Source organism: Phytohabitans houttuyneae (assembly GCF_011764425.1).
Classification (GTDB): domain Bacteria; phylum Actinomycetota; class Actinomycetes; order Mycobacteriales; family Micromonosporaceae; genus Phytohabitans; species Phytohabitans houttuyneae.
On the sequence record NZ_BLPF01000001.1, the window covers coordinates 2,227,958 to 2,285,628 of the forward strand.

44 protein-coding genes and 7 pseudogenes (2 of these 51 running past the window's edge) are annotated in these 57,671 nt (G+C 72.3%); 23 read left to right on the top strand and 28 right to left on the bottom strand.

What is annotated here, in order from left to right:
- Positions 1 to 2,531: the 5' end (the start) of a non-ribosomal peptide synthetase gene (locus tag Phou_RS54380; protein ID WP_173055491.1), read on the bottom strand. The gene continues 8,488 nt to the left of window position 1, outside the view; only the first 2,531 of its 11,019 coding nucleotides appear in the window; it begins with the start codon at positions 2,529 to 2,531; its stop codon lies off the left edge, out of view.
- Positions 2,532 to 2,771: 240 nt separating this feature from the next.
- On the bottom strand, positions 2,772 to 2,981 hold the full coding sequence (locus Phou_RS09770) for an MbtH family protein (protein ID WP_173055493.1): 210 nt from the start codon (positions 2,979 to 2,981) through the stop codon (positions 2,772 to 2,774).
- 594 nt (positions 2,982 to 3,575) lie between these two features.
- Here Phou_RS09770 and Phou_RS54385 point away from each other — a divergent pair.
- From Phou_RS54385 to Phou_RS09790, 4 genes are all read left to right on the top strand, one after another.
- Complete coding sequence (locus tag Phou_RS54385; RefSeq protein WP_218578917.1) at positions 3,576 to 4,418, top strand: ABC transporter ATP-binding protein; 843 nt, start codon at positions 3,576 to 3,578, stop codon at positions 4,416 to 4,418.
- Positions 4,419 to 4,497: 79 nt separating this feature from the next.
- On the top strand, positions 4,498 to 5,526 hold the full coding sequence (locus Phou_RS09780; RefSeq protein ID WP_173055495.1) for an ABC-2 membrane transporter-related protein: 1,029 nt from the start codon (positions 4,498 to 4,500) through the stop codon (positions 5,524 to 5,526).
- 147 nt (positions 5,527 to 5,673) lie between these two features.
- Positions 5,674 to 6,063, top strand: coding sequence for a GntR family transcriptional regulator (locus Phou_RS09785; protein WP_173055497.1), 390 nt, complete (start codon positions 5,674 to 5,676; stop codon positions 6,061 to 6,063).
- On the top strand, positions 6,060 to 6,974 hold the full coding sequence (locus Phou_RS09790) for an ABC transporter ATP-binding protein (RefSeq protein WP_173055499.1): 915 nt from the start codon (positions 6,060 to 6,062) through the stop codon (positions 6,972 to 6,974). Before Phou_RS09785 ends, Phou_RS09790 begins: the two co-directional genes overlap by 4 nt.
- 3 nt (positions 6,975 to 6,977) lie before the next feature.
- Here Phou_RS09790 and Phou_RS09795 read toward each other — a convergent pair whose 3' ends face one another.
- The 5 genes and pseudogenes from Phou_RS09795 to Phou_RS09815 all read right to left on the bottom strand — a co-directional run bounded on the left by Phou_RS09795 (position 6,978) and on the right by Phou_RS09815 (position 13,913).
- A complete protein-coding gene (locus Phou_RS09795) occupies positions 6,978 to 8,120 on the bottom strand; it encodes an acyl-CoA dehydrogenase family protein (protein ID WP_173055501.1) in 1,143 nt (380 codons plus the stop codon).
- 97 nt (positions 8,121 to 8,217) lie between these two features.
- Positions 8,218 to 10,002, bottom strand: a complete 1,785-nt coding sequence (locus Phou_RS09800; protein ID WP_173055503.1) for an ABC transporter ATP-binding protein — start codon at positions 10,000 to 10,002, stop codon at positions 8,218 to 8,220.
- Complete coding sequence (locus Phou_RS09805) at positions 9,999 to 11,843, bottom strand: ABC transporter ATP-binding protein (RefSeq protein ID WP_173055505.1); 1,845 nt, start codon at positions 11,841 to 11,843, stop codon at positions 9,999 to 10,001. The genes Phou_RS09800 and Phou_RS09805 overlap by 4 nt, the downstream gene beginning before the upstream one ends.
- An 84-nt stretch (positions 11,844 to 11,927) precedes the next feature.
- Positions 11,928 to 12,574: pseudogene (locus Phou_RS09810) on the bottom strand (UdgX family uracil-DNA binding protein).
- A pseudogene (locus Phou_RS09815) lies at positions 12,571 to 13,913 on the bottom strand (aminotransferase class I/II-fold pyridoxal phosphate-dependent enzyme). The pseudogenes Phou_RS09810 and Phou_RS09815 overlap by 4 nt, the downstream one beginning before the upstream one ends.
- A 49-nt stretch (positions 13,914 to 13,962) precedes the next feature.
- On the opposite strand from Phou_RS09815, the gene Phou_RS09820 reads away from it, so the two are divergent.
- From Phou_RS09820 to Phou_RS09840, 5 genes are all read left to right on the top strand, one after another.
- On the top strand, positions 13,963 to 15,207 hold the full coding sequence (locus Phou_RS09820; protein WP_173055507.1) for a bifunctional pyridoxamine 5'-phosphate oxidase family protein/GNAT family N-acetyltransferase: 1,245 nt from the start codon (positions 13,963 to 13,965) through the stop codon (positions 15,205 to 15,207).
- A 2-nt stretch (positions 15,208 to 15,209) separates the two neighbouring features.
- On the top strand, positions 15,210 to 15,863 hold the full coding sequence (gene leuE, locus Phou_RS09825) for a leucine efflux protein LeuE (protein ID WP_173058230.1): 654 nt from the start codon (positions 15,210 to 15,212) through the stop codon (positions 15,861 to 15,863).
- 245 nt (positions 15,864 to 16,108) lie between these two features.
- On the top strand, positions 16,109 to 17,146 hold the full coding sequence (locus Phou_RS09830) for a LacI family DNA-binding transcriptional regulator (RefSeq protein ID WP_218578926.1): 1,038 nt from the start codon (positions 16,109 to 16,111) through the stop codon (positions 17,144 to 17,146).
- A gap of 43 nt (positions 17,147 to 17,189) precedes the next feature.
- Positions 17,190 to 18,866 carry a ribulokinase gene (gene araB / locus Phou_RS09835; protein ID WP_173055511.1) on the top strand — a complete coding sequence of 559 codons (1,677 nt, stop codon included), beginning with the start codon at positions 17,190 to 17,192 and terminating at the stop codon, positions 18,864 to 18,866.
- Positions 18,863 to 19,558: an L-ribulose-5-phosphate 4-epimerase gene (locus tag Phou_RS09840; protein ID WP_173055513.1), complete on the top strand. Its 696-nt coding sequence runs from the start codon at positions 18,863 to 18,865 to the stop codon at positions 19,556 to 19,558. The genes araB and Phou_RS09840 overlap by 4 nt, the downstream gene beginning before the upstream one ends.
- A gap of 62 nt (positions 19,559 to 19,620) precedes the next feature.
- On the opposite strand, the gene Phou_RS09845 is transcribed toward Phou_RS09840, so the two are convergent.
- Both Phou_RS09845 and Phou_RS09850 read right to left on the bottom strand, forming a co-directional pair.
- Positions 19,621 to 21,048: a family 43 glycosylhydrolase gene (locus Phou_RS09845; RefSeq protein WP_173055515.1), complete on the bottom strand. Its 1,428-nt coding sequence runs from the start codon at positions 21,046 to 21,048 to the stop codon at positions 19,621 to 19,623.
- 22 nt (positions 21,049 to 21,070) lie between these two features.
- The gene (locus tag Phou_RS09850; RefSeq protein WP_173055517.1) at positions 21,071 to 21,994 is read right to left on the bottom strand and encodes a substrate-binding domain-containing protein; all 924 of its coding nucleotides are present in this window, start codon (positions 21,992 to 21,994) and stop codon (positions 21,071 to 21,073) included.
- A 356-nt stretch (positions 21,995 to 22,350) separates the two neighbouring features.
- On the opposite strand from Phou_RS09850, the pseudogene Phou_RS09855 reads away from it, so the two are divergent.
- Positions 22,351 to 23,327 (top strand): annotated as a pseudogene (locus Phou_RS09855) (ABC transporter substrate-binding protein).
- Between the two features lie 1,644 nt (positions 23,328 to 24,971).
- Here Phou_RS09855 and Phou_RS09860 read toward each other — a convergent pair.
- Genes Phou_RS09860 through Phou_RS09880 form a run of 5 tightly spaced genes read right to left on the bottom strand, consistent with a single transcriptional unit; the run spans position 24,972 to position 29,934 of the window.
- Positions 24,972 to 25,925 carry a sporulation protein gene (locus Phou_RS09860; protein WP_173055519.1) on the bottom strand — a complete coding sequence of 318 codons (954 nt, stop codon included), beginning with the start codon at positions 25,923 to 25,925 and terminating at the stop codon, positions 24,972 to 24,974.
- An 8-nt stretch (positions 25,926 to 25,933) separates the two neighbouring features.
- The gene (locus tag Phou_RS09865; RefSeq protein ID WP_173055521.1) at positions 25,934 to 26,989 is read right to left on the bottom strand and encodes a hemolysin family protein; all 1,056 of its coding nucleotides are present in this window, start codon (positions 26,987 to 26,989) and stop codon (positions 25,934 to 25,936) included.
- Positions 26,986 to 28,281: a hemolysin family protein gene (locus tag Phou_RS09870; RefSeq protein ID WP_173055523.1), complete on the bottom strand. Its 1,296-nt coding sequence runs from the start codon at positions 28,279 to 28,281 to the stop codon at positions 26,986 to 26,988. The genes Phou_RS09865 and Phou_RS09870 overlap by 4 nt, the downstream gene beginning before the upstream one ends.
- Positions 28,275 to 29,546 carry a cation:proton antiporter gene (locus Phou_RS09875; protein ID WP_173055525.1) on the bottom strand — a complete coding sequence of 424 codons (1,272 nt, stop codon included), beginning with the start codon at positions 29,544 to 29,546 and terminating at the stop codon, positions 28,275 to 28,277. The genes Phou_RS09870 and Phou_RS09875 overlap by 7 nt, the downstream gene beginning before the upstream one ends.
- A 58-nt stretch (positions 29,547 to 29,604) precedes the next feature.
- Entirely contained in the window at positions 29,605 to 29,934 is a 330-nt protein-coding gene (locus Phou_RS09880; RefSeq protein WP_173055527.1) for a hypothetical protein, read from the bottom strand.
- An 87-nt stretch (positions 29,935 to 30,021) separates the two neighbouring features.
- Between Phou_RS09880 and Phou_RS55400 the strand changes: the two are divergent.
- Together Phou_RS55400 and Phou_RS09885 are read left to right on the top strand one after the other, a co-directional pair.
- Positions 30,022 to 30,936 (top strand): annotated as a pseudogene (locus tag Phou_RS55400) (DEAD/DEAH box helicase); the annotation flags it as partial.
- A gap of 71 nt (positions 30,937 to 31,007) precedes the next feature.
- Positions 31,008 to 34,561, top strand: a pseudogene (locus tag Phou_RS09885) (Lhr family helicase); the annotation flags it as partial.
- A gap of 633 nt (positions 34,562 to 35,194) precedes the next feature.
- Here the strand turns inward: Phou_RS09885 and Phou_RS09890 are convergent.
- Both Phou_RS09890 and Phou_RS09895 read right to left on the bottom strand, forming a co-directional pair.
- Positions 35,195 to 35,518, bottom strand: a complete 324-nt coding sequence (locus tag Phou_RS09890) for an alpha/beta hydrolase (RefSeq protein WP_173055529.1) — start codon at positions 35,516 to 35,518, stop codon at positions 35,195 to 35,197.
- Complete coding sequence (locus tag Phou_RS09895; RefSeq protein WP_173055531.1) at positions 35,515 to 36,423, bottom strand: LLM class F420-dependent oxidoreductase; 909 nt, start codon at positions 36,421 to 36,423, stop codon at positions 35,515 to 35,517. The genes Phou_RS09890 and Phou_RS09895 overlap by 4 nt, the downstream gene beginning before the upstream one ends.
- A 69-nt stretch (positions 36,424 to 36,492) precedes the next feature.
- Here Phou_RS09895 and Phou_RS09900 point away from each other — a divergent pair, with 69 nt between their 5' ends.
- Entirely contained in the window at positions 36,493 to 37,278 is a 786-nt protein-coding gene (locus Phou_RS09900) for an SAM hydrolase/SAM-dependent halogenase family protein (protein WP_173055533.1), read from the top strand.
- Between the two features lie 20 nt (positions 37,279 to 37,298).
- Here the strand turns inward: Phou_RS09900 and Phou_RS09905 are convergent, their stop codons facing one another.
- Positions 37,299 to 37,583: a hypothetical protein gene (locus tag Phou_RS09905; protein ID WP_173055536.1), complete on the bottom strand. Its 285-nt coding sequence runs from the start codon at positions 37,581 to 37,583 to the stop codon at positions 37,299 to 37,301.
- Positions 37,584 to 37,898: 315 nt separating this feature from the next.
- Between Phou_RS09905 and Phou_RS54390 the strand changes: the two genes are divergently transcribed.
- Positions 37,899 to 38,027 (top strand): hypothetical protein, encoded by a 129-nt coding sequence (locus Phou_RS54390; RefSeq protein ID WP_281365020.1) that lies wholly within the window; start codon positions 37,899 to 37,901, stop codon positions 38,025 to 38,027.
- Here the strand turns inward: Phou_RS54390 and Phou_RS09915 are convergent.
- Together Phou_RS09915 and Phou_RS09920 are read right to left on the bottom strand one after the other, a co-directional pair.
- A complete protein-coding gene (locus tag Phou_RS09915; RefSeq protein WP_173055538.1) occupies positions 38,024 to 38,770 on the bottom strand; it encodes an N-acetyltransferase in 747 nt (248 codons plus the stop codon). The two genes, Phou_RS54390 and Phou_RS09915, sit on opposite strands and share 4 nt — an antisense overlap.
- A 54-nt stretch (positions 38,771 to 38,824) precedes the next feature.
- Positions 38,825 to 40,282, bottom strand: coding sequence for an MFS transporter (locus Phou_RS09920; protein WP_246273463.1), 1,458 nt, complete (start codon positions 40,280 to 40,282; stop codon positions 38,825 to 38,827).
- 63 nt (positions 40,283 to 40,345) lie between these two features.
- Between Phou_RS09920 and Phou_RS09925 the strand changes: the two genes are divergently transcribed.
- Together Phou_RS09925 and Phou_RS09930 are read left to right on the top strand one after the other, a co-directional pair.
- Positions 40,346 to 41,314 (top strand): helix-turn-helix transcriptional regulator, encoded by a 969-nt coding sequence (locus Phou_RS09925; protein ID WP_173055540.1) that lies wholly within the window; start codon positions 40,346 to 40,348, stop codon positions 41,312 to 41,314.
- 5 nt (positions 41,315 to 41,319) lie between these two features.
- Positions 41,320 to 42,138 carry a zinc finger domain-containing protein gene (locus Phou_RS09930; protein WP_173055542.1) on the top strand — a complete coding sequence of 273 codons (819 nt, stop codon included), beginning with the start codon at positions 41,320 to 41,322 and terminating at the stop codon, positions 42,136 to 42,138.
- On the opposite strand, the gene Phou_RS09935 is transcribed toward Phou_RS09930, so the two are convergent.
- Entirely contained in the window at positions 42,129 to 42,857 is a 729-nt protein-coding gene (locus Phou_RS09935; protein ID WP_173055544.1) for a hypothetical protein, read from the bottom strand. The two genes, Phou_RS09930 and Phou_RS09935, sit on opposite strands and share 10 nt — an antisense overlap.
- 205 nt (positions 42,858 to 43,062) lie before the next feature.
- Between Phou_RS09935 and Phou_RS09940 the strand changes: the two genes are divergently transcribed.
- Positions 43,063 to 43,956: a sigma-70 family RNA polymerase sigma factor gene (locus Phou_RS09940; protein ID WP_173055546.1), complete on the top strand. Its 894-nt coding sequence runs from the start codon at positions 43,063 to 43,065 to the stop codon at positions 43,954 to 43,956.
- Positions 43,932 to 45,401 (top strand): hypothetical protein, encoded by a 1,470-nt coding sequence (locus Phou_RS54395; protein ID WP_173055548.1) that lies wholly within the window; start codon positions 43,932 to 43,934, stop codon positions 45,399 to 45,401. The genes Phou_RS09940 and Phou_RS54395 overlap by 25 nt, the downstream gene beginning before the upstream one ends.
- On the opposite strand, the gene Phou_RS09950 is transcribed toward Phou_RS54395, so the two are convergent.
- Entirely contained in the window at positions 45,394 to 45,771 is a 378-nt protein-coding gene (locus Phou_RS09950) for a DoxX family protein (protein ID WP_173055550.1), read from the bottom strand. The two genes, Phou_RS54395 and Phou_RS09950, sit on opposite strands and share 8 nt — an antisense overlap.
- Positions 45,772 to 45,852: 81 nt before the next feature.
- Here Phou_RS09950 and Phou_RS09955 point away from each other — a divergent pair, with 81 nt between their 5' ends.
- Positions 45,853 to 46,326 carry a MarR family winged helix-turn-helix transcriptional regulator gene (locus tag Phou_RS09955; RefSeq protein WP_173055552.1) on the top strand — a complete coding sequence of 158 codons (474 nt, stop codon included), beginning with the start codon at positions 45,853 to 45,855 and terminating at the stop codon, positions 46,324 to 46,326.
- A gap of 126 nt (positions 46,327 to 46,452) precedes the next feature.
- Here Phou_RS09955 and pspM read toward each other — a convergent pair.
- The 6 genes and pseudogenes from pspM to rimO form a co-directional block, all read right to left on the bottom strand.
- Positions 46,453 to 47,261: pseudogene (pspM, locus tag Phou_RS09960) on the bottom strand (phage shock envelope stress response protein PspM).
- Between the two features lie 12 nt (positions 47,262 to 47,273).
- On the bottom strand, positions 47,274 to 48,137 hold the full coding sequence (locus Phou_RS09965; RefSeq protein ID WP_173055554.1) for a PspA/IM30 family protein: 864 nt from the start codon (positions 48,135 to 48,137) through the stop codon (positions 47,274 to 47,276).
- A gap of 190 nt (positions 48,138 to 48,327) precedes the next feature.
- On the bottom strand, positions 48,328 to 48,876 hold the full coding sequence (locus tag Phou_RS09970) for a helix-turn-helix domain-containing protein (RefSeq protein ID WP_173055556.1): 549 nt from the start codon (positions 48,874 to 48,876) through the stop codon (positions 48,328 to 48,330).
- Between the two features lie 127 nt (positions 48,877 to 49,003).
- Positions 49,004 to 49,510, bottom strand: coding sequence for a CinA family protein (locus Phou_RS50600; protein WP_178134974.1), 507 nt, complete (start codon positions 49,508 to 49,510; stop codon positions 49,004 to 49,006).
- Positions 49,505 to 50,080, bottom strand: a pseudogene (gene pgsA / locus Phou_RS09975) (CDP-diacylglycerol--glycerol-3-phosphate 3-phosphatidyltransferase); the annotation flags it as partial. The gene Phou_RS50600 and the pseudogene pgsA, both read right to left, overlap by 6 nt.
- A complete protein-coding gene (rimO, locus tag Phou_RS09980) occupies positions 50,077 to 51,507 on the bottom strand; it encodes a 30S ribosomal protein S12 methylthiotransferase RimO (protein ID WP_371872097.1) in 1,431 nt (476 codons plus the stop codon). The gene rimO and the pseudogene pgsA, both read right to left, overlap by 4 nt.
- 72 nt (positions 51,508 to 51,579) lie before the next feature.
- Between rimO and Phou_RS09985 the strand changes: the two genes are divergently transcribed.
- The 4 genes from Phou_RS09985 to Phou_RS10000 all read left to right on the top strand — a co-directional run bounded on the left by Phou_RS09985 (position 51,580) and on the right by Phou_RS10000 (position 57,323).
- Positions 51,580 to 52,833: an FAD-binding protein gene (locus Phou_RS09985; protein WP_173055559.1), complete on the top strand. Its 1,254-nt coding sequence runs from the start codon at positions 51,580 to 51,582 to the stop codon at positions 52,831 to 52,833.
- 20 nt (positions 52,834 to 52,853) lie between these two features.
- Entirely contained in the window at positions 52,854 to 53,297 is a 444-nt protein-coding gene (locus tag Phou_RS09990; protein ID WP_371872098.1) for a nitroreductase family deazaflavin-dependent oxidoreductase, read from the top strand.
- Positions 53,298 to 53,384: 87 nt separating this feature from the next.
- Positions 53,385 to 54,563 carry an FIST signal transduction protein gene (locus tag Phou_RS09995; RefSeq protein ID WP_173055561.1) on the top strand — a complete coding sequence of 393 codons (1,179 nt, stop codon included), beginning with the start codon at positions 53,385 to 53,387 and terminating at the stop codon, positions 54,561 to 54,563.
- Between the two features lie 282 nt (positions 54,564 to 54,845).
- Positions 54,846 to 57,323, top strand: a complete 2,478-nt coding sequence (locus Phou_RS10000) for a putative bifunctional diguanylate cyclase/phosphodiesterase (protein ID WP_173055563.1) — start codon at positions 54,846 to 54,848, stop codon at positions 57,321 to 57,323.
- Here the strand turns inward: Phou_RS10000 and Phou_RS10005 are convergent.
- Positions 57,285 to 57,671, bottom strand: the 3' portion of a protein-coding gene (locus Phou_RS10005) for a DUF3291 domain-containing protein (RefSeq protein WP_218578928.1). The gene runs 108 nt beyond the window's last position; only the last 387 of its 495 coding nucleotides appear in the window; the start codon falls outside the window, past its right edge; it ends in the stop codon at positions 57,285 to 57,287. The two genes, Phou_RS10000 and Phou_RS10005, sit on opposite strands and share 39 nt — an antisense overlap.

A 57,671-nucleotide genomic window follows, 5' to 3' on the forward strand; every position in this document is an offset into this window, starting at 1 on the left:
AAGCGCTGCCCGGTCAGCGCGGCCCGGCCCACATATCCGCGGGCCAGCCCGACACCGGCGACGTACAGCTCGCCCGGAACCCCGACCGGCACCGGCGCGAGGCCGTCGTCGAGCACGAAGGCGCGGGTGTTCCGCAGCGGCCGGCCAACGAGCGCGGTCGGCCCTTCCACCCGCACCGACAGCGCGTCGACCGTGCACTCCGTCGGCCCGTACAGGTTGAACCCGATCGACTCGGCGGCTGCCAGGTCACGCCACAGCGGCTCCTCGACCGCCTCACCGCCCAGCGCCACGACGCGCGGGCGGTGCCGCGGGTCGGTCAGCAGGCCGGCGGGTACGAGCTGCTGTGCGTACGACGGGGTCACGTCCAGGAAGTCGATCCGCCGGTCGACCACGTACTCGACGAACTCGCGCGGGTCCAGCCGCACCTCGTCGTCCAGGACGTGCAGCTCGTGGCCGTCGCCCAGCAGCAGGATGCCTTCGAGCGAGGTGTCGAACGAGAACGACGCGCTCAGCGCGGCCCGCAGCCGCATCCCGGCCGCCGCCACGTACTCGCCGCGGTGGTGGGCGAACATGTTGACCACGCCCCGGTGCTCCACCAGCACACCCTTCGGCGTGCCGGTCGAACCCGACGTGTAGATCACGTAGGCGGGGCTGCTGCCGCTGAGCACACCCAGCCGGTCCGCGTCCGTGACGTCGGCGGCGGACTGCCCGGCCAGCGTGGCCGAGGTCTCGGCGGCGTCCAGGACCAGGCGGCCCACGCCGCCCACGCTGTCCAGCGCCGCGTGCACGTTGACACTGTCCACAGTGGTCAACGCCAGCGTGGGAGCCGCGTCGTCCAGCAGGAACTCCACCCGCCCCGCGGGCAGGGTCGGGTCGATCGGCAGGTACGCGCCGCCGGCCTTCCACACCGCGAGCAGAGCAACCACCATGTCGGCCGAGCGCGGCAACGCCAGCGCCACCACCGACTCGGGTCCGACGCCGCGACCGATGAGGTACCGGGCCAGCCGGTTCGCCGCCGCGTTCAGCTCCGCGTACGAGCCGCGGTACGAGTCGCCGAAGACAAGCGCCGTCGCGTCCGGGGTACGCCGGACCTGCTCCTCGAACAGCGCCGGAAACGTCGTGTCCGGCAGCGCCGCCACGGTGTCGTTCCACGCGTGCAGGAGCAGGTCGCGCTCGGCCGGGTCGAGCACGTCGACGGTGTGCAGCGGCGCGTCGGGGGCGGTCGTGAGGACGTCCAGCGCCCGCGCGAACCAGGTGGCGAAGCGCTCGCCGGTCGCCGGGTCGAAGAGGTCGGCGGCGACGGTCAGCACGCCGCGCAGCCCGGCCGCACGGCCCTGGCCGTCGAAGGACTCGGCGGCCACGACGTCGAGGTCGAACTTCGCCGGTGCCAGCTCGGTCGAGTCGATTGCCGGCAGGCCGCTCTCCTTGCGGACGCCGGGCAGGTCGAGCGCGGCGTGCTCCACGTTCTGGACCGTGGTGAGCATGACCTGGAAGAGCGGGTGGCGGGCGAGGGAGCGGACCGGCGCGAGCTCTTCCACGAGCCGTTCGAAGGGGACGTCCTGGTGCGCCATCGCGCCCAGCGTCGCCGCGCGCACCCGGGCCAGCACCGTGCGGAAGGCCGGATCCCCGGACAGGTCGGTGCGGATCACGAGCGTGTTGGCGAAGAAGCCGACGAGGTCGTTCATCGCCTCGTCGGTGCGACCGGCGACCGGCGCGCCGATCGGGATGTCGGTTCCCGCGCCGAGGCGGGATAGCAGCATGGCCAGGGCGGCCTGCAGCGCCATGAACGGGGTGACACCCTCGGCGCGGGCGATGTCCGCGAGCCGCTGGTGCACGCCGGCGTCCACATGCCACGGCACGCGGTAGCCGCGGTCGCTGGCCATCGGCGGCCTCGGCCGGTCCGCCGGCAGCACAAGCTCCTCGGGCACGCCGGCGAGCGCGTCGCGCCAGTACCCGACCTGCGCGGAGAGCCGGCTGCTCGGGTCGGTCTCGTCGCCGAGCAGCTCGCGCTGCCACAGCGTGTAGTCGGCGTACTGCACCGGCAGCGGCTCCCAGCCGGGCTCCTCGCCCTGGCACCGCGCCGCGTACGCCACAGCCAGGTCCCGGCCCAGCGGCCCGCGCGACCATCCGTCGCTGGCGATGTGGTGCATGACGAGCACCAGCACCCGTTGCGCGGGGCCGGCGTCGAAGAACCAGGCCCGGATCGGCACCTCGGCGGAGAGGTCGAACGCGTGGCGGGTCGCCTGCGCCGTCGCGTCGTCGAGCTCTTCGGCGGTTGTCCGGACGACCTCGAGGCGCCAGTCCAGCTCGCGCGCGTCCACGATCTGCTGGTACGGCTCGCCGTCGACGGCGGGGAAGACGGTTCGCAGCGACTCGTGCCTGACGACCACGTCCCGCAGCGCCGCGTCGAGGGCGGCCACGTCCACGTCGCCGTCAAACCGCGTGACCATCGGAATGTTGTATGTCGGGCTCGGCCCATCCAACTGGGCCAGGAACCACAACCGGCGCTGCGCGAACGACAACGGAATCATCAGTGCGTCTCCTTACGCATCGGCGCTACGCCGGCCCGATGCGGCGACCGAAGAGGCGCGAGCAGTGAGACCCACCGCTATTCACCACGCCGCCACGGGAATTCTTCCCATTGCTCCAGCGTGGACACTCCCCCGTAAACCTGTACCAGGAGATCCACGGGCTGTGCCTCGTGAATCTCCTGATACGTCCGTACTGATATCAGAGAATGTCCAGTGCCACCGACCGGTAGCAGTTACCTGCTACTTCTTCTCCATGGCAGCGATCAGGCTGTTGGGCCGCATGTCGGTCCACGACTTCTCGATGTAGTCCAGACACTCCTGGCGTCCAGCCTCACCGAACACCGCGTTCCAACCGTCCGGCACGTCCACGAAGACCGGCCAGAGCGAATGCTGGCCCTCGTCGTTGACCAGGACCAGGTACATCGCGTCGGGGTCCTCGAAGGGATTCATCGACTTACCACCTTTCTCGGGTCGGGGCAACACTGCGTCAACGCACAGGCGCCGCGCTGGACCTGGCATCACCGGGTCGCATGCGCTTGATCCACGACTACGGCGTCTCTGTACACGCACTGCGGCCACACGTGGACCGCGCAAATTTCAGCGCATCCCAGGGCCCAGAACAAGGCCGGCGGTCGAACAGCGCGCATGCGCCGTACAACCGCCGTGATGCCGCAGTTGGACAGGGGATAAAAGCGGTGGTGGCGCCGTTCAACCGGCGTGTAGCCGCACTTGTACCGACACCGGCTGGACCGCGAGATGATGGCCCGTCGGCGGCTGGGACTCCTCCCGCACGAGCCCGGGCACAGTCTCGGCTGTACATGATCCGACGGCAAGGGCACCGCCCAGGGCACCTCTGACCTGCGCTGTCAAGGGCAACCTTGACAGCTGACATCTGCTAGACCATTCTGCTAGCATCATAGTTGTTTACAGGTAGTAGTAAACCGCGCCGCTCCACGGTCGACTCGCGCGTGCGACCCGCTGCCGACGTTGAGCAGCAGACCCTTTTCCGTGTTCGTGTCTGAGAAAGGCCGCGAGGGTGCACCCATGATCCCAGTCCTCCACACCCAAGGACTCACCAAACTCTACGGACAACACCCCGGCCTCATCGAGGCCAACCTCACCATCCCCGCCGGCCGCGTCGTCGGACTCGTCGGCCCCAACGGCGCCGGAAAATCCACCCTCCTCGGCCTCATCTCCGGCATGCACAAACCCACCCACGGCACCATCCACGTCCTCGGCAACAAACCCGCCGCCAACGCCCACCAACTCGCCCGCGTCGGCTTCGTCGCCCAAGACACCCCCGTCTACCCCACCCTCACCGTCGCCGACCACCTCAAACTCGGCGCCAAACTCAACAAAACCTGGGACCACCACCTCGCCCAACGCCGCATCAACCAAGTCGGCCTCAACCCCAACCACAAAGCCGGCCGACTCTCCGGCGGCCAACGCGCCCAACTCGCCCTCGCCCTCGCCGCCGCCAAACGACCCGACCTACTCATCTTCGACGAACCCGTCGCCGCCCTCGACCCCCTCGCCCGCCGACAATTCCTCCAAAACCTCATGGAATTCGTCAGCGAACTCAACGTCACCGTCATCCTCTCCTCACACCTACTCTCCGACCTCGAACGCGTCTGCGACTACCTCATCCTCCTCGCCGCCGCCAAAGTCCAACTCGCCGGCGAAGTCGACGACCTCCTCGCCACCCACTTCCGCCTCACCACCACCCCCACGACCTCCACCACCTCCCACCCCAACTCGACATCATCACCACCCACCACACCAACCGACACACCACCCTCATCGCCCGACGCACCACCACCACACCCATCCCCCACACCATCCACACCGAACGCATCGACCTCGAAGACATGGTCCTCGCCTACATGACCCGCGCCACCAACCCCACACCCACCCAGGGCCCGATGACCCACCACAACACGACGTGGCCACACTCGATGGAGACCCGATGATCTGGCTAACCTGGCGACAGTTCCGCAGCCAACTGCTGGCCACCATCGCGGCACTTGTCGTCCTCACGGCGTACCTGCTGTACCTCGGCACGTCGATGCGCAGCGCCTACAACTCCGACATCCTCGGCTGCCTCGCGGCAAACGGCTGCCAGCTCGACGACGCCAAGGACCGCTTCATCCAGGACTACCAAAACCTGGTGACCATTCCGGCCATCATCCTGATCGCTCTTCCCGCGATCATCGGGGTCTTCTGGGGCACGCCCCTGATCACCCGCGAGCTGGAGACCAACACCCACCGTCTGGTGTGGAACCAATCCATCACCCGCACCTACTGGCTCGCCATCAAACTGACCATCATCGGTCTCACGGCGATCATCACGACCGCCGCGCTCTCGATCCTGCTCACCTGGGCCGCCAGCCGGTACGACCAGACGCTCGGCAACCGTTTCGACCCGCTCTCCTTCGCCACCCGAAACGTCGCACCACTCGGCTACATCACCTTCGCCTTCATCCTCGGCACGACCATCGGGCTCTTCGTCCGCCGGACCGTCCCCGCCATGGCCGCCACCCTGCTGATCATCGGCGTCGTCCAGGTGCTGGTCCCCACGATCACGCGGCCCTACCTGCGTCCGCCCGTCACCGAGTCGGTCGCCTTCAACGAGAAGGTGCGTGAGGCCGGCGGGATCCTGGACATCGGCCGCGACCGTCCACTTGCGGTACTGGGCTACGCGATCCCAGGCGCGTTGACGCTGAACGACGAGGCGCCGCTGCTGGACTCGTCCGGCAAGACGATGTACGCGACGGATGTGCAGCAGTGCCTCAACGACGCCACCGGCGCGCCGCCGCAGGGCGAAGAGGAAGACCCGCTGGACGCCTGCATCGCCAGCAAGAACCTGCACTTCGAGGTGAAGACGCAGCCGGCGAGCCGCTACTGGTCATTCCAGTGGCTGGAAGGCGGCGCGTTCTTCGGCCTGGGGATGCTGCTGGCCGGTCTGGCATTTTGGCGGATCCGGCGCTTGGGCTAGGCGCAATCCCACCGCGCCAGCGCGCTCACTCGGTGCGTCGTGTCGGGCAATCACCCGGTGCGGCGCATCGAGCCGGTCGCGCGATCAACGGCATCACCGCACTTGGTAGCGTATCAGCTATGATCCTAGTTAAATGGCGGTGATCCCTTGATCGACTTCCAGCTTGACGTCCGTTCCGGCGTCGCACCGTACGTGCAGCTGGTCCAGCAGGTGCGCCATGCCCTGCGCCTGGGTCTGCTGTCCGTCGGCGATCAACTACCGACGGTCAAGGAAGTCGTATCCAAACTGGCGATCAACCCTAACACCGTCCTCAAGGCGTACCGCGAGCTTGAGCACGAGGGGCTCGTGTCGCCCCGCCCCGGCATCGGCACCTTCGTGACCCGGAGCCTGGCCGACAGCACACTCGCCGCCCACGAGCCGCTGCGGCAGGAGCTGCTGCAGTGGTTCGCCAATGCGTACAAGGCGGGGCTCGACGCGGAAAGCATCGAAGCCCTCTTCATGACCACCTTCCGAGCCTCTGTAGGGGCATCGAAATGACATTCGCGCTTGAGGCGACCAATCTGGGCAAGAGCTACGGACGCCACGAGGCGCTCATCGACTGCAACATCAAGATCCCGATGGGACGTGTCGTGGGCCTGGTCGGGCCCAACGGTGCCGGCAAGTCGACCCTCCTGGGCCTCGCGTGCGGCCTGCTCGAGCCGACGACCGGCAGCGTCACCGTCCTCGGCGAGCGGCCCGGCACCAGCGCCGCCCAGCTTTCACGGGTCGGCTTCGTCGCGCAGGACACGCCGCTCTACCCCGACCTGACCGTCGGTGAGCACCTCCGGCTCGGCGCGAAGCTCAACCCCCGGTGGGACAGCCGGATGGCCGAGGAGCGCGTCCGGCAGCTCAACCTCGACCTCAAGCGCAAGGCCGCGCGGCTCTCCGGCGGCCAGCGCGCTCAGCTCGCCCTGACGATCGCCGGCGCCAAGCGACCCGAGCTGCTCATCTTCGACGAGCCGGTCGCCGCGCTCGACCCGCTGGCGCGGCGCGCGTTCCTGCAAAACCTGATGGAGCTCGTCGCCGACCTCGAGCTGACCGTCGTGCTCTCCTCACACCTGCTCAGCGACCTTGAGCGGGTCTGTGACTACCTCGTCGTGCTCGCGCAGGGGCGGGTGCAGCTGGCCGGACCGGTCGAGGACCTGCTCGCCAGCCACTACCGGCTGATCGGCGGGCGCGAGGAGCTCGACTCGCTGCCACCGGGCACCGAGGTGATCCAGGCCGAGCACACCGGCCGCCAGAGCACGCTGACCATCCACGCGCCGAGCCCGCCGCCCGCGTCCGCCACTGTGCAGGCGCAGCGGCTCGACCTCGAGGACATGGTCCTGGCGTACATGGGCCGTGCCGCGAGAGCGGCCGGCGAGGGCTGGTCGACGCCGGACCCGAGCACGCCCGAGCCGGTCAGCTGAGCGTCACAGGCCGAGGCTGCGCCCGATGATCTCCTTCATGATCTCGGTGGTGCCGCCGTAGATGGTCTGGACGCGACTGTTGAGCCAGGCCTTCGCGACCGGGTACTCCATCATGTAGCCGTAGCCGCCGTGCAGCTGCACGCACCGGTCGGCCACCTTGTTCTGCAGCTCGGTCGTCCACCACTTCGCCTTGGCCGCGTCGACCACGCTCAGCCGCCCCGCGTTGAACTCCCGCACGCAGTGGTTGAGGAACGTCCGGGCGATCGTCACCTCGGTGTCCAGCTCGGCCAGCAGGAAGCGGTTGTGCTGGAACTTGCCGATCGGCCGGCCGAACGCCTCGCGGTCGCGGGCGTACGTGAGCGTGATGTCCAGCAGCTTTTCGCAGGCGGCGACCGCGGCCACCGCGATGCCGAGCCGCTCGCGGGGCAGGTTGGCCATGAGGTGGTAGAAGCCGTGGTTTTCCGTACCGATGAGGTTGCCGGCGGGCACGCGGCAGTCGTCGAAGAAGAGCTCGGCCGTGTCGTTGGCCTTCAGGCCCACCTTTTCCAGCCGCCGGCCGCGGGAGAAGCCGGCCGCGCCGCGCTCGACCGCGATGAGGCTCACGCCGTGCGCGCCCTCGTCCGGCGCGGTCTTGGCGACGACGACCACGAGGTCGGCCATGTCGCCGTTGGTGATGAACGTCTTTTGTCCATTGAGGACCCACGAGTCGCCGTCACGCACCGCTGACGTACGCACGCCGGCGAGGTCGGAGCCGGCGCCCGGCTCGCTCATCGCGATCGCGGTGACGATGTCGCCGGAGCAGAACCCGGGCAGCCACCGCTTGCGCTGCTCGTCAGTGGTCAGCTCGGTCAGGTACGGCGCGACGACGTCGTTGTGCAGCCCGAAGCCGAGGCCGGAGCAGCCGGAGGCCACGACCTCCTCGACCAGCACCGTGTTGAAGCGGAAGTCGCGCTGCCCACCCCCGCCGTACTCCTCGTCGACGTCCATGCCGAGCAGCCCGGCCGCACCGGCCTTGCGCCACACCTCACGGTCGACGATGCCGTCCTGCTCCCACGCGTCGTGGAAGGGCACCGCCTCGCGGGCCAGGAACTCCCGGCACAGCGCGCGAAACTCCTCGTGGACCGGCTCGTACAGCTCCTGCTCCATGCCTACCCCGCTCCGCCGCTCGGCGCTTGTCCGCCGTCGGGCCCAAGGCCCGTAGCCTCGCGTCTCCCGCTCATCACGCCAGTGTCTCAGGTCGGCCTCAGCGGTACCCCCGCGCCTGCAGTTCGAAGAGCTCGGCGTAGACGCCGCCCAGCTGGATCAGCTCGTCGTGGCTGCCGACCTCGGCCACGTGCCCGTCGCGCAGCAGCACGATGAGGTCGGCCATCCGGACGGTGGAGAAGCGGTGCGAGACAAGCAGCGTGATCGCGCTCGTCGCGGCGCCGAAGTGGCTCGCCCGGCTGAACCGCTCGTACAGCGCGTGCTCGGCGGCGGTGTCGAGGCTCGCGCTCGGCTCGTCGAGGACGAGCAGGCTCGGATAGGGGCGCATCATCGCCCGCGCGAGGGCGAGCCGCTGCCACTGCCCGAGCGACAGGTCCACCCCGTCCGGCCACTGTGGACCGAGCTGGGTCCGCAGCCGGTGTGGCAACCCTTCGACGAGCGGGCGGGCGCCGGCCCGGTCGAGGGCGTCCCACACGTGCGCGTCGTCGTCCATCCGGTCGAGCCGCCCGACGCCGACCGCCTCGCGTACCAGCAGCTCGAAGCGGACGAAGTCCTGAAACGACGCGGACAGCGCCGCCGTCCACCGCTCCTGGCCGAGCGCGCGCAGGTCGGTGCCGCCCACGGTGATCGCGCCGCCGGTCGGTGGGTACAGCCCGCACAGCAGCTTCACGAGCGTGGTCTTGCCGGTTCCGTTTTCCCCCACCAGCGCGACCGTGGCGCCGACCGGCAGCCGCAACGACACGCCCCGGAGGATGTCGGCGCCGGTCCCGGGGTAGCGGAAGCTCACGTCCCGCAGCTCGATGTCACCGGCGGCGGGCCCGGACGCGGCGGGCGTGCGCGGGGCCGGCACGGCCGGCGTGGTGTCGCCGACGTCGTACAGCCACCGCAGGCGCCGCACGTCCAGCAGCGCGCGCCGCACACCGCTCATGGCACCGCTGAACTCGTCCACCTGCTCGGTGAGCCGGATGGCCAGCGCGAGCACCAGCAGGACCTGGCCGGGCGTGGCGCGGCCGCCCACCGCCTCCCGCACGACGAACGCCATCGCCAGCACGAAGATCACCGAGAAGGCCAACCAACCGGCGACGGTGAACGCCAAGGCGCGACCCTCGGCCGCGTCGACAGCGCGGTACGCCCGCCGCGAGGCGGCGCCGAAGCGGTCGCGCACGAACCCCTCCGCGCGGTTCACCTTGATCTCCTTGGCCGGACCCGCGTTGGCGGCGAGCCCGAACAGCCGGTCGGCCAGCCGCAGCGACGGGGCTGCGCGCTCGTCTCCGCGGACCCGGACCACCTCGCCCCGGCCGCCGAGGTAGATCGCCGGCACGGCGGCCGCGACCAGCGCCACCAGCACCCAGTGCACGCTGGCGAGCGCGAACAGCACCACGCCCATCAGGACGGCCGCCTGCAGCAACGCGATCGCGCGCACCAGCACATCGCCCAGTGCGGAGGCCCTGTCGCGCGCCTGCTCGATCCGGTCGTGAAACTCCGGGCGCTCCAGGTGGTCCAGCGTGTGCGGCGCGGTCGACACGCGCAGCAGCCGCCGCTCGAAGGCGAAGTTCGTCTTCTCGCGGAGGGTCATCTCCAGCTTGCCGGCCGGGTGGTTGAAGGCGGAGCTGCCGACGTCGGCCAGCGCGAGCAGGGCGGCCCATCCCACGGCCGCGCGCACGTCGCCGCGCAGGCCGGCGTCGACCAGCAGGCCGAGCGCCACGGCGTCCAGCGGCGTGAGGACGGCGGCGGCCAGCCGCATCGCGACGACGGTGGCGGCGAGCCGGGGGTCGGTGCGCAGCACGTCGCGCAGGATCGGCGCGGTCCGCCGCCCCTTCGTCACCGCTCCCCCGAGAGCTGGAAGCGTTCGGCCTGCTGGCGGAAGGCCGCCGCGTACACCCCGCCCGCCGCGAGCAGCGCGTCGTGCGAGCCGTCTTCGACCACCCGCCCGCCGCCGAGCACGACGATCCGGTCGGCCCGGCGCACGTTGGCGAAGCGGTGTGAGATGAGCAGGGTGGTGCTGCCGCTGGTCACGGTCAGGATCCGCTCGAACAGCGCCGCCTCCGCCCGCACATCGAGGTTGGCGGTGGGCTCGTCGAGGATCAGCACGCTCGCGCCGGCGTGGCGGCCGGCCAGTGCGCGGGCCAGCGCGACCTTCTGCCACTGGCCTCCGGACAGCTCGACGCCACGGTCGAACTCACGCCCGAGCACGGTGTCCAGGCCGTGCGGCAGCGCGTCGGCCAGATCGGCGGCAGCGGCGTCGGCAAGCATCCGCCGGGTACCGCCGTCGTCGAGGTCGCCGCCCGCGCCCGCGGCGACGTTCTCCCGGAGGGTGAGCGGGTAGCGCACGTAGTCCTGAAAGATCGCCGCGACGTGCCGCCGCCACGCGAAGGGGTCCAGCTCGCGCAGGTCGGTGCCGTCGACGGTGATCCGGCCCGCGGACGGCTGGTAGAGGCCACACAGCAGCTTCACCAGGGTGGTCTTTCCGGCGCCGTTGTCGCCGACGACGGCCAGCGACCGGCCGGCCGCGATGCTCAGGTCGAGACCGCTGAGCACGTCCGGCCCGCCGGGGTACGCGAACGACACCCGGTCGAACCGGATCTCCCGGGCGGGCCGTACGTCCGCGGTCCGGGCGGCGCCGCCGGGCGCTGGATGCGCCACGCGCTGCGCCGACAGCAGCGGCGTGGCGCCGATCGCGAGGCGGGACAGGTCGTTGTAGCTGGGCGTCAGCCGCCAGACCTGGCCGGCCGCCAGCACGTACAGCGCGGTGGCCGTCAACGACTGCCGCCCGGTGGCCAGCTCCCACCCCAGGGCGCCGAAGACCGCCAGGTAGCCGGCGGTCACCGACGCGACCGGCGGCAGAAACCGGCGCAGCCGGGTCGTCCGCTCGCGCCAGAGTGGCACCATGCCGGCCAGGTAGTGCGCGGCGAACCGGTCGCGGACGAAGCCGCCGAGGCCGAAGACGCGCAACTCCTTGGCGGCTGCCGCGTCGGTGCCGAGGCCGCGGAAGTAGCTTGCCCTGGCCTGCTCCGGCGTACGCTCCACCCAGCTGCGGGCGACCTTGCCGTGCTCGGACCGGAAGTACATGTCCCACGGCAGGAACGTCAGCAGCAGCACCAGCGGCGTCCACCAGTGAAAGGTGACCAGGATTCCCGCCGCGGCAAGCCCCTGCAGCCGCCCGGAGATCAGGCCGGCGACCGCCCGGATGGCGTCGTCGGCGCCGAAGGTGGCCGATCGGGTGTCCTGCGCCAGCGTGGCGGCGTCACGCAACGCGCCGTGCTCGACGTGTCCGAGCCCCGGCCGGCCGAGCGTCGCGTCCATGACCCGGTCGCGCACGAGCACGTCCAACCGCGCGCCCATGACGCGTCCCAGCGACCACTGGACGGCCGGCGTCACCTGAGCGATGAAGTAGGCCACCGCCATCGTTCCCAGTCCGATGTAGACGGAATTGGCGGCGGCGGATCCGGCGCCCTGCTCGGCCGCCTCCGGAAGTCCGCCCACGACGGCGCTGACCGCGACCATCTGGATCATCGGGAACGCGGCCGTGGCGACCGCGGTCACGGCCAGCAGGGCGGTCAGCGGACGGCTGACCCGCCACGCCGCGACCGCGACGGTGCGGGCGCTGCGCCACAGCCCGTCGGCTGGGCTGAGGCTGCGCCACCACCGGACCGCCGTCTCACGCATGCCACCTCCGGTCCGGTTCACACGGGTACGCGAAGGGCCGGCAGCGGTCCGGCCGGTGGGCCTGAAAGCCCAGCGAGCAGGTTACTACTTGGCCAACGCCCGCGCGGCGACCTTCAGGTCGGCGACCAGGCCGTCGAACGCCGCGTCGCGGTCGTCGGCGCGCAGCACCGCGGACGGGTGGATCGTGGCCATGGCCTGGATCTCCGCCACCGGAAAGTCTTCCGGGTGCTGCGCCGACGCCGGCCACGGCAGCAGCTCGCCGCGCGAGCGGGTCACCCGGAACGACGGGCCGAGCAGCGCCTTCGCCGCGGTCGCGCCCAGCACCACGATCAGCTCCGGCTTCAGCAGCGACAGCTCGGCCACCAGCCACGGCCGGCACGCCTCGATGTGCACCCGGTCCGGGTCTGGTGGATGCGCCGCTTGCCGCGCTGCTCGAAGCGGAAGTGCTTCACCGCGTTCGTGATGTAGATGTGGGCGGGGTCGATGCCGGCCTCGTCGACCGCGCGGCGCAGCAGATGGCCGGCCGGGCCGACGAAGGGCAGGCCCTTCTGGTCCTCGACGTCGCCGGGCTGCTCGCCCACGAATACCACCCGGGCGTGCGCGTCGCCCCGGCCGAACACCACCTGCGTGGCGTCCTGGTAAAGCTCGCAGCCCTTGCACGAAGGGGCGGCCGCCTTCAGCTTGTCGAGCGTGCGGGCGTCGTCCGGGACGAACTCCTGCGCTGTCGTCACCGCACTGTTCTACCCCATTCGGGCGGGGACGATGCGGCCGCGGCCACCGCGTCGGCGAGCGGCGGAATGTCCGACTCTTTGAGTGGGCTGATCGTGATCCGGACGCCGGGCGGCGTGGCCTGCCGGTACAGCGCGCCGGGCGCCACCGCGTACCCCGCATCGCGGAGGCTGGTGACCGCGCGCGTCTCGTCGGCGACGGGGATCCAGACGTTGATGCCGGTCCGCCCGTACGCCGTCACCCCGCGCTCGGCGAACGCGGCCAGCAGCCCGTTGCGCCGCCGGTCGTAGCTGTGGCCCGCCGCCACCACGCCGGCCGCGACCGCCGGGTCGCGCCACAGCCCGACGGCCAGCCGCTGGAGCAGCGTGGAGACCCACCCGGCGCCGAGCCGCATCCGGCCGGTGACGCGCGCCACGGTGGCTTCGTCGCCGCCGAGGGCGGCCAGGCGCAGGTCGGCGCCGTAGGGCTTGGAGGCCGAGCGGAGGAATGCCCAGGTCCGCGTCGCACCGGCCAGCGGATGCAGCGGTACGTCCGCCAGCTCGCCGGCGTGGTCGTCCTCGATCAGCAGTACCCCATCCTGGCCGGCCAGCAGCGCGCGCAGCTCGCCGGCCCGGTCGGCGGTGAGGTAGGCGCCGGTCGGGTTGTGCGCGCGGGTGGTGACCACGACGGCCCGGGCGCCGGCCGCGAGCGCCGTCTTGAGGCCGTGTGGCGTCGGGCCCTCGCCGTCGACCGGCACCGGGACGGCCCGCAGCCCGAGCGCCGCGACGAGGTCGAGGAAGTTGGACCAGCCGGGGTCCTCGACCGCCACCGCGTCGCCGGGGCGCAGGTGCGCGGTGAGCAGCCGCTCGGCACCGTCGAGGGCGCCGCTGGTGACCGTGACCGCGGGCGCGTCCACCCCGTCGGCGGCGAAGCGGGCGCGGATCATGTCGGCCAGCTCGGGCAGGACACCGGCATCCGCGTACCCACTCGGGGGCCGACCTGCGCGGCGAGCACGGCCAGCTGCGGACCGAGCGGTGGCAGCAGGCTGCGGTCCGGCTCTCCGGCCGAGAGGTCGAGCGCGCCCGGCGGGACGAGCGGGCGCAGCGCGGCGCGGGTGGCGGTGACCGGCGGGCGGGGGCGGATCCGTGTGCCGTTGCGCCCGGCGGTCTCGATCACGCCGCGCTGGCGGAGCACCTGGTACGCCTTGGCGACCGTCCCCGGGCTCACGCCTAGCTCGTCGGCGAGCGCCCGCACGGCCGGCAGCGGCGCCCCGGAGAGCAGCTCGCCGGTGCGCACGCCCGACTCCACGCTCGCCGAAATCTCGGCTGACGTGGTCCCACTGATCTGATAATGTACTGGCACAGTCACAGTTTTGTACTATAACAAACTTTCACGGGGAGGGCGTGTCGGGGTGTACGAGCAGACGGAGCGGACCACCGCCAAGCGGGAGCGGGACCGGATGAGCTACGAGCGCGCCACCGCCCACGCGATCCTCGACGAGGCATACCACTGCGCGCTCGGGTTCACTGTGGACGGTGAGCCGCGGGTGCTGCCGACGCTGCACGTGCGGGTCGGCGAGACGGTCTACGTGCACGGATCCACCGGCAGCCGACCCCTGCTCGCCGCGCGCGGTGACGACGGGCTGCGGGTGTGCCTCACCGTCACCCAGCTCGACGGCCTGGTGCTGGCCCGCTCGCAGTTTCATCACAGCGCCAACTACCGGTCGGTGATTGCGCACGGCGTGGCCCACCTCGTCACCAGCGAGGAGGAGAAGCGCACCGCGCTCAACGCGCTGGTCGACAAGATCGGACGCGGGCGCTCGGCGCAGACCCGCGTCCCCACCCGCAAGGAGCTCGCCGAGACCGCGATGCTGGCGCTGCCGCTGCGCGAGGTGTCGGTCAAGGCGCGGGCCGGCGGTGTCCTGGAGGACGAGGACGACCTCGCCTTGCCGTACTGGGCGGGCGTGGTCCCGCTGCGTCTCGTGCCGGGCATGCCCGAGCCGGACGCCGGCGTCACCGTGCCGGTCCCCCACTACCTGCGGCCGCCCCGCTCCCCCTGGCTGACGCCCGAGCCGCTGTACGGCGACCACGTCATCCTCGAGCCGCTGGACGTGGCGCACGCGGACGAGCTGTTCGCGGCGACCCGCGATCCCGAGGTGTGGCAGCACCTGACGCACGCACAGCCGGCCGACAGCGACGCGATGGCCGAGCTGATCGCCGACGCGCTTCGCATGCACCACACCGGCGCCCGCGTGCCGTGGGTCCAGCGCGACGCCGTGACCGGCGAGGTGATCGGCACCACGTCGTATTACGAGGTGAACGAGACGAAGCGGGCACTCGGCATCGGCTACACGTTCCTCAGCCGGCGTTGTTGGCGCACGGGGGTCAACACGGAGGCCAAGCTGCTGCTGCTCACCCGCGCGTTCGAGGAGTTGGGCGCGGTGCGGGTGGTGTGGCACACCGACACGCGCAACGAGCGTTCGCAGGCCGCCATCGAGCGGTTGGGCGCGCGACGCGAGGGCGTGCTGCGGATGCACCGGCTGCGCGCGGACGGCGCGTGGTACGACAGCGTGCAGTACGCGATGACGGTCGACGAGTGGCCAGCGGCACACAACCGGCTGCGGGAAAGGCTTCGTGCCCCGCTGACGGTGGGGTGAGTATTGGGCCCGTGCTGGGGATCACCGACATCTGGACCTACGTGCTGGGCACGGTCGCAATCGTGCTCCTGCCCGGGCCCAACTCGCTCTTCGTGCTCTCCACGGCGGCCCGGCGCGGCGTTCCGTCCGGCTACCGCGCCGCCGCGGGCGTCTTCCTCGGCGACACGGTGCTCATGGTGCTCTCGGCCGCGGGTCTCGCTTCGCTCCTGAAGGCGTACCCGCCGGTGTTTCTCACCATCAAGTACGGCGGCGCCATCTACCTGGGCTTCGTCGGCGTCCAGATGCTCCGGGGCGCCTGGCGGCGGTGGCGCTCGCCGGCACCGGTGGCCGTCGCATCCCAGCAGGCGGCGGCCCCGCAGGTGTACCACCCCTTCCGCCGGGCCGCGCTGATCAGCCTGCTCAACCCGAAGGCGATCCTGTTCTTCGTCTCGTTCTTCATCCAGTTCGTTGATCCGTCGTACGCGTACCCGGCCCTGTCGTTCCTGGCGTTGGGCTTGATCGCGCAGCTGGCCAGCACGCTGTACCTGACGCTGCTCATCTTTGCCGGCACGTTTCTTGCCGCCCAGTTCCGGCGCCGCCGCCGGCTGGCGGCCGGCGCCGCGACCGCGGCCGGCACGCTGTTTCTGGGCTTCGGCCTCAAGCTCGCGACGGGTTGAAAACCGCCCGGCGGAGGTTACGGCGGAATTGCGGAAGGGCTCCCGCCGGAGGCAAGAAAGGCCGCCGCTGTCGAAATATCGCTTCGAAAGGTTTTCGCAGGGCTTGACAGGCAATGGGTCCAACCCGGAACATGCCTGTTAACGTGAACAGGCGTGTTTTATCACCTGGTTTGAGAACGGGGCCCAGACACATGGTGGAGCGGCGACCAGACCTATCGGGGCGCGGACCGCGCCGGCAGGTCGGGATGGTCGATGTGGCCCGACTCGCTGGAGTCTCCCACATGACGGTCTCTCGCGTCATCAACGATCAGCCGACCGTCAGTCAGGTGACCCGCCAGCGCGTGCTCGCCGCCATGACCGAGCTGGGCTACCGGCCCAACGTGGCCGCCCGCGCGCTCGTCACCGGCCGCACCCGCACACTCGGCGTGGTCAGCATCGACACCACGCTCTACGGACCGGCCTCCATGCTGCTGGCCATCGAGCGGGCGGCGCGCGACATCGGATACGCGATCAGCATCGCGAGCCTGCCAAGCGTCGACCGGCGCTCGTTCGGCGAGGCGTTCGAGGCGTTGATGGCCCAGGCCGTCGAGGGCATCATCGCGATCACACCGCACACCTCGACCACGACGGCCCTGCGCCACGTGCCCAAGGACATCCCGGTCGTGGCGGTCGAGGGCGGCCGCGCGCCGGTGCCCACCGTCGCGGTCGACCAGCGGCTCGGCGCCCGCCTCGCCACCGAGCACCTGCTCTCCCTCGGCCACCACACGGTGGCGCACATCGCCGGGCCGGGCGACTGGCACGAGGCGCAGGAGCGCGAGCGCGGCTGGCGCGACGCGCTCACCGACGCCGAGCACGAGATCCCCGAGCTGGTGCGCGGCGACTGGAGCCCGCGCTCCGGCTACGTGGCCACCCGCAGCCTCATCGGCACACCCGGCCTGACGGCCATCTTCGTGGCAAACGACCAGATGGCCATCGGCGCGCTGCGGGCCCTCTCCGAGGCCGGCATCCGGGTGCCCGACGAGGTGAGCATCGTCGGCTTCGACGACATCCCGGAGGCGGAGTTCTTCACGCCGCCGCTGACCACGCTGCGCCAGGAGTTCGGCGAGGTCGGCCGGCAGAGCCTCGCGCTGTTGATGGAGCAGGTGGAGGGGGCGCCGCGCTCGCGCCGCCGTATCGTCATACCGCCGGAGTTCATCGTCCGCGAAAGCACCCGCGCCCCGGGAAAGGCGGGATCCGGTCCGAGGAGCGCGGCGACGAAGACAGCCGCCCGGAGCGCAAGATGAGCGAAGCAAGCCAGCCAAAACAAGCCCCCCGCTGAGGAAGCCCATGTCCCACGCTGTTAACGCTAACGAACCCCCTCGCTACGTCGTCGGCGTCGACTACGGCACGCTGTCCGGCCGCGCCCTCGTGGTCCGCGTCCACGACGGCGCCGAGATGGGCACGGCCGTACACGAGTACCGGCACGGCGTCATCGACCGCACCCTCCCGGCCACCGGCGCGGCGCTGCCGCCCGACTGGGCGCTGCAGGACCCCGAGGACTACCTCGACGTGCTGCGCACCGCCGTGCCGGCCGCCATCGCCGACGCGGGCATCGACCCGGCGCTGGTGATCGGCATCTCCACCGACTTCACGGCGTGCACGGTGCTGCCCACGCTCGCCGACGGCACCCCGCTGTGCCGGCTGCCGGAGCTGGCCGGGCGGCCGCACGCGTACACGAAGCTGTGGAAACACCACGCGGCGCAGGGGCAGGCCGACCGCATCAACGCGCTCGCGCACGAGCGCGGCGAGCCCTGGATCAACCGGTACGGCGGGAAGATCTCCTCCGAGTGGCAGTTTGCCAAGGGGCTGCAGCTGCTGGAGGAGGACCCGGAGGTCTACGCGCGCGCCGAGCGGTGGATCGAGGCGGCCGACTGGATCGTATGGCAGCTGTGCGGCACCGAGACCCGAAACGTCTGCACCGCCGGCTACAAGGGCATCTACCAGGACGGCAGCTACCCCAGCGCCGAGTACCTGGCCGCGCTCAACCCGGACTTCGCCGGCTTCGTGGCCAAGCTCGAACACCCGCTGCTGCCGCTCGGCGCGCTCGCCGGCGGGCTGACCGCGCGGGCCGCGGCGTGGACCGGGCTGCCCGAGGGCATCGCGGTCGCCGCCGGCAACGTCGACGCACATGTGACCGCACCCGCGGCGCAGGCCATCACGCCCGGCCAGCTCGTCATGATCATGGGTACCTCCACCTGCCACGTCATGAACGGCGACACGCTCGCCGAGGTCCCCGGCATGTGCGGCGTCGTCGACGGCGGCATCGTGGCCGGCGGGTACGGGTACGAGGGTGGGCAGAGCGGCGTCGGCGACATCTTCGCGTGGTTCGTCGACTCCTCCCTCCCGGCCGACTACAAGGCCGAGGCGGAGCGGCGGGGCATCGGGCCGCACGAGTACCTCAGCGAGCTCGCCGCCGCCCAGAAGGTGGGGCAGCACGGCCTGGTCGCGCTCGACTGGCACAACGGCAACCGCTCAGTGCTCGTCGACCACGAGCTGTCCGGCGTGATCGTGGGCCAGACACTCGCCACCCGCCCGGAGGACGTCTACCGGGCGCTTGTCGAGGCCACCGCGTTCGGCACCCGGACGATCATCGACGCGTTCGAGGGCTCGGGCCTGCCGGTCAGCGAGCTCGTCGCGGCCGGCGGCCTGCTGAAAAACGCGTTCCTCATGCAGCTCTACGCGGACGTCACCGGCCGCCCCATCTCGGTGATCGGCTCGGAGCAGGGCCCCGCGCTCGGCTCGGCGATCCACGCGGCGGTGGCCGCCGGTGCCTACCCCGACGTGCCGGCCGCGGCCGCCGCGATGGGCCGCGTCGAGCGCCGGGTGTACGAGCCGGACGCCGCGCGCACCAAGGCGTACGAGGCGCTCTACGAGGAGTACCGCACCTTGCACGACTACTTCGGCCGTGGGGAGAACGACGTGCTGCACCGGCTGCGCCGGATCCGGAACGAGGCCCGCGGATGACATCACCTGAAGCTCGTCGGAATGGGACCAGGCAGGCGCTTTCAGCCGACCAGCTGCGCAAGGACCTCGTCGGGCTGCACGACGAGCTGATCCGGTGGGGCCTGGTGGTCTGGACCGCCGGGAACGTCTCGGCCCGCGTGCCCGGCGAGGACCTTTTCGTCATCAAGCCCAGCGGCGTGTCGTACGACGAGCTGACTCCCGACTCGATGGTCGTGTGCGACCTGGACGGCAAGCTCGTCGAGGGCGCGTTCTCACCGTCCAGCGACACCGCCGCCCACGCGTACGTCTACCGCGCGATGCCCGAGGTCGGCGGCGTGGTGCACACCCACTCCACGTATGCGACCGCGTGGGCCGCGCGCGGCGAGGCGGTGCCGTGCGTGCTGACCGCGATGGCCGACGAGTTCGGCGCGGAGATCCCGGTCGGCCCGTTCGCGCTCATCGGCGGCGACGACATCGGCAAGGGCATCGTGGCGACGCTGAGCGGGCACCGCTCGCCGGCCGTGCTGATGCAAAACCATGGGGTGTTCACGATCGGCAAGAGCGCCCGTGCGGCGGTCAAGGCGGCGGTCATGTGCGAAGACGTGGCCCGCACCGTCCACATCGCACGGCAGCTCGGTGAGCCGCTCCCCATCGCGCAGTCCGACATAGACAAGCTGTACGACAGGTACCAGAACGTCTACGGACAGCGCTGACAAAGACGTGGAGGTCTGGTCGGGGATGGTGGGCCCCGCCAGACCTCCTCGCTTGCGCGCTCCTACTCCAGCACGTACGTCGCGTCCGCGCGGTCGGTGGCCGTGCTGATCGGCTGCACGTACAGCAGGTTCGACGAGTGCCGGATGTACCGGCCGGCGAAGTTGGCCGACTCGAACGACACGGCCGCCGAGTCGGCGAGGCCGGCGCGGCGGAAGAAGCTCGCGTCGGCGCGGAAGGTCGCCGAGCCGTCGTTGCGCTCCACCCACATCTCGTAGTTGCGGTGCCGCAGGTAGTACCCCGGGAAGTTGGTCGACTCCAGTGAGACCGTGCCGCCGCCGTTGAGGCCGGTGACGATGCGGAACTGGGAGTCGGCGAGGTTTGTCACGTTCGCCTCGACCCGCGCGCGGTACTCCCAGTGCCGGATGTACCGGTCGGCGAGGTTGTACGAGCGCAGCCGCTGCGGCGTGGGCCCGTCGGCGACCGGGATGCCGAAGTTCGGCGTGCCGTCGGCGTTCCAGTAGAACTTCTGGATGCGCGTGCGGCGGTTGGGGTCGTTGAGCGGGTCACCGCTGATGTCGCGGTAGCTGCGGTCGTGGTAGACGAGGATGTCGCTCTGGCCGTCCTCCGAGACGGTGAACGAGTTGTGTCCCGGCCCGTACTGGCTCGTCGAGGCGTTGCTGCGGAAGACCGGCTGAGGGCTCTTGGTCCATGACGAGGGGTTCATCAGGTTGCTGGTGGCCGAGGCGGTGAGCAGCCCGATGCAGTAGTTGGCGTCGGTGGCGCTCGCCGAGAACGTCATGAAGACCCGGCCGTTGCGCTGGATGACCGCTGCCCCTTCGTTGACCCGGTGGCCGATGGTCTCCCAGGAGTTCGTGGGGACGCTGATCCGCGCCGGTGTACCCGATATGGTCCATGGGTTTGACATGGGCGCGAGATAGAGGTTGGTGCCGCTGCCGACGGCCGGATCGTTCTGCGCCCAGGCCAGGTAACGTGTTCCATTGTGGACGAACGTGGTCGCGTCCAGCGAAAACGTGCTGAGCGGCGTGACGATGCGGCCCCGCTCGGTCCAGGAGCCGGTGAGCGGGTTGGCGGAGGCGTTCTCCAGCACGTACATCCGGATGGCCCAGACGTCGTCGCTGCGGCCGGCGGCGAAGTAGATGTACCACCGGTTGTTGATGTAGTGAATTTCCGGGGCCCAGATGTGCGCGGCCATCTCGCCGCTGGTGTGACGGCGCCAGATGACGGTTTCGGCCGCGGAGGCGAGGCCCTGCAGCGTGGTGGCGCGGCGCAGCACGATGCGGTCGTATTCGGGTGCCGTCGCGGTCATGTAGTAGTAGCCGTCGGTGTGCTTCACGATGTGCGGGTCGGCTCGCTGCGCGACGAGTGAGTTCGTGTACTGGACGGCGGGCGCCGCCCCGGCCGGCGCGGCGACGATCAGGCTCGCGGCCAGGCTTGCCGCCACGGCCAGGCCCGCGGTGACTTTCCGCATGGCGAATCTCCTCTGTTAACGTTCACATGGGATGCGCGGCGCTGTCCCGCTCCACAAAGGACGGCGAGAAGCGCACGTGCCGCAGGATCCGCACGCCGGCGTCGATCTGCCGGACCACCAGCTCGACACCGGCGCGGCCGAGCGCGGCGAGGTCCTGCCGCACCGTGGTCAGCGGCGGCTGCAGGAACGGAGCTTCGGGGATGTCGTCGAAACCGACGACGCTGACATCGTCTGGCACGATGCGGCCGGCAAGGTGCAACGCCCGCAGCGCGCCGAGTGCCATCTGGTCGTTGGCACAGAAGATCGCCGTCACGGCGCGGTCGGCCATGAGCTGGCGAGCCGCCTCGAAACCCGACCGCACGCCCCAGTCACCGGGGACCACGAGCCCCACCGGCACACCCGCCTCGGCCAGCGCCGCCCGCCAGCCGGCCGCCCGCTCGCGCGCCTCCGGCCAGCCGGCCGGGCCGGCGATGTGGTGGACGGTGGGATGCCCGAGGTCGAGCAGGTGCCGCGTGGCCGTGGCCGCGCCCGAGACGTTGTCGAAGCCAACCACCGGCACACCCTCGGCCTCGCCGGCGCCGACGGCCAGCAGCGGCAGGTCCGCCGGGATGCTGGCCAGCGCGGCGAGCGCCGGGTCGGTCGGCGCGACGGCGAGGATGCCGTCGACGACGCGGTCACACAGGGTATCGACGGCGCCCGCGACCGAGCCGGCGTCGAGCGAGCGCGCGCTGACGACGGTGAGCGGATGGCCGGCGGCGCGAGCGGCGCGCATGATCGCGTAAACCGTCGACGTGGGACCGGTGAGCGAGGTGTCGAAGGCGACCAGGCCGAGCGCGTGTGACCGGCCCGGCGCCGGACTGCGGGAGGCGGTCCGATGTGGTACACCAGCCACGCGGGCGACGCCCGTCATCACCGGCCTGTCCCGCAGCCGCCGCGCACCGCGCATGGGGACCTCCCTCGGGGCCGGCGCGTCAGTGGCAGTGTTAGCGCTCACACCGACACTGTCAAGGGGTTGACTTGGATCGATCTCTTCGGTTAGAACGACGGTCATCGACGTCTCCGGCCGCCTGCCGCGCGGGGTGCACCCGGAGCCACAGGTCCACCGCTTTCCGCTGCTAGCGGCCGGTGGCCACGCCAGCGGGGGCCACCGGGCGTCCTGCCAGGTACCACCGAAGTCACGATTCTGTGAACCTCTTGACGCAGGTGGGAGTGAGCGTTAACACTCTCGCAAACACACTCATGCCACCGCGACGCGTGTCGCGGTGATGTTAGCGCTAACAGCGATGGCGAGGAGTGCGAGACATGCGCAGACAGATATCGACTATCCTGCTGACCGCCGCGCTGGTCGGCGGGCTCACCGCGTGCGGTGGCGGCGACGAGGCCGGTTCCGGTTCGGACGATGGGAAGATCACCCTCGGGTTCTCCCAGGTCGGTGCCGAAAGCGGCTGGCGTACCGCGAACACCAAGTCGATCCAGGAATCGGCCAAAACGGCCGGGATCGACCTGAAGTTCTCCGACGCCCAGCAGAAACAGGAAAACCAGATCAAAGCCATCCGCTCGTTCATCCAGCAGAAGGTCGACATCATCGCCTTCTCCCCGGTGGTCGAGTCCGGCTGGGACACCGTCCTGAAAGAAGCCAAGGACGCCAAGATCCCGGTCATCCTCACCGACCGGGCCATCGACTCCCCCGACACCAGCCTCTACAAGACCTTCATCGGCTCCGACTTCATCGAAGAAGGCAAAAAAGCCGGTGACTGGCTGGTCAAGGAGTACGCCAGCAGCACCGACCCGGTCAACATCGTCGAACTGCAAGGCACCACCGGCTCCGCCCCCGCCAACGACCGGATGAAGGGCTTCGGCGACGTCATCGCCACCGAACCCAAATTCAAGATCGTCGCCTCGCAGACCGGCGAGTTCACCCGGGCCAAGGGCAAAGAAGTCATGGAAGCCTTCCTCAAGTCCAACCCCGACATCGACGTGCTCTACGCCCACAACGACGACATGGGCCTGGGCGCCATCGAAGCCATCGAAGGCGCCGGCAAGAAACCCGGCACCGACATCAAAATCATCACCGTCGACGCCGTCAAAGACGGCATGCAAGCCCTCGCCGACGGCAAAATCAACTTCATCGTCGAGTGCTCCCCCTGCTCGGCCCACAACTCATGGAACTGGTCAAAAAGGTCCACGCCGGCGAAACCGTCGAAACCCGCGTGATCACCAAGGAGACCACCTTCACCCAGGAACAAGCCAAGGCCGCCCTCCCCGAGCGGCAGTACTGACACACCTGTCGGCGCCCCGCCCGAGTGGGCGGGGCGCCGACGGCTTCGCCGCCTCGTCCATTGGGCGGGCGGCGCCGGCTCGCCGCCTTCGCGGTTAACCCGTGCACGCCGCCCTTGATCGAGGCCGCACGCTGTGATCGTGGTCTTTCACTGCCCCTGGAAGGGCAGCAAACGTCCACGATCTGCGAGCTCCCCTTCGCCGTCGCTGCCGATCAAGGGATCGGTCGGCGGTCAGGGACGAGTGACAGGCGGCGGCAACGCCTCGTGATCGGCACGGGAGTTCACGTCAGCGCCGATCGCGGGAGCCGCTAGGAAGCTCGCAGCGCTCTCAAGCTGGGCGCATCACTGCGCCCAGCTTGAGAGCCACGCGGACAGTACGGGTCGGGTAGTCAAGCGGCGGAAGGGGCGGCCACGAAACGCGTGATCGCGCGGGGTTCCCTCCACCACCGATCGTGAGTGAGACCCGCTAGGACACTCACAACAGGCGCTGGGACCACCATTGCGCCCAGCTTGAGAGCCGCGCCGACAGTATGGGCTTGGGTGCTCAAGCGACGGAAGCAGCGGCCACGAAACCCGTGATCCTCCCGGGGATTTCACCCAGCACCGATCGCGGGACCCGCTAGGAGGCTCGCAGCGCTCTCAAGCTGGGCGCATCACTGCGCCCAGCTTGAGAGCCACGCGGAGAGTGCGGGGTTGGGTGGTCAAGCAGCGGAAGCAACGGCCACAAAACTCGTGATCCGCATGGGACTTTGACCTCAGCACCGGTCGTGGGACCCGCCAGGACGCCGGCAGCGCGCCCTGGGCGCAACAATGCGCCCAGCTTGAGAGCGACGCGGACAGTGCGGGGGTTGAGTGGTGAGCGGCGGGAGCAGCGGGCCACGAGAGCAGGCGGCAGCGCGGCCCCTCATCCGCGACCAGTCGAACGCCGTGGCTGACCCGCACCAGGCGCGAGACCGCTATCCGCAAACCCGCGGCTGGACGCGAAGACCGCCGCCCGCGATCCGCACGCGATGGCGAGGCTCCGTCACACAGCTCCACCGCGACCAGACGTAACGACCGCCGGGCACAACCCGACCTCGGTCGCGACCAGGCGCGAAGGCCAAGCCCCGGCACTGCCGCCGCAGCCGCGACCCGACGCCAGGGCCGGCCAGCCGCAACCGGCCTTGGCTGCGGCCGGGGCGCGAGACCGAGCCCCGCAGCGCGGCTCTGATCGCGACCAAGAGCGAAGACCGCCGCCCCCACCCCAGCACACTCACCACTACCAAGCGCGAAGGCCAAGCCGGCGGGCGCGGCCCCGCACCTGCGACCAGACGCCAAGGCCAGCCCGCGGCACAGCACACAACCCCGACCAGCGAACGCCGAGCCCGCGGCACAACCCACAACCGCGACCGGGCGCGAAAGCTGAGCCCGCGGCACGACCCCACTACCGCGATCAGATGCGAAGGCCGCGCCCGTAGCCGCGACCCGCGCGAAGAACGCCGCCGCGGTCAGAGGCCAAGGCCGCGGCCGCGGCGCGGCTCTGAGCGCGACCAAACGCGAAGCGCAACGCTGCGGGAGCAACGGTCCGGACCACGGCGGACATCGCGGTAGCTCAGGAAAGAATGAGGGCCCCGCACCGGCGAGGCCCTCACGCGCGCGACAAGGTCACTCGCCGAAGTCGCCGAAGTCGCCTCCGCCGTCGAAGACGTCGTCCATCGCCTCGCCCAGGACCATGCCGCCCAGGATGCCGGCGCCGGCGCCCGCGATGACCGCGCCCGCGCCCATGCCGCCGCGGCCGTGGCCGCGTTGGCCGCCGTGGAAGCCGTGCGTTGCGCGCAGGCTGGAGTAGCGGTCGCTGGCCGAGCGGACCCAGCCGTCGACGACGCTGGCCCAGTCGGTCTGGTCGACTGTGGCGTGCTCGACGCGGAAGCGGCCGTAGGCGTCGTGGCCGCTGCTCAGGAAGCCGCCGCGCTTGTCGAACTCCAGGATTACCTCGACGCCCTGTTGGTCGGCGACGAAGGTGAGCTCGACCTCGTTGATGCCGCCGGCGTACTGGGGTGGTGGGAAGAACTCGATCTCCTGGTAGAACGGCAGCTGCTGGTTGACGCCGTAGATGCGGCCGCGCTCCAGGTCGGCGCTCTTGAAGCGGAAGCCCAGCCGGTTGAAGGCGTCGAGGATGCGCTCCTGTGCGGGCAGCGGGTGCACCTGCACCGGGTCGAGGTCGCCCTTGTCGACGGCGCGGGCCACGGCCAGCTCGGTGCGCAGGCCCATGGTCATGCCGCGCAGACGCTGGCCGTACACGTCGGTGACCGGGGCTTCCCACGGCACCGGGAAGCTGAACGGGATCTCCTTGCGCTCGCCCTTGCCGAGCGGGAAGGCGCCCGCCACCGCGATGCGGTGGAACTCCACTGTGGAGTCGTAGTTGGCGTCGCCACTTTCCACCTCCACGCGGGTCACCAGCCCGAGCGCGACCTGGTCGATTTTGACGTCGTGGTCGCCACCCAGGATGTGGATCTGACCGTCGAGGGTCAGGCCCGGCCGGGTGTTGGAGTTGGAGAGCACGGTGTCGACGGACGGTCCGCCGACGCCGAAGGCGCCCAACAACTTCTTGAATACCATCGATGCTCCTATCGCATCCGCCGGCCCTGCGGCACGGCATCCGTCTCGTCGTCGAACTCGCCGATGACCTCTTCGAGCAGGTCTTCCAGGGCGACGAAGCCGACCGTGCCTTCGCCCCTGCTGACCAGCGCCAGCTGGGCGCGGTCCGCCCGCATCGCCGCGACCGCCTCGGTGACCGTCGCCGTGGCCGGCAGGACGGAGGGCTCCGTCATCAGCTCGGTCGCGGTGGCCGGCCGCCCGAAGGTGGTCGCCTTTACAGCGTCCCTTACGTGGACCAGCCCGACCAGTTCCCCGTTCGGGCCGGAAACGGCGAGACGTGATCGCCCGCAGCCGCGCGAGATCGCCTCGATCCGCTCGGCGGTCGCGTCGGCGGGCACGGTGACCAGCTCGGCCAGCGGCTGCATCACGGACGCGACGGTGGTGCGCTGGAGCTGGAGCATGCTGGACAGCAGCTGCTCCTGGTCGGCCGCGAGCGTGCCGTGCTCGCGCGACTGCTCCAGCAGGATGCGCAGCTCCTCCGGGCCGTGCACCTGGGCGAGCTGGTCCTGCGGCTCCACTTTGACCAGTCGCAGCACGCCGTTGGCGAGGCCGTTGAAGAGCACCAGGGCCGGCCGCGTCAGCCGCGCGAACGCCCGGAACGGCAGCGCCAGCAGCAGCGCCGACCGCTCGGGGTCGGTGATCGCCCACGACTTGGGCGCCATCTCGCCGACCACCAGGTGGAGGAAGCCGACCAGCAGCAGCGCCACGATGAACGCGATCACGTGGCCGGCGGTGTCGGGCAGCCCGACCGCGTGCAGGGCCGGGCCGAGCACGTGCTCGATCGCCGGCTCGGCGAGCGCGCCAAGGCCCAGCGTGCACAGCGTGATGCCGAGCTGCGCGCCGGCGAGCATGACGGACAGCTCGCGGGAGCCTTCGAGAGCCGCGCGGGCGGCGCGGCTGCCGTCGGCGGCGGCCTGCTCGAGGCGGTAGCGCTTGCTGCCCACCAGCGCGAACTCGGCGGCCACGAAGAAGCCGTTGAGCGCCAGCAGCAGCACCGACAAGATCAAAGCCCAGGTGGTGCTCATGAGGGCACCTCCAGGCGTACCGACTCGGGCACGTGGCGCTGCACGGACTCGACGGAGAGCACCGCACCGTCGATCTCGACGCGGTCGCCGACCGAGGGGACCCGGCCCAGCTCGCGCATCACGAGGCCGGAGACCGTGTCGTACTCGGGGGCCTCTGGCAGCTCGACGCCGGTCGCGTCGGCCACCTCGTCGATGCGCCAGCGCGCGGGCACGAGCCACGAGCCGTCCGGCTGGCGGCGGGGTGCCGGCTCCGGGTGGTCGTCTTCGTCGCGGATCGGGCCGACCAGCTCCTCGGCGATGTCCTCCAGCGTGATGACGCCGGCGAAACCGCCGTACTCGTCGACCACGCACGCCATCTGCCGGTGCCCGGAGCGCAGGCGGTCGAGCACGGCGGGCAGCGGGAGGGTACCGGGCACCATCAACGGCGTCACGGCCAGCGAGCGCACCGGCGTGGTGGAGCGCTCGGCGGGCGGTACCTCCATGACGTCGGTGATGCTCACGATCCCGGTCACGTCGTCGACCCCGTCGCCGCTCTGCACGGGAAAGCGGGAGTGTCCCGTCTCCAGCAGGTCGACGATGCGGCGCACCGGGTCGTCGGCGCGCACGGTGTGCACGGCGACGCGGGGCACCATCACCTCGTCGGCGGTGAGGCGGCGGAAGTCGAGGCCCCGGTCGAGCAGCATGGAGATCTGCGCGTCAAGGTGCCCCTCGGCGCGTGACTTCGCGATGATCTGCTCCAGGTCCTCGGCGGTGGCGCCGGACGGCAGCTCCTCGATCGGCTCGACGCCGACCCGCCGGAGCAGCCGCGCCGCCGCCATGTCGAAGACGCGGATCAGCGGCGCGAACACTTTCAGGTACATCAGCGTGGACCGGCTCAGCGCCCGCGCCAGCCGCTCCGGGCGGGCGATGGCCAGGTTTTTCGGTGCCAGCTCGCCAAGCACCATCTGGATGACGGTGGACAGCAGCAACACAAGGATCACGGACACCGGCAGGCTCACCGCGCGGGACACGCCGGCCGTGCCGAGCAGGTCGGCGAGCCCTTCACCGACGAAGGGCTCCGCCACGTAACCCACGAGCAGCACGGTGACCGTGATGCCCAGCTGCGCGCCCGAAAGCATGAACGAGAGCCGTCCGGTCACCACCAGCGCCCGCGCGGCGGCCTGGTCGCCCTCGTCGGCGAGGCGGCGCAGCTTGCCCCGGTCGACGGCGACGTAGCCGAACTCCTGCGCGACGAAGTATCCGGTCAGCGCGGTGAGCAGCAGGATGAGAAGAAGGCCGATCGCGATCAGCATCGCTGGCTCTCTGTGGAGGTCGTGCGCCGGGTGTCACCCGGCTCGGTACTACTGCCCTCCTGGGCAGGTGCCACGATCATGGACCGCATCCTATCGGAGCTGCCTGAACGTTTCCTGGGAGCGACAAGCCACTCCGACCGGATGACCGCGAGCGGGCCGATCACCGCGAGCACGAGCACGTAGCCCGCGACGAAGGGCGCGATCCGCGAATCCAGGCCCGCGGCGACCGCGAGCGAGCCCAGAATCAGCGAGAACTCCCCGCGGGTGAGCACGGTCAGGCCGATGTTGGCGGCTTCCTGTCGACCGTACCCGTGCAGCCGCGCGGCGAGCACCCCAGCGGCGATGTTGAGAACGACGGTGAGCACCACCGCCGCCGCGATCGGCAGCAGCACCGGTCGGAGGTCTCCCGGGTCGATGGTCAGGCCGAACGTGAAGAAGAAGATCGCCGCGAAGCCGTCCCGCAGCGGCCGCACCAGCGAGCGCACGCGGTCGGCGGCGGTCGAGCCGCCCAGCACCAGACCGATCATGAACGCGCCGATCGCGTCCGACACGCCCAGCTCCTCCGCCACGCCCGCCGAGAGCACGGCAAGCCCGACGAAGAAGACGACAAGCAGCTCGTCGTTGAACACGCGCAGGAGCCGCCCGGCCGCGCGGGCGCCCCACCGGGCCAGCGCGGCGAGCACGATCAGGAACCCGAACGCCTTGGCCAGGTCGGTCGCCACCTCCGCCGGCCCGCTCGCGTTGCCCAGCACCGGCTGGAGCATCGCCAGGTAGAGCGCGAGGAAGATGTCCTCGATCACGATCACGCCGAGGATCAGCCGCGACTCGGGGTTGCGCAGCCGGCCGGTCTCGACCAGCAGTTTCGTGACGATCGCCGACGACGAGATGCCGACCACGCCGGCGACCACCAGCGCCTCGCGCGTGCCCCACCCGAAGGCGAAGCCGAGCGCGAGGCCGCCGCCGATGTTCAGGACCAGGTAGCCGAGGCCGGCCGCGAGCATGCGGCGGCCGCCCGCGACCAGGTCGTCGGTGTGAAACTCCAGGCCGAGGTAGAAGAGCAGGAAGACGAGGCCGAGCGCGGCGATCAGGGCCAGGTCGCCGGGGTCCTCGACGAGCGCGAGGCCGGGCGTGTGCGGGCCGAACACCACGCCCGCGAGCATGAACAGGGGAATCGTGGGCAGGCCGATCCTGGCTCCGAGGCGGGCCAGTACGGCCGCCGCCAGGAACGCCCCGCCCAGGGCAACGAGTGCATCGCCAACGTGCATGAGGTGTGCCTCCACTCCACGCCGGGGTCACGGCGTGTTGATCTCGATGCGGGCGAGGTCAGTGGAGGTTTGGTGGTGCCCGTGAGGAGTGCGGTGCCGATGCGACGGCGGCGGGCAGGGCCGGGTCGGGCTCGGCCACCGCCGCCGGCGCGGCGTCCGCGCCTGGTGGAAGAGCATTATTTGGTACGGGCGTGAGGTCCAGCCGCTGGTCGTGAGTTGCCATCGCGGGGGCGGTGTGCACGACCGCGGCACCGATCGAAGCGGGGCCGTGTGCGATGGCGCCGACCGGGGCGGCCGTGGAGGCGGCCCCGTGCACGCTGGTGAGGGCCAGGACGGCGAGGAGGGCAGCGGCGAGTACGCGGCCGACCGCCGCCGCCGTACCCCGCATGAAGGATCTCCCGCCCCTGGCTGAGGGGTAAGTCGATCGGACCGAATCGGTCGTTACGTTTCGGTCCTGTCGCACCCTCGGGGCAGTATGGGTTCCGTGGTGGATGTGCTGGAGCGCTTCGGGCGGGCGACGCGGGAGTGGTTCGGTGCCGCTTTCGCGGCGCCGACCGGGGCGCAGGCCGGCGCGTGGCAGGCGATCGGCGACGGTCACCACGCGCTGGTCGTGGCACCCACCGGCTCGGGCAAGACGCTCGCCGCGTTCCTCTGGTCGCTCGACCAGCTGGCCCGCGAGCCGCTCCCCGCCGATCCGAAGCGGCGCTGCCGCGTGCTCTACGTGAGCCCGCTCAAGGCGCTCGCGGTCGACGTCGAGCGCAACCTGCGGGCGCCTTTGACCGGCATCCGCCACGCCGCCGCGCGCCTCGGCATCCCGCCGCCCGACATCACGGTCGGCATGCGCACGGGCGACACGCCGGCCGACGAGCGGCGGGCGTTCCAGCGCACCCCGCCGGACATCCTGATCACCACGCCGGAGTCGCTGTTCCTGCTGCTCACCTCGGCCGCGCGGGAGTCGCTGGCCGGCGTCGAGACGGTGATCGTCGACGAGGTGCACGCGGTCGCCGCCACCAAGCGCGGCGCGCACCTCGCGCTCTCCCTTGAGCGGCTCGACGCGATGCTCCCCGGCCGGCCCAGCGCATCGGCCTGTCCGCCACCGTGCGGCCGATCGAGGAGACGGCCCGCTTCCTCGGCGGCTCCCGCCACGTCGAGGTGGTCCAGCCGCGCACCGCCAAGACCATCGAGGTCAGCGTGCAGGTGCCGGTCGAAGACATGACGCAGCTCGACGAGGTGGGCGAGCCCGAGGAGGGTTCACGCCGCGCGTCGATCTGGCCGGCTGTCGAGGAGCGGGTCTTCGACCTGATCGGGCAGCACCGGTCCACGATCGTGTTCACCAACTCGCGGCGTTCCGCCGAGCGCCTCTGCGCGCGGCTCAACGAGCTGGCGACGGACGCCTTTTCCGAGTCGTCAGGCGAAGCCCCACGAGTCGAAATGGGCGCCCGACACGAGATCGACGCCCTGCCCGCCGCGATCATGGCGCAGTCCGGGGCGGCCACCGGCGCGCCACCGGTGATCGCCCGCGCGCACCACGGCAGCGTCTCCCGCGAGGAGCGCAAGCACATCGAGGAGGCGCTCAAGTCGGGCCAGCTGCCCGCGGTGGTCGCCACGTCCAGCCTCGAGCTCGGCATCGACATGGGCGCGGTCGACCTTGTCGTGCAGATCGAGGCACCGCCCAGCGTCGCCGCCGGGCTGCAGCGCATCGGCCGCGCCGGCCACCAGGTGGGCGCGGTCTCCCGCGGCGTGGTGTTCCCCAAGCACCGCGGTGACCTGCTCTCCTGCGCGGTGGTCGCCGAGCGGATGGGCGACGGCGCGATCGAGGAGCTGCGCTACCCGCGCAACCCGCTCGACGTGCTCGCCCAGCAGATCGTCGCGATGGTCGCGCTCGACCAGTGGACGCTGGCCGACCTCACCACGCTGGTCCGCCGCGCCGCGCCCTTCGCCGAGCTGCCCGACTCGGCGCTGCACGCGGTGCTCGACATGCTTTCCGGGCGCTACCCGTCGACCGCGTTCGCCGAGCTGCGCCCCCGCCTGGTCTGGGACCGCGCGGGCGACCTGCTCAGCGGCCGCCCCGGCGCCCAGCGGCTCGCGGTGACCAGCGGCGGCACGATCCCCGACCGCGGCCTCTTCGGGGTCTTTCTGGCCGGCGCCGAGCGGGCCGCGCGGGTCGGCGAGCTCGACGAGGAAATGGTGTACGAGTCTCGCGTCGGCGACGTCTTCCTGCTCGGCTCCACGTCCTGGCGCATCGAGGACATCACGCCCGACCGGGTGCTCGTCTCCCCGCGCCGGGTGCGGCCGCGCGGATGCCGTTCTGGAAGGGCGACCAGCCCGGCCGCCCCGTCGAGCTGGGCCGCGCGATCGGCGCCCGGCTGCGCGCGCTGGTGCGGCAGGACGACGAGACCGCCACCGCGGCGCTGCGCGCGGGCGGGCTCGACGACTGGGCCGCCGGCAACCTGATGGCCTACCTGCGCGAGCAGCGCGAGGCGACCCGCGCGCTGCCCGACGACCGCACGGTGGTGGTCGAGCGCTTCCGCGACGAGCTCGGCGACTGGCGGCTGGCCGTCCACTGTGTCCTCGGCGCGAAGGTCAACGGCCCCTGGGCGCTCGCGGTGGCCCGCCGCCTCACCGAGCGATACGGGGTGGACGCCCAGGTCATGCCCTCCGACGACGGCATCGTGGTGCGGCTGCCCGACACCGCCGACCAGCCGCCCGGCGCCGAGCTGGTCGCCTTCGACCCGGAGGAGATCACCCAGCTGGTCGAGGAGTCGGTGGGCACGTCGGCGCTGTTCGCGTCTCGCTTCCGCGAGTGCGCCGCCCGCTCGCTCCTTCTCCCCCGCCGCGACCCGCGCCGCCGCCAGCCGCTGTGGCAGCAGCGGCAGAAGGCGGCCCAGCTGCTCGACGTCGCCAGGGAGTACGCGGACTTTCCGGTCACCCTCGAAGCGGCCCGCGAGTGCCTGCAGGACGTCTTCGACGTGCCCGGCCTGGTCGGGCTGATGCGCGACGTGGCGGCCCGCAAGGTGCGCCTGGTCGAGGTGGAGAGCGCCAAGCCGTCACCGTTCGCGCGGTCGCTGCTGTTCGGCTACGTCGGCGCCTTCCTGTACGAGGGGGACGCGCCGCTCGCCGAGCGCCGCGCCGCCGCGCTCGCGCTCGACTCCACGCTGCTCGGCGAGCTGCTCGGCCGGGTCGACCTGCGCGAGCTGCTGGAGCCGGCGGTGGTCACCGCCACCGAGCAGCAGCTGCAGTGGCTCACCGACGAGCGCCGCCCCCGCGACGCCGAAGACGTGGCCGAGCTGCTGCGCCTGCTGGGCGACCTCTCTGATCTTGATATTTCCGCTCGGGGTGCACTCCCGGAGTGGCCTGCCGAGCTGGAGCGTGCCAAGCGTGCTCTGCGCGTGCGCATCGCCGGCGAAGACCGGTGGATCGCCGTCGAAGACGCGGGGCGCTACCGCGACGCGCTCGGCGTGGCGCTGCCGGTGGGCGTGGCCCAGGCGTATGTCGAGCCGGTGCCCGACCCGCTCGGCGACCTCGTCGCGCGGTACGCACGGACGCACGGCCCGTTCACCGCCGCCGCCTGCGCCGCCCGATTCGGCCTCGGCGTGTTCGTGGTCGAGCAGGCGCTGCGCCGCCTCGCCGCGACCGGGCGGGTGGTCTCCGGGGAGTTCTCGCCGGAGGGGGCGGGGGCTGAGTGGTGCGACGCCGAGGTGCTGCGCATGCTGCGCCGCCGCTCGCTGGCCGCGCTGCGCCGCGAGATCGAGCCGGTGCCGCCGCGCGCGCTCGCCACGTTCCTGCCGAGGTGGCAGCACCTCGGCGCCTCCTCCCGCGGCGTCGAGGCGGTCGCCGCCGCGGTCGAGCAGCTGCAGGGCGCCGCCGTGCCGGCCTCGGCCCTGGAGCGGCTCGTGCTGCCCGGGCGGGTGGCCGACTACTCCCCGGCGTACCTTGACGAGCTCTGCTCCTCCGGCGAGGTGCTGTGGGCCGGCTCCGGCGCTATCGCCGGTGGTGACGGGTGGGTCACCTTGGCGTACGCGGATGTGGCCCCGCTCCTGCTCCCCCCGCCGGACGAGTCACTCGCGCTCACCCCGCTGCACCAGGGCGTGCTCGACGCGCTCGCCGACGGGCAGGCGCTGTTCTTCCGCGCCCTCTCCGACCGGGTCGGCTCCACCGACGACGCCGACCTGTCCGCCGCGGTGTGGGACCTGGTGTGGGCGGGCTGGCTGACAAACGACACCCTCGCCCCGCTGCGCACCCTCCTCGGCGGCGGTGGCGGCGCCCACCGCGCCAAGCCGTCCGCGCCCCGCACCCGCTACCGCCGCCCCGGCCGGGTCGCCCTCCCGTCCCGCACCGGCCCGCCGACGGTGGCGGGTCGCTGGTCGAGGCTGCCGGAGCGCGACACCGACCCCACCCGCCGCGCCGCCGCCGTCGCCGACGCGCTGCTGGAGCGGCACGGCGTGGTCACCAGAGGCGCGGTGGTGGCCGAGGGCGTCACCGGCGGCTTCGCCGCCGTCTACCCGGTGCTCGCCGCCTTGGAGGAGCGCGGCGCCGCCCGCCGTGGCTACTTCGTGGAGGGCCTGGGCGCCGCGCAGTTCGCCGTGCCGGGCGCGGTCGACCGGCTGCGCGCGCTCGCCGACGAGCACCGCCGCACCCCGACCGCGCTGGTGCTGGCCGCCACCGATCCCGCCAGCCCGTTCGGCGCGGCGCTGCCCTGGCCCGAGCGCGTGGTCGCCCAGGAGGGCGCCGGCCACCGCCCCGGCCGCAAGGCAGGCGCCCTCGTGGTCCTGGTGGCCGGCGAGCTGACCCTCTACGTAGAACGCGGCGGCCGCACCCTACTATCCTTTGTGGACGACGGGGAGGCGCTGGCCGCCGCCGCCAAGGCACTCGCCGACGCGGTCCACACAGGAGCGTTGGGCGCACTGTCCGTGGAGCGCGCCGACGGCGAGGCCGTCTTCACCTCACCGCTGCGCGACGCCCTCACCGCCGCCGGCTTCCGCGCCAGCCCGCGAGGCTTGCGCCTACGCGGGTAGCGCCGGCCGGGGCCTTCGCGATCCGCTCCGGCCTCTGCGTGGCTTGTCGCGCCGTGCGCGTGGGGTGCGCTCGCGGGCGGACCGCGGCTGTTGTGGGCCGGTCCATCTCGGTGGTTGCTGGCCGCGGAGCCTGTCGCGCCGGCTCGGGCTTGTCGTCGTCCTTCTTGCGCTCGACCGGGCGGCTCGGCTGGCCGGCTTCGCGCCGCTGGCCCCGGCCGTTTGCGGTCCAGCCAGGAACACAGCGTCGCCCGCCCATTGGCTGTCGAGCGAGAGCAGCGCTTGGTGCCCTACACGCCGGACTCGTGGTAGACGTCGGCGGGCTGCCGGGGTTGAGGCGGCGGGCGCCCTGGGATTGGGACCGGCGCTGTCCGTGGGCGGTCGTGTGGGCGCATCGGTGCGCCCAGGTTGAGAGCCACCCGCGACGTCGCTGAGCTGGCCCACCGCGGAGGGTGAGGCCGCGGGAGCAACGGTCCGGACCACCGCGGACATCGCGGTAGCTCACATCTACTCAGGTTTGATCTTTTGGCGGCACCCCACCAGGAAGCGCGGCCCGATGCGTGCGCGAGGTCGCCGGCGGGCCAGCGCGGAGGCGCCCAGGTCGAGATCGCTGAGCTGGCCCACGGCACCGCGCCGCTACGCGTGGGCGAGCAGGTCCGCTAGGAGGCGTTCGCCGGCGGGCCAGGGGCCGTGGCCGCTCGCTGTGTTGAGGTGGCCGACGGTGTGGGTGGCGACCCAGCGCGCGACGGTCAGGCAGCCCAGGCTCGTCGCGACGAGGACGGCCGGCTCGGGGTCGGCGGCCAGCGCGGCGTCGAGTGCGGCCACGCGGGCGTCGAGGTCGGTGTCGGGGGTGGTGCGGCGGCGCACCCACGTGTACTCGGGGTGCGCCGCGGCCCACAGGCTCATCCAGTGTGCCGGCCCGGCCGGGCTGCGGCCGGGCACCAGCAGCACGCGGGTCATGGCAGCTGGGGTGCCACCTCGGCGGCGAACACGTCCAGGTGGTCGAGGTCGCCGAGGTCGAGGATCTGCAGGAAGAAGCGGGTGGCGCCGAGCTCGGCGTACCGGCCGATCTGGTCGACCACCTCGGACGGCGTGCCGGTGATGTGGGCGCGGCCGCCGACGTGTTCGTTGCGGGCCCTCGCCTCGGCTGACGTCCGTCCACATGCGACTGTGTGCGCGGCGGAGAGGACGAGCGGCGTCTCGCGCCCCTGGGTGGCGCAGGCTTCGCGCACGCGCTCGTACACGGCGCGGGTCTCGTCGAGGCCCCGGAACGGCACGTTGAACTCGTCGGCGTAGCGGGCGGCCAGCGCGGGCGTGCGCTTCGGGCCGGCGCCGCCGATGATGACCGGCGGGCTGGGCGCCTGCGCCGGCTTGGGCAGCGCGGGCGAGTCGGTGAGCCGGTAGTGGTCACCGTGGAAGGTGAAGCGCTCGCCGACCGGGGTGCGCCACAGGCCGGTGATGATCTCCAGCTGCTCCTCGAGGCGGTCGAAGCGCTCGCCCACCGGCGGGAACGGGATGCCGTACGCGGAGTGCTCCGCCTCGAACCACCCCGCGCCGAGCCCGAACTCGATGCGCCCGCCGCTCATCTGGTCGGCCTGCGCCACCGCGATCGCCAGCGGCCCCGGCAGCCGGAACGTCGCCGACGACACAAGCGTGCCCAGCCGGATGCGGCTCGTCTGCACGGCCAGCGCGGCCAGCGTCAGCCACGCGTCGGTGGGGCCGGGCAGGCCCGCGGTGTCCATGGACAGGAAGTGGTCGGAGCGGAAGAAGCCGTCGAAGCCACACTCCTCCGCGTGTTGGGCCACTTTCCGCAGGTCGTCGTAGGAGGCGCCCTCTTGTGGCTCGGTGAAGATGCACAAGCGCATGTGGATCACTCTATCGGGGGTGGCGGGACGGTACGGACACGAGCAGCTATCCCCCGCTAACGTTCAGGCATGGCCGGCTTCGAGTGGATCAGCTTCACGACCGACTACGGGCTTTCGGACGGATTCGTCGCCTCCTGCCACGGGGTGATCGCGCGCGTCGCGCCCGAGGTGCGGGTCATCGACGTCACACACGCCGTGGCGCCGGGTGACGTGCCACGCGGGGCGGCTGTGCTCGCGCAGACGGTGCCGCACCTGCCGCCGGCGGTACACATCGCGGTGGTGGATCCCGGTGTGGGCACCGCCCGGCGCGGTGTCGCGGCGCGCACGCCCGGCGGCGTCCTGGTCGGCCCGGACAACGGCCTGCTGCCGTGGGCGGCGGACGCGCTCGGTGGCATACAGGAGCTGGTGGAGCTGGCCAACCAGGAGTGGTTCCTGTCCGACGTGTCGCGCACCTTCCACGGCCGCGACATCTTCGCGCCGGTCGCCGCCCGCCTCGCGCTCGGCGCGGACCTCGCCGACGCCGGCCCCGCCACCGACCCCGCGACGCTCATCCGCCTGCCCGAGCCGGTCGTCGCGGTCGGCGACGGGTGGCTGGAGGCGGAGGTGCTGACGATCGACAGGTTCGGCAACGTGCAGCTCGCGGCCGGCGGCGATGCGCTGGACGGGCTGGGCGAGCACCTGCGGGTGGGCGGCGTGCGCGCGGTCCGGGGCACGACCTTCGGAGCGGTGGCGCCGGGCGGGCTCGTGGTCTATGTGGACTCCGCCGGCCGCGCGGCGGTCGCCGTCAACGGCGGGCGGGCCGCCGTCGTGCTCTCGGTCACCCCAGGCGACGTGGTACGGCTCGTCGCCGCCTGAGCACGCGGACGGTGGTGGCATCACCCGCGGACCGCGAGGAGCCCGACGCCGGCCGGCAGCTTGGTGCGCGGCTGTAGCTCGCCGGTGGTGGTGTCCAGCAGCTCCAGCTGGCGCGCGGGCGTTGGCTCGGCGCCGGACCGGTGTTGCAGGAGCAGGCCGCCCGGCACGACGGCGACAACCTGGCGGGAGTCCTCGAGCGACATGGTGCGGCTGCCGTCCGGGTCGACGACGTCCGGGGCCTGCACCGGGTCGGGCAACGCGTACCGCCGGGTGACCCGGCTGCTCTCGATGTCGACGGCGAGCACGTCGTCGCTCGCGGCTCCCCGCCGGGCAGCGGCACCAAGGGCCGCACGAGCAGGCTCCGGCCGTCGGTCCGCAGCTGCCCGCTGGCGAGCATCTGGTCGGTCTGCCGTTGCCGCTCCGTGAGCCACGGCGTCAGGTCGGTGCTGAGGTTAGCAGGTACGCGACCCGCGAGAGCCAGGAGAGGCGGGCCCGTACGAAGTCGCGGAAGCCGTCGTCATCCATGCGAACCCCTCGCGCCGGAAGCGGTAACCCTTCACCCGACTACACGACCGCCACTCACGAAGAGGTTGGAACCATGCGGTAGTCAGCATCCCGACGTGCAGATCCTGGCCGGCTTCGCCGGCGTCGACCAGTCGGCAACGCCGTCCTCCTTGCGGAAGTCGGCGACGGCCTCGATCGTGCTGGCTGTCGTAGCGGGCCGGGCGGTGAGCTGGGTGACGCGCTAGATGCGGTGGTGTACCCAGACGTTGGGCTCGACGTAGACGGCGATGTCCTGGTCGACGTCGCACAGTACGGGGTTGAGCGCCTCCTCCACGTGCACCGGGCCGCTCTTGTCGAACGGCAGGCCGGTCCACTCGCGCCAGCGGGCTAGCTGGCCGGGCATCACCATGCTGGTGTGCGCGACGTTCACGATCGTGCCGCCGGCGCGGACGTGTACCCGCAGCCACGGGTCGTGGGGCAGGCCGTCCTCGCGGGTCCACGTGACGTACTCCTCGATGGGCACGTCGGGGTGTTCGTGCTTGCCGCTCGGCCGCACCGGCGCCACCAGGTCCGCGAAGCCCAGCCGGGCGGCGTTGGCGCGCATCGCCTCCAGCATGCGGCCGGAGAGGCCGCCGCGGCGCAGGTCGGGGCGGATGAAGATCTCGATCGCGGACACGATCGTGGGGGTGTTGCCGCTCAGGCGGTCGTGCACCGACGTGCGGATCACCCAGTCCCACCCGCCGTCGGGCATGCCGTCGGCCGGGTCGTCCTCCCACAGAATCGGCACCGAGTGCGCCTTGGCGATCGGCTGCCCCGTGTCGCCGTCGACGGCGATCAGCACGTACTCGGGGTAGGCGGTCAGGTGGTACCGGAAGAAGAGGCCGCCGGTCGGGTCCTGGGACATGAACTGCGGCCACAGCCCTTCGAGCTGGCCGAGCATCTGACCCCACTCGGGGCGGGCGGCGACGGTCGCGATCTGGATGTCCACGCCGCCATCGTAAGGAGGGGGCCCGCGTCGCGGGCCCCTCCTTTTCGAGCGCTGTCAGTGCGCGCGGGCCTTGCGCGGCAGCAGGAACCCGAGCGCGAACGCCAGGCCGGTCAGGCCGAGCGTGAGCAGCGCGGTCCACTTGGCGGCGTCGACCCACACGTCCAGCGCGAGCTGCTGGCCGACCACCCCGAAGAACACGGTGCCCAGCACCGCCACGCCGAGCGAGGCGCCGAGCTGCTGGAGCGACTCCAGCGCGCCGGCCGCGGAGCCGACCTCGTGATCCTCGACCTCACCCATGATGATGTCGAAGAGCGGCACGAAGATCATGCCCATCCCGAAGCCGAAGATCACCAGCGGCGTGATCAGGTGCGCGGTGCCGACCTCGGCGCCCACGGCCTGGAAGACCAGGTACACGCCGGCCACGCCGGTCGCCATCAGGGCCAGGCCGAGGTGCAGGATGCGGCGGCCGAGCTTGGCCATCATCGCCACCGCGAAGCCGGAGCCGAGGAAGGCGCCGACCGCCCACGCGGCCATCGTGAGGCTGGCGCGCATCGGGCTGTAGCCGAGGCCGAGCTGGAGGAAGAGGCCCACCGCGAGGGAGAAGCCGACCACCGCGCCGAAGAAGACGACCACGAAGGCGACGCCGGAGGTGTACGAGCGGCGGGTGAAGACGCTCAGCTCGACCAGCGGCACCCCACCGGCCCGGCGGCGCCGCAGCTGCTGCACCGCGAACGCGGCCAGCACCGCCACCGAACCGGCCAGCATCACGAACGTCCACGCCGGCCAGCCCAGCTCGCGCCCCTGCACCAGCGGGTACACCAGCAGGAACATGCCCACCCCGGCGAGCAGCGCGCCGGTCAGGTCGAGCCGGGTGTTGCGGGCCGACGGCGGGACGGCGGGCAGCGCGCGGAGGCCGGCGAGCAGGGCGAAGAGGCCGAGCGGCACGTTGATCAGGAAGATCATCCGCCACCCGCTGCCGAAGACGTCGGCGTCGACGAGCAGGCCGGCGACGATCGGGCCGAGGATCGTCGAACCGCCGATGACCGGGCCGAACGCGGCGAACGCCTTGCCGATCTCCCGCGGCGGGAACAGGTCGCGGACCAGGCCGAACGCCTGCGGGATCATCACCGCGGCGCACAGGCCCTGCAGCACCCGCGCGCCGACGAGGGTCGCCGGCGACCACGCGGCCGCGCACGCGACCGAGGTGACGAGGAAGCCGACCACGCCGGCGGTCATCATCCGCTTGCGCCCGTACATGTCGCCGAGGCGGCCGCCGGTCAGCAGGCCGACCGCGAGGGCCAGCGTGTAGCCGGCGGCGATCCACTGCAGCGACGCGTACGAGCCGCCGAGCTCGGCGCGGATCGACGGCGCGGCGACGTTGACCACTGTCGCGTCGAGCAGGTTCATGATCATGGCGGCCAGTACCGCGAAGAGCCCGAGCCAACGGCGGTCCTTGCGCTCCACATCCGCCGCGGGCGGAGCCAGTACCGGTGCTTCCAGCATCGTCGTCATGACTAGAACGCTAAAGGTCCATTAGGAAGAGTCCGTTCCTAATGGTCTGGCAATATCAGAAACATGTTGGAGACCTCGGCGCGGCTGCTGCGCCTGCTCTCGCTCTTGCAGACCCCGCGCGAGTGGTCCGGCACCGAGCTGGCCCGCCGCCTGGAGGTGAGCACCCGCACGGTGCGCAACGACGTGGAGCGGCTGCGCCAGCTCGGCTACCCGGTGCACGGCACCCGCGGCTCGGACGGCGGCTACCGCCTGGCCGCCGGCACCGCGATGCCACCCCTCCTACTCGACGACGAAGAGGCCGTGGCGGTCGCGGTCGGGCTGCGCACGGCGGCCGGCGGCGGCATCACCGGCATCGAGGAGACCTCGCTGCGCGCGCTCGCCAAGCTCGAACAGGTGCTGCCCAGCCGCCTGCGCCACCGGGTGAACGCGCTGCAGACGTACACGGTGAAGGTGACCTCGGACCGCGGGCCGCGGGTCGACGCGGCGGTCCTCACCGCGATCGCCGCCGCCTGCCGCGACCGCGAGCGGCTGCGCTTCGACTACCGCGACCGCGGCGGCGCGGCGACGGTGCGCAGCGTCGAGCCGTACCGGTTGGTCAACTGGGGTCGCCGCTGGTACCTGGTGGCCTGGGACACGGAGCGGCGCGACTGGCGCACGTTCCGGGTGGACCGGCTGGCCCCGCTGACACCGACCGGCCCTCGCTTCGCCCCGCGCGAGCTTCCCGACGACGACGTCGCGGCGTACGTGGCCCGCCGCGTCGGCTCGGCGCCCTGGCGGGTCACGGTGAGCGTCACCGTGCACGCGCCGGCCGAGCGGATGGCGGAGCGGGTGCCACCCTCGGCCGGGATGTTCGAGGCGGTCGACGCGGAGACCTGCGTGTTTCGCACCGGCGCGGACAACCCGGAGACGCTCGCGGTGTGGCTGGGAATGCTGGGCGCCGACTTCGAGGTCACCGAGCCGCCCGAGCTCGTGGAGCACCTGCGCGCGCTTGCCAACCGTTACCACCGCTCGACGCCCGGTGCGGGAGGATAGGAGTCGTGCCCGAGGGTGACACCGTCTGGAACACCGCCCGCGCGCTGCACCGCGCCCTGGCCGGTGGGCGGGTCACGGCCAGCGACTTCCGGGTGCCGCAGCTCGCCACCGTCGACCTCACCGGCTGGACGGTGCTCGAGTCGGCCAGCCGCGGCAAGCACCTGCTGCTGCGGCTGCGCGGCCCGGAGACAGGAGCGAGCGCGGACGGCGGCGACCGCGACGGTGGGCGGCACCTGACCCTCCACTCGCACCTGCGGATGGACGGGGCCTGGCGGGCGTACGCGCCGGGTGAAAGGTGGGCGGCCCGGCCGGCGCACCTGATCCGCGCGGTGCTGCGCACGGCCGACGCGGTGGCGGTCGGCTACCACATACACGATCTCGCGCTGGTCCCCTCCGAAGAGGAAAAGGGCCTGGTCGGGCACCTCGGGCCGGACCTGCTCGGCGCCGACTGGGATCCCGCGGAGGCGGTGCGGCGGCTGGCCGCGCAGCCGGACACCGCGATCGCCGAGGCGCTGCTCGACCAGCGCAACCTCGCCGGCATCGGCAACCTCTACAAGTGCGAGGTGCTCTTCCTGCGCGGCGTCGACCCGTGGACACCGGTGCGGGACGTGCCCGACCTCGCGGCCATGGTCACGCTCGCCCAGAAGCTCCTGGCCGCCAACCGCGGGCGGTGGACGCAGTCGACGACGGGCTCGCTGCGCAAGACCGAGACCACTTATGTGTACGGGCGCCGCGCGCAGCCCTGCCGCCGCTGCGGCACAGCGATCCGGAAGGTGGAGCAGGCCGAGCGCGTCACGTACTGGTGCCCCCGCTGTCAGACGTGACCCTCGCCCACCCGCGCGATCAGGTTGGCCGCGGCCGGCGGGTCACCCGGCAGCGGCGCGATCCGCACGTGGTCGATCATCGAGCGGACCGCGGCGGCCGCGTCGTCGCGGATGAGGGTCACCACCCTTTCGGGTGACATGCGGGCCATCGGCGCCTCGGCCGCAAAGAGCGAGGGGGTACGCGCGCCCGCCTCGAGCAGCAGCGTCACCGCCTCCCAGCCGCTGTCCGCCCCGGGCACCTCGACCGCGAGCACGGCCAGCCCGTCGGGCACCGCGTCCCGGTACAGCTCGGCGAAGCGGGCTCGCAGATGCTCGGCGCTCGCGAAGTCCGCGCAGAGAATCACCCGGACGGGTGCCAGCGCCACGCTCGCCCACGCCTGCACCAGCGCGCTCACCGCCGTGGTCGGCGGGCCGTCCGAGGCCAGCTGCTCGTACAGCGTGCGCACGTCGTCCAAGGTGTCCCGGATGCCGTACCCCGCCTGCGCCCGCTCCCGCCCCAACTGCGCGTACGCCGCCGCGGCCGCCCGCCCCTCGACGAGCGCGCGGGTGACCGCGTCCACCCCGGGGACCCACCAGTCCTCCGGCGCCCACCCCTGCTCCCTGGAACCGGCGCGCCAGGCGTCGCGCAACGCCTCGCCGTCCGTCCGGTGCCGGTAGATCGTCCGGGCCCGCCGCTCCGCGGCCTTCGCCGAGAGCCACCGGTCGCCATCCATCGCCATTAACCCGCTCCCACGTTCGGTGCGAAACCCTGGCCGTCCGGGCTTCGTCACCTCCACGACAGGGCGACCCCGGGGTTATGACTCCGATTTTCGCGAGAGGATTAATCGGGACAACACGGACGGGTGGCGTGACAAGCCGCGAAGTGTGGCGTTGTCCCAGTGACTTCCCCCGAACGGTGCTTTCCCCGAACCCGTGGCAGGGCAGATGACTGACTTCTCCGCCGACTCCGCGCAAGCCTCCGACGCGGAGCTGATCGCGGCCGTCCGCGGCGGCGACACCGCGGCCTACGAGTCGCTCTACCGCCGGCACGTGGAGGCCGCCCGCCGCATGACCCGCACGCTCGTGCCCGACCCGGCCGACGTGGAGGATCTCGTCGCCGAGGCGTTCGCGAAGCTGCTCGCGACGCTGGAGGAGGGCGGCGGGCCGGAGTCCGCTTTCCGGCCGTACCTGCTCACGACCATCCGCCGCCTCTTCTACGACCGGACCCGCCGGGTCCGCCGCGAGTCGGTGACCGGCGACCCCGAGGCGCACGACCCCGGGGTGCCCTTCGTGGACACGGCCGTCCAGGGGATGGAGTACACCTTCGTCGCGCGCGCCTTCGCCCGCCTGCCCGAACACTGGCAGACCGTGCTGTGGCACACCGAGGTCGAGGGCGAGAATCCGGCCGACGTGGCGCCGCTGATGGGGCTGACGCCCAACGGCGTGGCGGCGATGGCGTACCGGGCCCGCGAGCGGCTGCGCCAGTACTACCTGCAGGAGCACATCGCCGCCGACCCGGACGACGAGTGCCGGTGGTCGATCGAGCGGCTGGGCGCGCACGTCCGCAGTGGACTGTCCCGGCGGGACAGCCGGCGCGTCGAGTCCCATCTGGACGAGTGCCGCCGCTGCCACCTGCTCTTCGTCGAGCTCGCCGAGGTGAACGCGGGCATGCGCGAGGTGCTTGCCGGTGCGCTGCTGGCCGGCTCGGCCGGTGCGTACCTCGGCGCCGGGGCTCCACCGCCGGCTCCGGGCTCGGGCTCGCCGGCCGGCTCGTGCGGCGCCGCTCGGTGCAGGTGGCGGCCGGCGCTGCGGCGGTGGCCGCGGCAGCCGCGCTCGTGATGCTGCTGGCCGGCCAGCCCGTACCGGTGGCCGAGCAGCCACCACCCGGTCCCCAGGCGGTCGCACCGCTGAACCCGCCCGCCGTGGCCCCGCCGGCCTCGCCCGCGCCGTCGACAGTGCCGCCGTCCACGGTGGCACCCTCGCGGCCGGCGACACCCGCACCCGTGACGCCGCCCTCGCCCTCGCCCACGCCGCGCGCGGTGCCGGTGACGGCGCGGCTGGAGCCGGTGGGCACGCTGGTGCGCGGTCGGCCGGGCGTGCTCGCGCTGACCGTCATCCACCCTGGACAGTCCGGCGGCACCGGTGGCGGCTCCGCCCTGCCGGCCGCGCCGGACACCGGCCCGCTCACCGCGCAGGTGACGCTCCCTCGTGGAGTGTCGCTGCGCGCCGGTCCGGCCGGCGACGGGTGGACGTGCGCCGCCAGCCGGTGCGGGCGGGCCGCGCTGGCCGCCGGTGGCACCACCCGCGCGTACCTGCCGGTCGCGGTCTCCGGCACGGCCGGCGGCGAAGCACCGAGCGTGCGGCTCACCGCGCCCCGCGCCCGCACGGTCGCGGTCACCGCACCGGCCGGGGTACAGGCCACCGGCCTGCCCGCGGTCTTCGCCGGCACGGCGCCCGCCGCGCTCGCGGTCGGCGGCAACTCGCTGCTGTCCTGCGGCGGCACGTCGCGCACGTGCGGGGACGCGCGTTCGGGGCAGCGGGAGGCGGACAACGGCGACTACCACATGACGCGGTACGCCGACCCGCAGGCGCCGGCCGGTTACCCGTACGGCGCGGCGGTCAGCGCAGCCACGATCCCGGTCCGCGGCAAGGTGCTCTGGGCCGGCCTCTACTGGTCCGGCACCGGACCCCGGCCGAACGAACCTGTCGCGCGGCTGCGTCCGCCCGGCGCGGACGGGTACGTGCCGGTGAGCGCCACGCGCGTGGACACGGCGTCGGGCGGTGACTTCGGCGCCGTGTACCAGGCGTGGGCCGACGTCACCTCACTGGTGCGGGGCAGCCGCGGCGGCACGTGGTGGGTGGCGGTGGACAAGCAGGCGTTCAAGGGCGGCTACAACGCGTACGGCGGCTGGGCTCTGCTCCTGGTCGTCGACGGCGGCGGTCCACAGCGGACGGTCGCGGTGTTCGACGGCTTCACGCCGCTGTCCCGCGGAGCCTCCTACTCGTCCCCACTGTGGGCGGTGCCCGGGGCGGCGAGCGTCGGGCTTGTCGCGTGGGAGGGCGACCGGGTGCTCGCCGGTGACCGGCTGGCGGTCGGCGGCGCGGCGGTCGGCGGCGACAACGTGGCCGCGGGCCGGGCGGACGGCACACCGGCGGGCTGGCACACGCTCGGCACGGACGCCCGCGTGCTCCCCGCCCGCCCGCGCAGCCCCGCGCTCACCGCCTCGGCGGCGACGGACGCGTGGCTGCTCGGCCCGGTGGCTCTCGTGACCGGTCCTAACTGAAGCTGTACGGCCCGAAGCGGCCCCACGCCACGATGGCGCAGAGCACGAGCAGCACGAGGTTGGCGGCGACCATCGGCCACTCCTTGCGGCGCCCGTGCACGATCGCCGCGCCGATCATCACGATCACCAGGCCCGTGGCGGCGATCGGCACGAGCACCGGGGCGATGTCGAGGATCGCCGGCAGGACAAGCCCGATGCCGCCGAGCAGGTCGGCCGCGCCGATCGCCTTCACGGTGCCGGGCGAGTAGCTGTCGACCCAGCCGAGCCCGGACGCGGCAAGCTTTTCCTTCGACTGCACGAGCTTCAGCAGCCCGGCGATGACGAAGGCGGCGGCGAGCACGCCAGCAATGATCCACAACACCACGTTCACTGCGCCTCCACGTCACTTAAAGCGTGAACCGCAAGCTAGTGCTTGATCACTTAAAGACGCAAGTAAAGATATGATCTCGGGGTGGAGCCGAGGTGGCTGGACGCCGGCGAGCAGGAGACGTGGCTCGCCCTCGTGAGCGTCCTCATCCGGCTGCCGGCGGCGCTCGACCGGCAGTTGCAGCGGGACGCCGGGATAAGCCACTTCGAGTACCAGGTGCTCGCCGGCCTTTCCATGTCGCCGCGGCGGACGCTGCGGATGAGCGATCTGGCCACCTTCGCCGACGCGTCGCTGCCCCGCCTCTCCCAGGTGGTCGCCCGGCTGGAGCGGCGCGGCTGGGTGCGGCGCGCACCCGACCCCGACGACGGCCGCTACACGCTGGCGATCCTCACCGATGACGGCTGGGACAAGGTGGTGGCGACCGCCCCCGGACACGTCGAGGAGGTGCGCCGCCTCGTATTCGACCCGACGACCAGGGCACAGCAGCACCAGCTCGGCACGATCGGGAGGCGCATCATGGGTGCCATCGACCCGGACGGCCCCTGCCCGCCGCGCTGAGATGCCGGGAGCCGCCGCAGGCGGCCGCTCTGACCGTGACCAACCGCGAAGGGTGAGGCCGCGGGAGCAACGGTCCGGACCACGACGGGCGTCGCGGTAGCTCGAATCCGTGTCTGTAAAGGGCCCTCAGGCGGTCTGGGGTGGCGTGCGCAGCTGGTCGGGGATGCGCATCGGCTCGGTGAGGTCGCGCAGCTCGGCGAGCCCGGCCGCGACCCCGCGCAGCATGTCGCTCGCCTCGGTGAGCCGCGAGACGGCAGGGTGCTCGGTGGCGGCGCGGCCGTCCTCGGCCACGTAGCTGGCGGCGGCCGCGACAAGCCGCTCGTAGGCCACGACACCGCTGTCCAGCTGCTCGACCAGCGTGCGCCGCGCCTCCTCCAGCGCGGGCCGCGAGTCGGGCGGCGCGAAACGCAGGGCCTTGTCGACGCTCGCCACCCGGTGGGCAAGGTCGCGCAGCGACTGCTCGGCCACCGCGGCCTCCAGCACGGCGGGCTCGCCGGGACCGGTCAGCCGGCTGGACAGGCCGGAGAGGGTGAGCGACGCGCGGTCGAGGCGGGTCCAGTGCCCGAGCGCCGCCGAGCCGCGCATCGAAAAGCGGGCCTGCTGGCGGCGGACCTCGTCGAGGGCGGAGCGGCCGACCGGCAGGCGCTGGACGGCGGCCAGCAGCTTGGCGCGGGCCTGCTCCCCGGCCGCGACGGGGTCGAGCGGTGGCGGCGCGGGCTCGGCGGCCAGCGCGCGGAAGTCGACCCACCGCCACGCGGCGAGCGCGATCGAGCCGCCGGCCGCGGCGGCCCAGGCCGCGTCGGGCAGGCCAAGGCCGGAATACGGCGTGAGCACCGCCGCGGCACCCCCAGGCCCGCGGCGAGCACGCTCCACCGGCGCGCGGAACGGCGCAGCCGGCGAAGCCGCCGGAAGTAGCGGGCCCGGGGATCCTTCACCGCATGCTCCCGCTAGCCGGCCGCGCTGGCGTCGCCGGCGGACTTTTCCTTGTTGGCCAAGCTCGCCCGGATCTGGTCGAGGCGCGCGACCCCGGCCGAGTCGGCGGGGCTCGCCTGCTCGACGGCGGGGGTCGCTGGCTTGGAGGCCAGCTTGTCGCCGGCCATGCTGGCCCGGATCTGCTCCAGCCGCGAGGAGCCGGCGAGGTCCAACGTGGACTTCTGGATCTCGAGCATGCGGCCCTCGACCGAGTTGCCGGCCAGCTCGGCGCGGCCCATCGCGTTGGCGTAGCGGCGCTCGATCTTTTCGCGCACCTCGTCGAGCGACGGCGTGTTGCCCGGCGCGGCCAGCGCGGACATCGACTCCAGCGAGCGGGCCACGCTCTCCTGCATCTTGGCCTGCTCGAGCTGGCTCAGCAGCTTGGTGCGCTCGGCCAGCTTCTGCTGCAGGACCATCGCGTTGTTTTCGACCGCCTGGCGGGCCTGGCCCGCGGCGCCGAGCGCCTGGTCGTGCAGCGTCTTGAGGTCTTCCATCGACTGCTCGGCGGCGACCAGCTGGGTGGCGAGCGTCTGTGCGGTCTGCTCGTACTTACCCGCCTCGGGCTCGTCGCCGCCGGCCCGGGACTTGTCCGCGAGCACCAGCGCCTGGCGGGCCATCGACTGGAGCTTTTCCACCTCGGACATCTGGCGGGAGAGCTTCATCTCGAGCTGCCGCTGGTTACCGATGACGGCGGCCGCCTGCTGGACGAGCGCCTGGTGCTGGCGCTGCGCGTCTTCGATCGCCTGCTGGATCTGCACCTTGGGATCGGCGTACTCGTCGATCTTGGCGCCGAACAACGCCAAAAAGTAGCGCCAGCCCTTGACGAACGGGTTCGCCATCTCCGCGGTATCCCCTCAGTGTCAGCACTCTGGTCGGGCCGCCACCGCTGGGACGACAGGCCCCCGCGGTCCGGCAGAGTTCCATACTCCCAGCCCGGCGCCAACCCGTCATGCGACCTCAGGGGGATATCCGGGTATGTGCCGACGCGCCTGGGTGGCTGCCGCCCCGCAGGCGTCAACCCTACGCGCGTCAGGCGACGCAGACTACATCGCGGTCGCGCGGGGTGGGACGCACGGTGCGCGTGGTGCGCAGGACCGCGGCCAGCGGGGTGTCCTGGCGGACGGAGACGGAGACCGCACCGTCGGTGATCTTGCCAGAAGCGACCTTGCTGGGCCTGGCCATGCGGTGCACCGCGGCCTCGGGCTGGCTCGGGGTCTCCTCGCCGGCGCCCGCCTTGGCCGGCACCGGGGCCGGTGCCGGGGTGGGCGCGGGAGTGCTCGACGGCGGCGTCTCGCGGCTCTCGCGCGCGCCGCCCTGTGCCGGGACGAGCACGTGCTCCATCTGCTCGGCCAGCGCCATCTCGTCGCTGACCTCGCGCAACAGCTCCGAGAGCTGGGCGCCGAGGGCCTCGCAGATCGAGGCGAGCAGCTCGCTGGACGCCTCCTTCTGCCCCCGCTCGATCTCGGAGAGATATCCGAGGCTCACGTTGGCAGCGGTGGAGACCTCGCGCAGGGTGCGGTGCTGCCCCTGCCGGCGCGCGCGTAGTGCGTCACCGATCACACGGCGTAGCAGGATCATCGCACCTCCCCTGGAAACGCTGCCCGCAACGTTACCCGCTTCCAGGCCCGGCGACAGCTTCCCACTTGCGCAACCTTGCTGGCCGCACCTGTTCCGTGACCAACCGGAGGAGGCGGCCCAAGATTCCTCAGAGGCGGTCCATGAGCAGGCGGAGGGCCTCGACGACGCTCGCCGCGCGGATGGCTGGGCGGCCGCCGTCCAGCGAGAGTTCGCGCACGGCTGAACCGGTCGGGCCGGCCACGGCCACGTAGACGAGGCCCACGGGCTTGCCGCCCTGCGGCTCCGGGCCGGCGACTCCCGTAGTGGACACCCCCCAGTCGGCGCCGCAGCGGGCCCGGCCGCCCTCGGCCAGCGCGAGCGCCACGTCCGGGTCGACCGGGCCGCGCTCGTCGAGCAGCTCCTCCGGCACTCCGGCCAGCGCCGCCTTGAGTTCGGTCGCGTAGACCACCAGGCCGCCGCGGAAGACCGCGCTCGCGCCGGCCACCTCGACGACCGTGGCCGCGACGAGGCCGCCGGTGAGCGACTCGACGGTGGCGAGCGTCTCTTTCCGCTCCGCCAGGGCGTGCACCACTCCTGCGGCAGCCGGTGGGACGGTGGCCGGGCTCAGCGCTTCAGGCACGCGCCGCCCCCGCATGCGCAGGGCCCGGAGGGTGTAGTCGAGGCCTGTGGCGACGGTCACGGCGACCGCGGCCGCCATGATCCACGGGCCGACGTCGGCGAGCGGCTCGGGAAACGGCCACAGGTACCACCCGATCGCCAGGATCTGGAGCGTCGTCTTGATCTTGCCGCCCCGGCTGGCCGCGATCACGCCGTACCGGATCACCCAGAAGCGCAGCAGCGTCACGCCCACCTCGCGCACCAGGATCACCACCGTCACCCACCAGGGCAGCCGGTCGTACCAGGACAGCAGCACCAGCGCCGCGCCGGTGAGCGCCTTGTCGGCGATCGGGTCGGCGACCTTGCCGAACGAGGTGATCAGCCCATACCGCCGGGCGATCCAGCCGTCGACGAAGTCGGTCAGCGACGCGAGCCCGAACGTCAGGCAGGCCGCGATCCGCCAGTCTCGCCCGATCATGTCGGACGCCACGACCATCGCCACGAACAGCGGCACCATGACCAGCCGGAGCGCGGTGATCGCGTTCGCCGCGTTGACGAGCGGGACGGGAGGCACGGGCACCGCCTGTACGGCCGGCTCGCCGGTCACGGCACGGCCCGCGGAGCCGCGGAGACCATTTCAGTGGGCACGGCCACGAGGTCGACGCCCTCGGTCGCGACGACCGTGGCGCGCACCAGGTCGCCCGGGAGCAGGGCGGCCAGGTCGGCGCCACCGTCGGCCAGCGTCACCGAGCCGTCGACCTCCGGCGCCTGGTGTGCGGCGCGGCCCTCGACCTCGCCGCCCTCGACGGTGTCGACCAGCACCTCGACCACCGAGCCGACCCGGTCGGCGGCCCGCTGGGCGCACAGCTCCTCGGAGAGGGCGAGCAGCTTGTCGTACCTCCGCTTGACGGTCGCCCGCGCGACCTTGCCGGTCATCGTGGCGGCCTCGGTGCCGTCCTCGTCGCTGTAGTCGAACACGCCGATCGCGTCGAGCCGCGCCCCGGTGAGGAAACGCACCAGCTCGTCCACATCGGACCTGGTCTCGCCGGGGAAGCCCACGATGAAGTTGCTTCGCGCGCCGGCCTCCGGCGCGAGCGCCCGCACCGACTCCAGCAGCTCCAGGAAGCGCTCGGTCGAGCCGAACCGCCGCATCCGCCGCAGCACCGGCTCGCTGGAGTGCTGGAAGGACAGGTCGAAGTACGGCGCGACGCCGGGTGTGGTGGCAATCACCTCGACAAGCCCGGGGCGCGTCTCGGCGGGCTGCAGGTAGCTGGCCCGCACCCGCACGATGCCCTCGACGGCCGCGAGCTGCGGCAGGAGCTTTTCCAGCAGGCGGGGGTCGCCGAGATCCTTGCCGTACGACGTGGAGTTTTCGCTCACCAGCACCAGCTCGCGGACGCCCGTCTTGGCCAGCCACTCGGCCTCGGCGAGCAGCTCGTCGGGGGTGCGCGAGACGAACGCGCCGCGGAACGCCGGGATCGCGCAGAACGCGCACCGGCGGTCGCACCCGCTCGCCAGCTTCAGCGAGGCGACCGGCCCCTCCTGCAGGCGGCGCCGGCGCAGGTGCTTCGGCAGGTGCCCGGGGACCACGACGTCGCTGTCGCGCCGGGCGACCGGCGTGAGCGGCAGCAGCTGGCGGCGGTCGCGCGGGGTGTGCGCGTCGAGCCGCTCACCGGCCAGCACCGCGTCGAGCCGCGCGGTGATCTCCGGGTAGTCGTCGAAGCCGAGCACCGCGTGCGCCTCGGGGAGGCTGTCGGCGAGCTCCCGCCCGTACCGCTCGGCCATGCACCCGGCCGCGACCACCTTCGCGCCGGTGTCGGCGGCGGCCATCAGCGTCTGGATCGAGTCCTGCTTGGCCTTGTCGACGAAGCCGCACGTGTTGACCAGCACCACGTCGGCCCGCTCACCGTCGGTGGTGACCTCCCACCCGTCGGCGTGCAGGCGGCCGGCCAGCTCCTCCGAGTCGACTTCGTTTCGGGCGCAGCCGAGTGTCAGCAGGGCTACGCGACGGGTTTCGGCGGAGGAGGGAGACACCACCCGAGGGTACCGGTCCCAGCAGCGGAAGCACCTGAGGCGTCCGTACCGGAAGTGCGAGACGATCGAGAGGTGAGCGAGCAGATCAGCAACTGGGCCGGCAATGTCACCTTCACCGCGACGCGCCTGCACCGCCCCACGACCGTGGCGGAGCTTCAGGCGCTCGTCGCCGGCGCGGAGCGGATCCACGCGCTCGGCACGGCCCACTCCTTCAGCCGGGTGGCCGACTCCCCCGGCGACCTCGTCACGGTGGCCGGGCTGCCGCCGGTGATGGACGTGGACACGGCCGCCGGCACGGTCACCGTCTCGGCCGGCCTGCGGTACGGCGAGCTGGCGCCCTACCTGAACGACAAGGGGTACGCGCTGCACAACCTCGGCTCGCTGCCGCACCTGTCGGTGGCCGGGGCGTGCGCGACCGGTACGCACGGGTCCGGCATGCGCAACGGCGGGCTGGCCACGGCCGTCACCGCGATGGAGCTGGTGACGGCCGGCGGCGAGGTGGTACACGTCCGTCGGGGCGACGACATCTTCGACGCGGTGGTGGTGGGGCTCGGCGCGTTCGGCGTCGCCACGCGGCTCACCCTCGAGCTGCAGCCGGCGTTCGAGGTGGAGCAGTACGTGTACGACGACCTGCCATTCACCGCGCTCCGCGAGCACTTCACCGAGGTGATGGCCGCGGCGTACAGCGTGAGCGCCTTCACCGACTGGGCCGGCCCGACGATCCGCAACATCTGGGTCAAGCGCCGCGTCGACGAGCCGCTCCCGCCACCGGAGCGGTGGCTCGGCGCGGTGCGCGCGGACGGCCCCCGCCACCCCGTGCCCGGCATGCCCGCGGAAAACTGCACCGAGCAGCTCGGCGTGCGCGGCCCGTGGCACGCGCGGCTGCCGCACTTCCGGCTGGAGTTCACCCCGAGCAGCGGGGAGGAGCTGCAGACGGAGTACTTCGTGGCGCGCGAGGACGCGGTGGCCGCGCTGGAGGCGCTGGACGGCGTGCGGGACCGGATCGCGCCGGTGCTGCAGATCTGCGAGATCCGCACGATAGCGGCCGACCGGCTGTGGCTCAGCCCGTCCTATGGGCGCGACAGCGTCGCCTTCCACTTCACCTGGGTCAAGGACGCCGCCGCGGTCGCGCCGGCGGTGGCGGCGATCGAGGAGCGGCTGGCCCCGTTCGGCGCGCGCCCGCACTGGGGAAAGGTCTTCGCGATGGCGCCCGAGGTGGTCGCCGAGCGCTACCCGCGCCTGCGCGACGCGGCGGCCCTGGCGCGCGCCCGCGACCCGCACGGCACCTTCCGCAACGAGATGCTCGACCGCTACCTGAACGGCTGAAAGGCGCTAGCATCCCCGGAGTGACGGACATCGATGTTGATCACCCACTCGACCCGCCCGCCGGCAGCTGGCAGGAAGAGCACCTGAGCCGCTACGTGCGCACCGGTGGCGAGGACGGACATATCTGGAACGGCGCGCCCACGCTCCTGCTCACCACCCGCGACCGCGAGCTGGGGCGGGCCCGCCGCACCGGACTGATCTACGGCCGCGACGGCGATCGGTACCTCGTGGTCGCCTCCGCCGGCGGGCGGGCGGAACACCCCATCTGGTACCAGAACCTCTCGGCGGATCCCGAAGTGCTCGTGCAGGTCTTCGACGAGCGGTTTCCCGCGCGGGCACGGTCCGCGGACCCGGACGAGAAGCCCCGCCTCTGGCAGATCATGACCGGGATCTGGCCGGCCTATGACGACTACCAGGCGCAGACCGAGCGCGAGATCCCACTGGTGATCATCGAACGTGTCTAAGTGATCACAGAGGGGTACCCGCAACCCCAAGGGAGTGTGCGAAGATACGTCGTGTTTACCCAGCGTGACCAAGGGTCCACTCCGACAGTGACCGCACCGCGCCAGCTCACCGGCGTCGGCGCGAGTGAGCTGGCCGACTCGCGGGAGGCCGGCTACGCCGCCGCCTCGGCCGCCGCGGCAAGCCTGGCGGGCGCGCCGGCCACCCTCGTCATCGTGTTCACCTCGGTCCGCTACGACCTCGGCGAGCTGCTCGACGGCGTCCGCGCGGTCACCGGCACGGCACCGCTGGTGGGCGCCTCGTCCAGCGGCCACTTCCACGACGGCGTGCTGGTCGAGCCGGGCGAGGGCGTGGTGGTGCTGGTGCTCGGACCCGGGCCGTACCGGTTCGGCGTCGCCTCGGCCACCGGCCTGCGCGAGGACGCGTTCGCCGCCGGTCGGGAGATGACCCGCGCGGCCCGCGCCGCCGCCGGTCCGGAGCGGCTCGCGCACGCGGCGATCATCCTGCTCTCCGACGGGCTCGCCGGCCACCAGCAGACGCTGCTCAGCGGCGTCCACCGGGTGGCGGGTGCGTCGGTGCCGGTGGCCGGCGGTGCGGCCGGCGACGACCGGCGGCTGGAGCGGACCTTCGTCTTCCACGACGGCGAGGTGCTGACCGACGCCGCGGTGGCGGTGTGGATCGACTCGCCCCACCGCCTCGACGTGGTGGTGGCGCACGGCTGGCGGCCGGTGAGCCTCCCGCTGCTTGTCACCCGCGTCGACGGCACGGTGCTGCACGAGATCGGCGGGCGGCCGGCGCTCGACGCCTTCCGCGAGCACTTCCCGCACGGCGAGGAGGTGGAGCGCGCCCTGCGGTACGCGCCGGTGGACGGCTGGCCGCGCTCGCACGCGCTCGGGCTGATCGAGCCGGACGGCACCCAGCTGGTCCGCGGGGCGTACCTGGACGAGGAGGGCCAGGTCCACACGTTCGCGCCGCTCCCGCCGTACTCCGCGGTCCAGATCATGGCGTGCGAGCCCGACGACCTGCTGGAGGTCGCCGACGGCATCGCGTCCGGCGCGGTCTCCGGGCGCGAGCCGGGCGTGCTGCTTGTCTTCAGCTGCGTCGCCCGCTTCGACATCCTCCGCGACCGCGGCGCCGAGGAGGCCCGTCGCCTGCAGGCGGCGGCCGCCAGTGTGCCCACGTTCGGCTTCTTCACCTACGGCGAGTTCGCCCGCACGACAAGCGTCGCCGGCTACCACAACGCCACGGTGGCGGCGATAGCACTGTGAGAAAGCGAGCTGGCGCGGCGGCGCCTGGACGGAGCCGGCCCGCCGACGAAGTCGGGGTTTCGGGCCGGCGGAGGAAGGCGTCGCCTTCAGCGCCGCGCGAGCGAGCGAACCCGGAGTTGCTGTGAGAGAGCCGGGCGGGGGATTGAGCAGGTTGCGGCGCTGCGAAAGCAGCTGGACGAGGCGTCCAGCGCGGTTCGCGAGGCGTACCGGGACACGACGCGCCTGATCCGGCTGCTCGCGGCCGTCGGCCAGCCGTCCTCGCCGGAGGAACTGACCGACCGGATGCTGCAGGTCCTCTCCGACGTGTTCTCCGCGGACGTGACGATGCTCGCCCACGTCGCGCCGCCGCAGATGGTCGTGCACCACTCCTGCGGCCTGGCCGAAGACGACCCGGCGCACGGCACGGGCTGGAGCCTGCCCGCGGAGGCCGCCGCGCTGCTCGGCCGGGCGGGGGTCGCCACGCTGGGCGCGACGGGCGCGGAGGCGATGCCCGCGCCGCTGGCCGCGCTCGGCACCCGCTTCGCGGTGTGGATCCCGCTCGACCTCACCGCCGACCCGGGCGACGTGCTGGTGCTGTGCCGGAGCACGGGCGAGGAGTTCACCCAGCTCGACCTGCAGGTGCTGGCGTCGGTGACGCACCGGCTGCGGATGGCGCTGCGCGAGCGCGAGCAGAGCGCGGTCATGGCCCGCCTCGCCCAGTCCGGCCACCTGCTGGCCCGCCACCTCGACCTGTCTCCGCTGCTCGACGAGGCCGCCACCCTGCTGCGCGAGCTGACCACCGCCGACGACGCCTGGGTGATCACCGTCCGCGACGGCCGCGCGGTGCGGCAGGCGCACAGCGGTGTCGACGACACGCTCGAGCCGGGCGACTGGCTGCCGGGGTGGGAGGAGGTGTGCCGCGGCACGCCGTACACGCTGCTCGACGGCCACCGGCGCCTCATCTGCGTGCCGGTGATGCGCGACGGCGAGCCGTGCGCGCTGCTTTACGCGGCCCGTTCGCTGCCCCGCCCGATGACCGGCGAGGCGGTCGAGATCCTCGCCGTGTTCGCCAACTACGTGGCGGCCGCGATCAGCAACGCCGAGCTGTACCGCGCGCTCGGCCAGAGCGAGTCGTCGCTGCGCCTGATCACCGACTCGATCAGCGACCTTGTGGCGATGGTCGGCCCGGACGGCCGCTTCGCGTACGCCTCGCCCTCGCACGGTCGGGAGCTGGCCCGCGAGCCGGACCGGCTGGTGGGGAGGCGGGTGACCGACTTCGTCCACCCCGACGACCGCGAGCGGCTGGAGAGCGCGCTGGCGGGTGCCGCCTCCGGAGACAAGGTGGAGTACCGGCTGCGCACCGGCTCAGGCCACTGGACCTGGGTGGAGAGCGCGCTGCGCCCGGCACCGTCGGCCGGCGGCACCGTGGTGCTCTCCTCGCGCGTGATCGACGACCGCAAGCGGCTGGAAGACGAGCTGCGCCTGCGCGCCACCCACGACCCGCTGACCGGGCTGGCCAATCGCACGCTCGTGGCGCAGCGGCTGACCGAGGCGCTGGCCGACGCCGAGGGCGCCGGCCACGTGGGGTTGCTCTTCTGCGACCTCGACAGGTTCAAGGCGGTCAACGACCGGCTCGGTCACGAGGCCGGCGACGACCTGCTCAAGCAGGTGGCCGCCCGCCTGCGGCACAGCCTGCGCCCCGGCGACCTGCTCGGACGGTTCGGCGGCGACGAGTTCGTCGTGGTGCTCGACGGCGTGGGTGACCTCGCCGACGTCGCGCAGGTCGGCCGGCGGGTGGCCCGCGCGCTGGACGACACGTTCCGGCTGCACGACGAGCCGGTGCGCATCTCGGCGAGCGTCGGCGGTGTGCTCGGCGTGCGCCGCCGTACCACGGCGAGCGCGATGCTCCGCGACGCCGACGCCGCCATGTACGCGGCCAAGGACCGCGGCCTCGGGCTGATCGAGGTGTTCGACGACGCCGCGTCGAGCCGTTCGCTGGACCGGCTGGGGCTGCGCTCCGACCTGCTCGGCGCGCTGGAGGGCGACCAGTTCGCGGTGCACTACCAGCCGATCTGCGACCTGGGCAGCGGGCAGGTGGTGGCGTTCGAGGCGTTGCTGCGGTGGACGCATCCGCAGCGCGGGCCGGTGCCGCCGGACGTGTTCATCCCGCTCGCCGAGGAGACCGGCGCGATCGTCCCCATCGGACACTGGGTGCTCGAGCAGTCCTGCCGCGAGCTGGCCCGGTGGGGTGCGATGGGCGCGAAGCGGATCCGGGTCAACGTCAACCTGTCGCCGGTGCAGCTGCAGCAGCCGCACCTGGCCCGCGAGCTGCTCGACATCGTGCAGCGCTCCGGAGTGGACCCCGGCGACGTGTGCCTGGAGGTGACCGAGCACAGCTACCTGCGCGAAGACGTCACCGAGAGCGCGGCGGTGCTGCGCACGGCCGGGCTGCACTTCGCGCTCGACGACTTCGGCACGTCGTACTCCAGCCTCAACTACCTCAAGTGGTTTCCGATCGACCTGCTCAAAGTGGACCAGTCGTTCGTCGGCGGGGTGGCGGCCAGCGACACCGACCGCGGCATCGTGCGGGCCGTGCTGGCGATCGCCGACTCGCTGCGCCTCGGCGTGGTGGCCGAGGGCGTGGAGACCGAGGAGCAGCGGGCCGCCCTGCTCGCGCTGGGTTGCCCGCTGGGCCAGGGCAACCTGCTGTCCCCGCCGCTGACGCCGGACGCGGCCGCCGAGCTACTGGCCGGCGACCGCCACTCGCTCGCCGCCTCCTGAGGCCGAGGGCATCGGGTACGGCTCGCGGAGCGTGAACGCCTCCGGGCCGGGGCCATCGCGGTCGAGCAGCGCCAGCCGCTCGCGCGCCTCCCGCAGCGTCGGCACCGTGCCGGCCGGCACCCACCACAGCACGAGGTGCGAGCCGAGCGCCTGGTGCGAAAACCACTCCCGGCGGCGGCGCAGCTGCTCCAGGTGGGTGGCGTCGCGGTACGTGAAGTCGCGCAGCGCCTCGACCGACTCCCAGACCGACATGTTCACCATCAGGTCGGGCCCGAACGGGCGCAGGGCGGTGGCGTCGTCCGCACCCTCCCCGACGAGCCGCCACACGAAGCCGGGTGCGGCGTCCGC

Bases quoted from the DNA above. Each gene is read 5' to 3' on its own strand.
- Phou_RS09850 (WP_173055517.1), bottom strand. From the start codon at position 21,994: ATGCGCGGTGCGCGGCGGCTGCGGGACAGGCCGGTGATGACGGGCGTC.
- Phou_RS09780 (WP_173055495.1), top strand. From the start codon at position 4,498: ATGATCTGGCTAACCTGGCGACAGTTCCGCAGCCAACTGCTGGCCACC.
- Phou_RS09860 (WP_173055519.1), bottom strand. From the start codon at position 25,925: ATGGTATTCAAGAAGTTGTTGGGCGCCTTCGGCGTCGGCGGACCGTCC.
- Phou_RS09920 (WP_246273463.1), bottom strand. From the start codon at position 40,282: ATGACGACGATGCTGGAAGCACCGGTACTGGCTCCGCCCGCGGCGGAT.
- Phou_RS09880 (WP_173055527.1), bottom strand. From the start codon at position 29,934: ATGCGGGGTACGGCGGCGGCGGTCGGCCGCGTACTCGCCGCTGCCCTC.
- Phou_RS09935 (WP_173055544.1), bottom strand. From the start codon at position 42,857: ATGGCGATGGATGGCGACCGGTGGCTCTCGGCGAAGGCCGCGGAGCGG.
- Phou_RS09845 (WP_173055515.1), bottom strand. From the start codon at position 21,048: ATGCGGAAAGTCACCGCGGGCCTGGCCGTGGCGGCAAGCCTGGCCGCG.
- Phou_RS09895 (WP_173055531.1), bottom strand. From the start codon at position 36,423: ATGCGCTTGTGCATCTTCACCGAGCCACAAGAGGGCGCCTCCTACGAC.
- Phou_RS09890 (WP_173055529.1), bottom strand. From the start codon at position 35,518: ATGACCCGCGTGCTGCTGGTGCCCGGCCGCAGCCCGGCCGGGCCGGCA.
- Phou_RS09965 (WP_173055554.1), bottom strand. From the start codon at position 48,137: ATGGCGAACCCGTTCGTCAAGGGCTGGCGCTACTTTTTGGCGTTGTTC.
- Phou_RS54385 (WP_218578917.1), top strand. From the start codon at position 3,576: ATGATCCCAGTCCTCCACACCCAAGGACTCACCAAACTCTACGGACAA.
- Phou_RS09925 (WP_173055540.1), top strand. From the start codon at position 40,346: ATGTTGGAGACCTCGGCGCGGCTGCTGCGCCTGCTCTCGCTCTTGCAG.
- Phou_RS10000 (WP_173055563.1), top strand. From the start codon at position 54,846: ATGCTGCAGGTCCTCTCCGACGTGTTCTCCGCGGACGTGACGATGCTC.
- Phou_RS09790 (WP_173055499.1), top strand. From the start codon at position 6,060: ATGACATTCGCGCTTGAGGCGACCAATCTGGGCAAGAGCTACGGACGC.
- araB (WP_173055511.1), top strand. From the start codon at position 17,190: ATGTCCCACGCTGTTAACGCTAACGAACCCCCTCGCTACGTCGTCGGC.
- Phou_RS09840 (WP_173055513.1), top strand. From the start codon at position 18,863: ATGACATCACCTGAAGCTCGTCGGAATGGGACCAGGCAGGCGCTTTCA.
- Phou_RS50600 (WP_178134974.1), bottom strand. From the start codon at position 49,510: ATGCGGGGGCGGCGCGTGCCTGAAGCGCTGAGCCCGGCCACCGTCCCA.
- Phou_RS09940 (WP_173055546.1), top strand. From the start codon at position 43,063: ATGACTGACTTCTCCGCCGACTCCGCGCAAGCCTCCGACGCGGAGCTG.
- Phou_RS09805 (WP_173055505.1), bottom strand. From the start codon at position 11,843: ATGCGTGAGACGGCGGTCCGGTGGTGGCGCAGCCTCAGCCCAGCCGAC.
- Phou_RS09770 (WP_173055493.1), bottom strand. From the start codon at position 2,981: ATGAATCCCTTCGAGGACCCCGACGCGATGTACCTGGTCCTGGTCAAC.
- Phou_RS09875 (WP_173055525.1), bottom strand. From the start codon at position 29,546: ATGCACGTTGGCGATGCACTCGTTGCCCTGGGCGGGGCGTTCCTGGCG.
- Phou_RS09865 (WP_173055521.1), bottom strand. From the start codon at position 26,989: ATGAGCACCACCTGGGCTTTGATCTTGTCGGTGCTGCTGCTGGCGCTC.
- Phou_RS09870 (WP_173055523.1), bottom strand. From the start codon at position 28,281: ATGCTGATCGCGATCGGCCTTCTTCTCATCCTGCTGCTCACCGCGCTG.
- Phou_RS09900 (WP_173055533.1), top strand. From the start codon at position 36,493: ATGGCCGGCTTCGAGTGGATCAGCTTCACGACCGACTACGGGCTTTCG.
- Phou_RS09795 (WP_173055501.1), bottom strand. From the start codon at position 8,120: ATGGAGCAGGAGCTGTACGAGCCGGTCCACGAGGAGTTTCGCGCGCTG.
- Phou_RS09830 (WP_218578926.1), top strand. From the start codon at position 16,109: ATGGTCGATGTGGCCCGACTCGCTGGAGTCTCCCACATGACGGTCTCT.
- Phou_RS09970 (WP_173055556.1), bottom strand. From the start codon at position 48,876: ATGATCCTGCTACGCCGTGTGATCGGTGACGCACTACGCGCGCGCCGG.